This is a genomic window from Buttiauxella gaviniae, assembly GCF_040786275.1.
Classification (GTDB): Bacteria; Pseudomonadota; Gammaproteobacteria; order Enterobacterales; family Enterobacteriaceae; genus Buttiauxella; species Buttiauxella gaviniae_A.
Genome location: NZ_JBFMVT010000002.1, coordinates 1,727,251 through 1,784,042 on the forward strand (window position 1 = coordinate 1,727,251; position 56,792 = coordinate 1,784,042).

A 56,792-nucleotide genomic window follows, 5' to 3' on the forward strand; every position below is an offset into this window, starting at 1 on the left:
CGCTCAGCCCCAATGCGCCCCATTCGTTCACGCGGCGTCAGTACGCTGGCAAGACGCGGCTCCATGACCTGGCCGATATCATGCCCGTGGAAACCGGCAATCGCCATATCCCCCGGAATACTCAGCCCCTGACGCTGGCATTCAAACGCCGCCCCAATCGCTAAGTCATCGTTGGTACAGAAGATACTGTCGAGCTGCGGATATTCACGGCGTGCCTGGCGGAACAGTTCAATACCGGTGGAATAAGAAGAAGAGTTTTCAACCATCACGCTATACGGCACAAGACCCGCATCACGCATCGCCTGCTCATACCCTTTTTTCTTAATCACGGTACGTTCATCGAGACGCGCGCCAAGATAAGCGACGTGACGATGGCCACGCGCAATAATCGCGGCGGTCATCTGGCGTGCGGCTTCAAAGTTATCGAACCCGACAGCAATGTCGAGACACGGTGACACGCTGTCCATTAATTCCACAACGGGAATCCCGGCCACTTCAATCATTTTTAAGGTGCGCGGAGTATGGGTGCGTTCGGTGAGAATAAGACCGTCAATATTCCAGGAAAGCATGGATTCCAGACGCTCTTCTTCCAGCTCCGGTTTATAGCCGTAGTGAGCAAGCATAGTCTGGTAGCCGTAAGCATCTATGACATTTTCAATGCCACGCAAAACTTCCGCGAAAACCTGGTTGGTCAGCGAGGGCAATAACACGCCGATAGCGCGGCTGGTCGAATTTGAAAGGATGTCTGGTGCGCGGTTGGGAATGTAGCCAAGCTCATCAAGGGCTGCGGCAATTTTTACCTGTAACGCGGCAGAAACCTGGTCGGGGTTTCGCAAAAAGCGACTGACCGTCATTTTGGTTATGCCAACGCGGTCCGCAACGTCCTGTAATACCGGTCTTTTCTTTTTCATTGTCCAGCTGTGTGGGTTAACTATCGACAACGAAGTTTAGCACGGACAAAGCACAACCTTCCCCTGTTTCAGGAGAAGGTTGTGACCGGTAACTATTGGAAAATGTTAGACTGGCGGTAAATCAAACAGCAGAACTTCGCTCGCTTCGTTGGCATGAATCGAAATCGCTTGTTCATCCCACACGGCAACCGCATCGCTGGTTTTGGCCGTTGTGCCATTGATAGACACTTCACCTTTCACCACCTGAACCCAGATACGGCGGTCTGCCGGGATCTGATAGACAGATTGCTCGTCTTTTGCCAGCGCCCAGCGCGACAGTTCCATATCCTGATTCACTTTCAATGAACCGTCTCGCGCATCCGGTGAAAGCACCAGTTGGCGGCCCTGCGGCGCATCAAAACGGCGCTGGTCGTAACGCGGTGTGATGCCTGTTTTTTCTGGGATGATCCAGATTTGGTACAAACGCAGGCGCTCGGTTTGGCTTGGGTTGTACTCGGAGTGAGTAATCCCGGTACCGGCACTCATAATCTGAAATTCGCCCGCAGGCACTTTTTCTTCGTTGCCCATGCTGTCCCGGTGCGCAACCGCGCCTTCCAGCACATAGGTCAGGATTTCCATATCTTTGTGCGGATGGGTACCAAAACCTTCACCAGCTTCCACCACGTCTTCGTTAATCACACGTAATGCCGAGAAACCCATGAAATTGGCATCGTAATAATTAGCGAAAGAGAAGGTATGCCAGCTATCCAACCAGCCATGATTCGCGTGACCACGTTCTTCAGCTTTTCTTAAAAAGATCATTTTCATTTCTCCGCATTCGTTTGATGGGGCTAAGTGTGGACCCGAATCGGAAATGATCATAGAGGGTGAAAATTGACGCCTCTGTTCAAAAAATATGAATGAGTCAGCGGCGTCATTTTTCAGGTCAGGCGAGGGTTACCGTTGATGGAGAAGCCTGCTCGAAACCACGTTCGAGGATCTCAAGGTTGGTGAAAGCTTCAATTTCTCTGACGTAATTAGGCTTGCCGTTCAGAATGGTTTCGTACAGCGCGTCATACACGCGGCCATAATCACCCGTTTCCGGTTTCAACTCTTCACGCACCGTTTCGCCAGCGTCGTTCACATACTCAAGCACACCTACGCTGCTGTCTGCCGCAAATCCCGGTTCACCCGGCATGATATACGCTTTCAGGCTGGTTTCTTGCTGATCGATACCGTACTTAATGAATGACCCTTTGGTGCCGTGAACCTGGAATTTCGGGTAGTCAATTTTCACCAGGTGGCTGGTTTTGACAATGGCTTTCATATCGCCATAGAAAAGCTGCGCTTCGAAAGTGTCATCCGGATTGGCTTTATTGCGCACGCTACGAATGTCGTAAGCGACGTGATCCGGGCGGCCAAATAGCGAAATAATTTGGTCCATGGTGTGCACGCCAAGGCCATAAAATGCGCCATCCGCCGGTAAACCAGGTTTAGTTTCTGCAACCGGGCGATACATATCAAAGTGGCTTTCTATCTCAACAATTTCACCCAGCTTCCCGCTTTCGATGGCTTTTTTCATCGTCAAGAAACAGGAGTCGAAACGGCGGTTCTGGTAAGGCGTGACGGTCAGGCCCTTGGATCTTGCCAGTTCAAACAGCTCTTTAGCTTCGGCAAGCGTCGGGGTAAAGGGCTTTTCCACCAGCACATTTTTACCCGCTTCCAGCGCCCGTTTCGCGTATTCGAAATGGCTGTCGGCATGGGTACAAACCACCACCAGTTTCACCTGCGGATCGTTCAGGACTTCGTCTAAATCGCTGGTGAAATGAATGTGGCTATATTCCGGCTGCTGCTCGATTTCGGGCTTTTCATGGCGACGGAAAATATGGGCAACGTGGAATTTATCTTTACGAACCAGTACGTAAGGGAGGTGGTAACGGGTGGTGCTTTTGCCAAAACCTATAAAAGCGCAGTGTAGGGTCATTGCTTCATCCTTTTTGATTTTGAATGGTATTTACCCTACTGCAAATTCCGGCGGATGGCACTTCGTTTATCCGCCCTACCATTACCTTACCCCCTTCGTAGGGTGGATAAGCGAAAGCGCCATCCACCGAAAGGGCAAAAAAAAAGCCAGCGCTAGGCTGGCTAAAGTAATACTGGAAGCAATGTGAGCAATGTCGTGCTTTCAGGATGTCTCCGTAGGGGTCTCCCCTGAACGCATGGCAATAATAATCATTATCATTCGCACTTGTCTACTTTTTTTTAGAAAAAATTGGCAGTTGACGAATACTACAAAGTCAATGATGTTGAAGGGGTTACTTAACCAATTGAGGAAAAAGGAATGAGCGAGATAGTGATACGCCACGCGGAATTAAGAGATCTGGATGCGTTACGTCAGATTAATGCCCAACCGGAGGTTTATCACAACACGCTACAAATTCCTCATCCTTCTCTCGAAATGTGGCAAGAACGTATGCAAAATCCGCCCGCTGGCCTTAAACATCTGGTGGCGTGCATTAATGATGTGGTTGCCGGGCATCTTGTCTTGTCGGTCGAGCCAAACCCACGTCGCAGCCACGTTGCGACTTTCGGCCTGAGCGTTTGCGGGCAGTACCGTAACCGCGGCGTCGCCAGCGCGCTAATGCAAGCGATGGTGGATTTATGCGACAACTGGCTGCGCATCGAGCGTATTGAGCTGACGGTATTTGTCGATAACGAACCTGGCGTTACGGTTTACCGTAAATTCGGTTTCGAAATTGAAGGCACCGGGAAGAATTATGCGCTGCGAAACGGGCAGCTTGTGGATGCGTATTTTATGGCGCGGTTTAGACCGGTGTAATTTGGAGTAAGAAGGCGGATGGCGCTTGCGCTTATCCGCCCTACGACTCTGATTTGTAGGGTGGATAAGCGCAAGCGCCATCCACCGAATTATTTAGAATCCCGCCGTCAAATCATCCACCGAACGCGGATCTGACGCACCGTACAATGCGCCATCCGGCCCGATCATAATGCTCTGCGTGCTGCCCATCGCCTCTTTAACTTCCACCTTTTGCCCTTTATCTTTCAATAATTTGAGCGTATCCGGGCTAAAGCCCTTTTCGACTCTTAACTCGTCCGGCAACCATTGATGATGGAAACGCGGCGCGTTGGTCGCTTCGGCGACGTTCATGCCGTAATCGATAGTGTTCATCACCATTTGCAGCACGGTCGTGATAATTCGGCTCCCGCCTGGGCTGCCAGTCACCAGCCAGGTTTTACCGTCTTTCACCACAATCGTTGGCGACATCGACGAAAGCGGGCGCTTGTGTGGCCCGACGGCGTTTGCATCGCCGCCCACCAATCCGTAAACGTTCGGCACGCCAGGTTTGGCTGAGAAATCATCCATTTGGTTATTCATCAGAATACCGGTGTTACCCGCCACAATACCTGTCCCGAACACAGTATTCAGTGTGTAAGTCACCGCCACGGCGTTACCGTCTTTATCCACCACCGAGAAATGCGTGGTCTGGTTACTTTCATACGGCGCGAGGTTGCCCGGCTTGATTTCGCTCGACGGGCGCGCTTTGTTAATGTCGATCTTATCCGCCAGAGATTTGGCGTACGCTTTGTCCGTCAGCGCCTGCCACGGCACTTTCACAAAGTCTGGGTCGCCAAGATATTCCGAGCGGTCGGCATAGGCATATTTCTCAGCTTCAGCGGTTAGCTGCATGGCATCGGCGCTACCAAAGCCGTATTTGGCGAGATCGAAGTTTTCCAGAATATTCAGGATTTCAACGATATGGATACCGCCTGATGACGGTGGCGGCATGGAGAAAATCTGGTAGCCACGGTAATCACCGCTAATTGGCGCACGTTCAACGGCTTTGTAATTCGCCAGATCGGCCTTGCTAATCAGCCCGCCGTTTTTTGCCATCTCTTCGGCGATTTGGTCGGCAATCGTCCCTTTATAGAAAGCATCCGGGCCAATCTCAGCAATCATCTCCAGGCTTTTGGCGAGGTTGGTTTGCACCAGTTTGTCGCCCTTTTGCAGCGGCTCGCCGTCTGCTTTCCAGAAAATAGCTTTGCTGTTTGGGTGATTTGGAAGCACTTCCGCGCCGTAGACTTTCAGGTCTTCAGCCAGCGCATCGTTGACGGTAAATCCGTCCTGCGCCAGTTTGATTGCCGGTTGGATAACTTTGTTGAGCGGCAGCGTACCGTATTTTTCCAGCGCCATCGAGAAACCAGCGACCGTTCCTGGCGTGCCGGATGCCAGATGAGAAGTGAGGGATTTTTTACTGTCGGCGTTGCCCTGCGCATCCAGGAACATATCGCGCGTGGCTTTTTCTGGAGCCATTTCCCGGAAATCAATGGCGGTGGTTTTACCGTCTTTGGTACGCAGCATCATGAAACCGCCGCCGCCAATATTCCCCGCCTGCGGGTGTGTCACCGCCAGCGCAAAGCCCACGGCAACGGCAGCATCAACGGCATTCCCACCTTGTTTTAGAATATCGACGCCCACTTGTGTGGCGAGTGAATCTTGCGAGGCAACCATGCCGTTTTCAGCACGTACCGGGTGAAACACATCCGCTTCCACGCCGTAGGATACGGGAGCCGGAGCCGCAACCGGCGGTGGCGCGGCACTCACCGAGAGGCACAGTCCTATCATTAGCGCGGGAACGGTCATCCAGCGCAGAATTTCCAGACGAGTTGTTTTCCACTGCTTCATCGTTATTTTCTCCATTTTTCAATGAGGTCAATCGCCCAATAAGCCTGGTCCACAATTCCTAAATAATCTTCATATGGATAGAAAAGGATTAAACTTAATAGATCCCCCACTGGAGGAAATGAAGATGAAAAAAATATTATTACTGGCGGCCCTGCTGCCATTGACCTGTTTGGCGCAGCCGATTAATACCCTGAATAATCCCAACCAACCGGATTACCAGATCCCCAGTCAGCAACGGATGCAGCAGCAGATGCAAACTCAGCAGACACAGCAAAAAGGGATGTTAAATCAGCAGTTACAAACGCAAACACGCGTACAGCAGCAGCACCTGGAATCGCAGATAAATAACAATTCGCAGCAGGATGTTTTCAAAGTGAAAAGGGCGTTACCGAATGAATTAGATGTCGGGTCGCAGCAGGTATTACCGAATAACAATGGTGGCATGCTAAATAATAGCGGCACTGGCACGGGGCAGGATCACATGCTGCAACCGAAAACCAATGGCAGTATGCTTAATCAGAATAGTCATTCGGCACCGTTACAGCCGAATATTCCGCTGAAGACGATTGGGCCTTAAAGATTTTCCCCTTAGCCTACAACGGCTGGGCAAGCACCCGGTTCAGACCCCACCCCAGCCCTCCCCTTTCCAGGGGAGGGAGCAGCCGTTGTAGGTCGGGTAAGCGCTAGCGCCACCCGACATTTACCACCCGATGCAATCACGCGGTAAAACCGGGCCCGATCTCATCAATCCTGTCGGTGCAAATCGTATCAACTCCCCAGCGCAGCAGGGTGGCTGCTCGTTGGGGAATATTCACGGTATAAACCAGAATATATAAGCCCGCCGCTTTCAGCTCCCGCACGCGAGATTCATCCAGCAATTTATGATTCAAGTGAATAGAAACGCAGCCCAGGCGAGTCGTCAGATCGCGCCAGTCGTCACGCCATTCATCGAGCAATAATCCACGCGGTAATTCCGGAACGGCAAGCTGTGCGGCTTCCAGCGCTTCGATAGAAAATGATGAGAGTAATGGCGCGGTTTGCCCGAACCATAATTCCCGAGCCGCCAGGGCGATAACTTTGCCGGTTTCCATATCGGTGCCGGTCGTCGGTTTAATTTCGATATTCGCCATCATGCCGTGCTGTTTACAACGCGCGGCGACCTGCGAAAGCAGCGGCAGCGGTTCGCCTTTAAAGTCACGGCTAAACCAGCTTCCGGCATCAACGCTGAGCAATTTATCCCACGGTAAATCACCGGCAATTCCCCAGCCGTTGCTGGTGCGCTCCAGCGTGTCGTCGTGCAGCAAGAAAATTTGCCCGTCTTTTGAAAGTTTGGCGTCAAACTCAATCATGGTGTGGCCGTAACGCGCACCGACGTCAATCGCTGCCAGGGTGTTTTCCGGTGCCAGTTTGCCACCGCCGCGATGCGCAGCGACTTTCGGGTAAGGCCAGTTACTCATAAACGTTGTCCATTTTCTTTATCAAAGAAATGTAGATGATTTTCAGGCAGATGCAGCCAAAGCGTGCTGCCGGGTTGCGGGCGTTCCTGATGCGCCAGACGCACCACCATTTTTTGCTCGCCCCAACGCCCGTGCACCAGATTATCCGCGCCGAGCATCTCCAGCGTATCCACCATAAATGGCACGCCGCCTGCGGTTTGTGAGCTTAGCGCAATATGTTCCGGGCGGATACCCAGCGTGACCGCGCGGCTCCGATGTAAATTTTGTGCGCTTCCCAGCGGCAGCGCCATTCCGCCTGCAAGCTCGAAACGCGTACCGTCGGCGCTGATTTTGCCTTCCAGCAGGTTCATGGCGGGTGAGCCGATAAAACTGGCGACAAAGCGGCTGGCCGGGCGCTCGTAGACTTCAACCGGCGTCCCTATTTGCTCGGCGACACCTTTGTTCATCACCATCACGCGCTGCGCCAGCGTCATCGCTTCGACCTGATCGTGCGTGACGTACAAGCTCGTGGTTTTCAGGCGGCGATGCAACTGCTGTAACTCCAGGCGCATCTGCACGCGCAGCTTGGCATCAAGGTTTGATAGCGGTTCATCGAACAGGAAAACCGCCGGATCGCGCACGATGGCGCGGCCCATCGCCACGCGCTGACGTTGGCCACCGGAAAGTTCGCGTGGGCGGCGTTTGAGCAAGCCATCAAGTTCCAGAATCCGTGCCGCTTCCGCCACTTTCTGCTGGATATGCCCTTTCCCCATACCGCGAATTTTCAGGCCCCACGCCATGTTCTCCTCCACGCTCATGTGCGGATAAAGTGCGTAGTTCTGGAACACCATCGCAATTCCGCGCTCTTTCGGTTCCATCTCTGTGACTCGCTTGCGGTCAATCCAGATATCACCGCTGGTGACGCGTTCAAGCCCGGCAACCATGCGCAGCAGCGTAGATTTACCGCAGCCCGACGGGCCCACCATCACGATAAATTCACCGTCGGCCACATCCAGCGTCAGCGGTTGAATGACCTGAGTTTTGTTATCCCAACTCTTACTTACTGCCTGTAACTTCAGTCCTGCCATGGGTTATTTCTCACTATCAACCAGGCCACGCACAAACGCGCGTTGCATTACTAAAACGATAATTACCGGAGGAATCAGGGTCAGCAACATGGCCGCCATCACCTGGTTCCACTGAGTGCTGCCTTCGCCAGAAGACATCATGCCTTTGATGCCCGCCACCGCCGTGCCGAGGTTTACGTCGCTGATAATCAGCAGCGGCCACAGATACTGGTTCCAGCCGTAGATAAAGGTGATAACGAACAGCGCTGCCAAATTAGTTTTTGAAAGCGGCAGCACGATGTCGCGGAAGAAACGCATGGGCGATGCGCCGTCGATGCGTGCCGCTTCCATTAACTCATCGGGCAGCGTCATAAAGAACTGGCGGAATAAAAACGTGGCGGTCGCCGAAGCCATTAACGGCAGCGTTAAACCGGTGTAGCTGTCGAGCATTTTGAGATTGGCGATAACCTCGACCGTTGGAAAAATTCGCACTTCGACCGGCAGCATCAGGGTGATAAAAATCATCCAGAAGAAGAGGTTACGCAGCGGAAAGCGGAACCAGACGATGGCGAATGCGGAGAGCATCGAAACCGTGATTTTGCCGGTGGTGATTACCAGTGCCATCACGAAACTGTTGAATAGCATCAGGCCGAACGGCGCGCTGTTCGCCCCCACGCCGTGCGTCCAGATATACGCCATATTTTCCAGCAGGTGCGTGCCGGGAATCAGCGTCATTGGCGTCTGAAAGACGGCTTCGTTATCCAGCGTCGCTGCGACAAACGCGACATACAGCGGGAACAAAATCACGATGATGCCAAGGATGAGCATCGTATGGCTGAAAATCGTCAGCCCGCGGCGGTTCTCAATCATTGGTAGCGCACCTTACGTTCCACGAAACGAAACTGAACCACGGTCAGGATTATCACTAAGAACATCAGCACGACGGACTGCGCCGCCGAGGCGGAAAGGTCAAGCCCGGCAAAACCTTCGCGATAAATTTTGTAGATAAGTGTGGTGGTCGCCTGCACAGGGCCACCGCCCGTTGCCGCGTCGATAACCGGGAAAGTATCGAAAAAGGCGTACACCAGGTTCACCACCAGCAGGAAGAAACTCACCGGCGCAATCAGCGGCAGCGATAAACGGAAGAAGCGGCGGATCGGGCCTGCGCCGTCGATAGAAGCGGCTTCAACCAGCGAGCGCGGAATGGATTGCAAGGCTGCAAAAAAGAATAAGAAGTTGTAGCTGATTTGCTTCCACACGGAGGCGAACACCACCAGGAACATCGCCTGGCCGCTGTTTTGCGCGTGGTTCCAGTGGTAGCCAAATTGCTCAAGTACATGCGTTATCAGCCCGCGTCCGGGGTTAAACAGGAAAATCCACAGTACGGCGGCAATCGCTGGCGCAACGGCATAAGGCAGCAGCATGAGTGTTTGATATAAACGGCTGCCACGAATGACGTAATCCGTCAGCGCGGCGAAAAACAGCGACACCAGCAAACCGCTCCCCGCGACTAATCCACTGAAAATTAACGTGGTGTAGAAAGAGTCGAGGTAGTAGCTGTCGTGGAAAAGTTGTTTGAAGTTATCGAGCCCAACAAAGGTACTGGAAAGCCCAAAAGGATCGACGTTTTGCAGCGAATACCACAGCGCTTCGCCCGCAGGCCAGATGAAAAAGATAATGGTGATAATCAGTTGCGGCAGGACTAGCGCATACGGCAGCCAGCCAGAACGGAACACCGGGCGAGATGATGACATAGTATTGCTCTTATAGGTGACTCTGGACGACCCCACCCCAACCCTCCCCTTTTCAGGGGAGGGAGCTTTAACTCCTCCCCCTGGCAAGGGGGAGGCTGGGAGGGGGTTAAGGCGATGGTAAGGTTTTACGACTTCGTCGATTGCTCAAAACGGCGTAGAAGCTGGTTCCCACGCTCAACCGCGCTATCTAACGCCTGCTGCGGGGTTTTCTTGCCGGTCCAGACCGATTCCAGCTCTTCATCCACAATGGTGCGAATCTGCGGCATATTGCCCAGGCGCAGACCTTTGGTGAACGGCAACGGCGGCTTGTTCAGCATCTGGCGCGTGGCAATATCCGCACCTGGGTTTTTCTCGTAGAAGCCTTGCTCCCGCGTCAGGTCGTAAGCCGCTTTGGTGATAGGCAGATAGCCGGTTTTCTGGTGCCATTCGGCGGCGATTTCTGGCTGTGCGAGGAACTGCATAAATTCAGCCACGCCTTTGTAAGTCGCCGCGTCTTTACCCTGCATCACCCACAGACTTGCCCCGCCTATAATGGCGTTTTGTGGCGCATTCGGAATGGTCGAGTCGTAAGGCATCATGCCCACGCCGTAGTTGAATTTGGCATAGTGGCGAATATCAGCCAGCGAGCCAGAAGACGCGGTAGTGATCGCGCAGTCGCCGTTATAGAACTTCTCGGTGGATTCGTCTTTACGGCCAAAGTAGCTGAAATCGCCTTTCTTATTCAGCGCTTCCAGCAGGGCGATATGTTTTACCTGCTCGGGTTTATTAAATTCCAGAACTGCGTCGGTGCCATCGAAGCCGTTGTTTTTGGTGGCTACCGGCAGGCCGTTCCATGCGCTGAAGTTTTCGATTTGAATCCAGCCCTGCCAGCCGCTGGCATAACCGCATTTCATGCCCGCAGCTTTAAGTTTGGCGGTGTACTCAGCCAGGTCCTGCCAGGTTTTTGGCGGCTGCTCAGGGTCAAGCCCGGCTTTCTTGAAGGCGTCTTTGTTGTAATACAGCACCGGAGTAGAACTGTTGAACGGCTGCGAGAGCAAATGCCCGGTTTTCGCATCGGTGTAATACCCGGAAACCGTCGGCACAAACTGAGATTCATCGAACTTAATGCCCGCATCGCTAAACACTTCATACACCGGTTTGATCGCTTTAGAAGCCATCATGGTTGCGGTGCCCACTTCGTAAACCTGCAAAATAGCCGGTGCGTTGCCCGAGCGGAAAGCCGCGATCCCTGCCGCCAGGTTTTGTTCGTAGTTACCTTTATAAACCGGAACAATTTGGTAGTCAGGATGCGTCTGGTTGAAGCGCTGAGCCAGGGAGTCGACCTCTTTACCCAGTTCGCCTTCCATGGAATGCCAGAATGGAATGGAGGTGGCGGCGATGGCGTTGCTGCTAAGTACGCATCCAAGCGCAAGGCAAAGTGCAGTACGTCGTAACGATGCAGTCATGTCTTATCTCTCTAGTTATGAGGCATTTAAGCTGCGCGAAAATACGCGTTTTTGTTCGCATCAAAACATGACATGCGCGTATGACAGAAAAATAACCGAGAGGTGACAGGATCGTGACGAGGGGGTGACAGTGAGATTGAATGTTGTAGTGTCGGATGGCGCTTACGCTTATCCGACCTACCGTAGGGCGGTTAAGCGCAGCGCCATCCGCCGCAGGTAAAATTAGCCGCCCAGATAGGCGCTACGCACCGCTTCATTAGCTAACAACGCGTCGCCAGTGTCTTCCAGCACCACGTGGCCGTTTTCCAGCACATAGCCGCGGTCAGCGAGTTTCAGCGCCTGGTTGGCGTTTTGCTCGACCAGGAAGATGGTCATGCCTTCGCTGCGCAGTTGTTCGATGGTGTCGAAAATCTGCTGGATGATAATCGGCGCAAGACCGAGCGACGGTTCGTCTAACAGCAGCAGACGCGGCTGGCTCATCAGCGCACGGCCAATCGCCAGCATTTGCTGCTCACCGCCGGACATCGTGCCCGCCCGTTGAATACGGCGTTCATGCAGACGCGGGAACAGATCGTAAACGCGTTTAATGCGCTCATGATACTGGTCGCGCTCGGCAAAGAAGCCGCCCATCGCCAGGTTTTCTTCCACGGTCATACGCGAAAACACGCGGCGGCCTTCCGGCACAATCGCGACCGCTTCACGCATTATGCGCGCGGTGTGCCAGTCGGTAATGTCTTTGCCATCGAAGGTAATCTTGCCGCTGGACGCGCGCGGGTCGCCGCACAAGGTGCCGAGCAGCGTGGTTTTACCTGCACCGTTCGCGCCAATCAGGGTGACGATTTCGCCCTGTTTGATATGCAAGCTGACCTCGTGAAGCGCCTGGATTTTGCCGTAATGAGCGCTCACATGGTCAAAGGACAACATGATATTTTCCATCTTATGCCTCTCCCAGATAGGCGCGGATTACGTCAGGGTTATTGCGGATTTGCTCCGGCGTACCGTTTGCCAACGGGGTTCCCTGGTTCACAACGTAGATCCGGTCAGAAATGCCCATCACCAGTTTCATATCATGCTCGATTAACAGCACGGTGGTGTTGTGATGGTTACGCAGCTCCATGATCAGCTCATCAAGCTCATGCGTTTCTTTCGGGTTAAGGCCTGCGGCGGGTTCGTCCAGCATCAGGATTTCTGGCTGCGTCACCATGCAGCGTGCGATTTCAAGGCGACGCTGATCGCCATACGCCAGGTTGCTCGCCTGGCGGTTAGCCTGCTCAAGCAGACCAATACGATCAAGCCAGGTTGCCGCACGGTCCAGCGCTTCGCTTTGCGCACGACGGAAACCCGGAGTTTTCAGAAGGCCAGAGAACACGCCGGTTTTCAGTTGCATATGCTGAGCAACCAGCAGGTTTTCGATGACGGTCATTTCACGGAACAGACGCACGTGCTGGAAAGTACGCACCACGCCCATGCGTGCAATTTGTTGCCCCGGCAACCCTTCGAGATGCTGGTCGCGCAGTAAAATGGTGCCGCCTGTCGGTTTGTAGAAACCGGTCAGGCAGTTAAACACTGTCGTTTTACCGGCACCGTTTGGCCCGATTAACGAGACGATTTCTTGTGGATGCAGCTCCAGGGAAACGTTGTTCACGGCGAGCAGGCCGCCGAAACGCATCATCAGGCCGTTTACGGATAACAATGGCTGACTCATGCCCGCTCTCCTTTGACTTGTTCCACTTGTTCTTTCTTCAGCTTCAACTGAGGACGCGTCATTGGCAGCAGACCTTGCGGACGCCAGATCATCATCAGCACCATCAAGCCGCCGAGCACCAACATGCTGTATTCATTCAGGTCACGCATTAATTCGCGCGACACCACCAGCAGAATAGCGGCGAGGATAACGGCAAACTGCGAGCCCATTCCGCCCAGCACCACAATCGCCAGTACGAATGCTGATTCGGCGAAGGTGAACGATTCCGGGCTGACAAAGCCCTGGCGTGCGGCAAACAGCGTACCGGCAAAGCCCGCAAACGCGGCGCTGATAGTAAAGGCGGTCAGTTTGATGCGCGTTGGGTTCAGGCCCAGCGAGCGGCAGGCGATTTCATCTTCACGCAGCGCTTCCCACGCACGGCCCAGCGGCATACGCAGCAGGCGGTTAATCACGAACAGCGACAGAACCACCAGCAGCAGCGCAACCAGGTACAGGAAGATAATGCGATCGCCCGGGTTATAAGCGACGTTAAAGAAGTTGCTGAACGTATCCCAGCCCCCTTCACGGGCGCTACGGCTGAACTCCAGACCAAACAGCGTCGGTTTTGGAATCTGGCTGATACCGTTCGGGCCACCGGTAATTTCGGTGTTGTTGAGCAGCAGAATACGCACGATTTCCCCGAAGCCGAGCGTCACAATCGCCAGGTAGTCACCGCGCAAACGCAGCACCGGGAAGCCAAGCAGGAAGCCCGCCGCCGCAGAAACCAGGCCTGCAATCGGCAAGCAAGTCCAGAATCCAAGGCCGTAATAGTGATTAAGCAGCGCGAAGGTATAAGCGCCGATGGCGTAGAAACCGCCGTAGCCCAGAACCAGCAAGCCGGACAAACCCACCACAACGTTTAAGCCAAGACCGAGAATAATGTAGATCATGGTCAGCGTGGCGATATCTACCGTACCGCGCGAAACCATAAACGGCCAGGCAACGGCCAGCACTAACAAAGCCAGCAGGAACAGCTTTTGTTTCGGCGTAGAACCGTCTAACGCAGGCAGAACAAACTTCGGCCCGGAGACTTTTTTCATGCCTTTCTGGAATGCAGGGCGCAATAACTGGAAGACGAAAACAATCGCCGTACCAATCAGAACCCATTCCCAGCGCACGGATTCAGCGCTGTTTACAACAAGTTTCGTCCCGTCGAGGCTGAGCTGCACGCCCATAAAGACGCCCGCCAGCACGAAAAAGATCGCCGCCGAAAGCAGCGCAAAAACAACATGCATCGGTTTCATACTTTTTCTACCTCCGGACGGCCCAGGATACCGGTTGGCATCACCAACAGAACCACGATGAGCAGTGCAAAGGAGACAACATCTTTATATTCAGTGCTCAGATACGCCGAGGTCAGCGCTTCTGCCACGCCCAGAATCAGGCCGCCAATCATCGCACCAGGGATGCTGCCAATGCCGCCGAGAACCGCTGCGGTAAAGGCCTTCATACCTGCCATAAAGCCGATGTATGGGTTGATAACGCCGTAGAACTGGCCGAGCAAGACGCCCGCAACGGCGGCCATTGCCGCACCAATCACAAACGTCAGAGAGATAACGCGGTCGGTATTAATCCCGAGCAGGCTCGCCATTTTCAAATCTTCTGCACAGGCACGGCAAGCGCGCCCCATGCGGGAGTAGCGAATGAACAGCGTCAACGCCAGCATGGCCAGGAACGTCACGACCCAAATGACCAACTGCATAGTCGTAATGGTTGCCGTGAAACTTTCGCTGGCCCCCACGACCCACTGGCCGTTGAACAGGCTCGGCAGTGCGATATCGCGCGAACCTTCAGTAAGGCTGACGTAGTTTTGCAAGAAGATGGACATCCCGATGGCAGAGATCAGGGCAATCAGGCGTTTAGAGTTACGCACCGGCTTGTAGGCCACGCGTTCGATACTCCAGCCGTAGGCACTTGCGATGATTATTGCGCCAATGAAACCGGCTCCCACCAGCATCCAGCCCACATCAATGCCTAACATCATCAGCGCTGCGATGATCATAAACGAGACGTAGCTGCCGATCATATACACCTCGCCATGGGCGAAGTTGATCATGCCGATAATGCCGTAAACCATGGTGTAACCGATGGCAATCAGCGCGTAAGTACTGCCCAGCGTGACGCCGTTAAACATCTGTTGCAGGAAGTAGAGGAACTGCTCGGACATACAATAACCTTATTTATACCCTCTCCGACGCATAGCCGCCGGAGAGGAAGGGTGACCCAGAACTGCCGGTTCTACTTATTTAGCTACAGAAGAGGAGCCGTCGGCATGCCACTGGAAGACACCAAATTCAAATCCCTTCAGATCGCCTTTCTCATCCCAGTTCAGCGGCCCAATCACGGTTTTCGCACCGTTTGCTTTCAAATCTTTTACTAAATCAGCGGGTTCTTCGCTGCCGCTGCGCTCAAGGGCTGTTGCCAGAGATTGCACGGCTGCGTAAGTGATCCACACATATGGGCCACTTGGATCTTTTTTCTGTGCTTTCAGTTCGTCAACGATAGCTTTGTTCGCCGGGTCCTGGTCATAGCGTTTTGGCATTGTCACTAACATGCCTTCGCCCGCCGCACCCGCAATGTTGGACAGAGAGGCGTTACCTACGCCTTCCGGGCCCATGAACTGCGTTTTCAGGCCGACAGCACGCGCCTGGCGCAGGATCTGGCCCATTTCCGGGTAGTAGCCACCGTAGTAGGCGAAATCGATATTTTCTTTTTGCAGACGCGCAACCAGCGTAGAGAAGTCTTTATCGCCTGCGGTGATACCGTCGAAGAAGACGATATTCGCACCCGCTTTTTTCAGGCCGTCTTGCACAGAACGCGCAAGACCTTCGCCGTACTGCTGTTTGTCATGAATGATCGCGATACGCTGCGGCTTAACGTGCTCAAGAATGTATTTAGACGCGGTTGGGCCCTGGGAGGAGTCCAGGCCTGCGGTGCGCATAATCATTTTGTAGCCACGGCTTGTCAGCTCTGGGTTAGTAGCGCCAGGGGTGATCATCAGGATGCCTTCATCTTCGTAGATGTCAGACGCAGGCTGAGTAGAAGAAGAGCACAGGTGGCCGATAACATAGCGCACACCGTCGTTAACGATTTTGTTGGCGACCGCTACAGCTTGTTTTGGATCACAAGCGTCGTCGTATTCAACCGCAACCAATTTGTCGCCTTTGATACCGCCTTTGGCGTTGATGTCTTTGATTGCCTGACGTGCGCCGTTGAATTCCATGTCACCCCACTGCGCAACCGGACCCGACATGGCACCAACAACCGCAACTTTGATATCTGCCGCGGTTGCCGCGTGAGACACCGCCAAAGCAACGATCCCGGCGAGTAATGTCTTCGCGTTCATTTTCATAGATCCCATTCCTGTTCGTGATTTTTGTGGTTTTATTATGGTTAAAAAGCGCACTGAGCATTTTTTAACCTTTAACCATTTTTATGAGTGCCTTTAAGGGCTTAGCGCTAAAATTTACAATTTTTAAGGCTAAACTCTCTATTTTTCAGGCTATTAAGCAAAGATATTATTCTGTATTTGCTAAGAGTTAAACAAAAAAAAGCAGCTTTTTCAGCATAAAATAGCGATACAAAGAGCGGAATAAATCACTAGGTTTTAGGGTTTTATACTGAACAACTTTCAATCTGACGCTGATAGAACTGGGTTATGTTTTCCACAAAAACTAATCACCTGGTTTATGGCAGATAAAAGATAAAGCGTCTGACGCAAATAAATTGGTTACACTCGGGGTTTTCCCGCTTTTTGGTTAGCTCGCTTATGAAACTCACCATCATTCGTCTGTTTGAGTGTAGTGCTCAGGATGAGATCGATCTTGCTAAGATCTGGCCGGAATATTCCAGCGCCTCACTCGCACTTAGTGATACTCACCGAATTTACGCCGCAAAATTTAACGACAGGCTGTTGGGCGCGGTTCGCGTTACGCTTGCCGATACGCAAGGCGCGTTGGATTCGCTACGGGTACGCGAAATTACCCGTCGCCGTGGCGTAGGGCAGTATTTAGTAGAAGAAGTGATTCGTGATAATCCGGAGATTACCGGGTGGTGGATGGCAGATGTCGGCGTGGAAGACCGCGCGGTTATGACAGCGTTTATGCTGGCGGTTGGGTTTGAAGCGCGGGATGGTGGCTGGAGGAAGAATTAAGGCACTGGTAAGTTGTCGCCAGAACCCGGTTCGGACCCCACCCCAACCCTCCCCTTTCCAGGGGAGGGAGCATTTAACTCCTCCCTGACAAGGGGAGAGAGCAGTTAACCCCTCCACCTGATAAGGGGAGGGAGCAGTTAACTCCTCCACCTGACAAGGGGGAGGCTGGGAGGGGGTCATTTGTTCACGACACTTTACTTGGCGTCTGTCGCTGTACCGTTGGCATGCCAGGTAAACACGCCAAACTCGAAGCCTTTCAGATCGCCCTTCTCATCCCAGCTCAACGGCCCCATTACGGTTTCCACCATTGCGCCTTTCAGATATTTAGCAATTTCAGCAGGATCTTCTGACTTGTTCAGACCCGCCGCCAGTGATTGCAGCGCAGCGTAGGTGGTCCAGACAAACGCCCCGCTTGGATCTTGTTTCTTCGCTTTGATGGCATCGACAACAGGTTTGTTAGCAGGAACCTGGTCATAGTTCTTCGGCTTAGTCACTAACAGCCCTTCCGCAGATTCGCCGGCAATGTTAGACAAAGAGACGTTCGCCACACCTTCTGGCCCCATGAACTGAGTTTTCAGACCCGCAGCACGTGACTGGCGCAGGATCTGGCCCATTTCCGGGTGGTAGCCACCGTAGTATACGAAGTCGATGTTTTCTTTCTTCAGACGCGCCACCAGCGTGGAGAAATCTTTCTCGCCTGCGGTGATACCGTCAAAGAACACTACGTTCGCGCCGCCTTTTTTCAGGTTGTCCTGAACGGAGCGCGCCAGGCCTTCGCCGTACTGTTGTTTGTCATGAATCACCGCGATGTTTTTCGGTTTTACATGATCAAGGATGTATTTTGCCGCGGTTGGACCCTGGTCTGAGTCCAGGCCAGTGGTACGCATTGTCAGTTTGTAACCACGCGCGGTCAGCTCTGGAGCAGTTGCCGCAGGGGTGATCATCAGAATACCTTCGTCTTCGTAGATGTCAGACGCAGGCTGAGTGGAAGAAGAACAGAGGTGGCCGATAACGTATTTGACGCCATCGTTAACCACTTTGTTGGCAACCGCTACGGCTTGTTTTGGGTCACACGCATCGTCATATTTCGTGATAACCAGTTTGTCGCCTTTGATGCCGCCTTTGGCATTAATATCGGCAACCGCTTGTTCTGCACCGGTAAATTCCTGGTCGCCATATTGTGCAACCGGGCCAGACATCGCCCCTACGACCGCGACTTTGATATCCTTAGCAAATGCTGCGTTGCTCATCGCAAGTGCAATACAACCAGCCAATAACGCTTTGCCCGTCATTTTCATCCTGAGGATCCCCATTCTTGTTGTGATTGGTATTTGTTGTGTTGTTTTGGCACGATTTTATTTTTGATTTACGAATACCGCGTGTGCCTTCACCGCATCCAGTGCTAAAAACATACCCGAATTTGCGGTTTTTGGAATAACAATTTTTTCACAAGATGAACAGGAAAGTGACAGGCATAAAAAAACCGCCCCGAAAGGCGGTTTTTTTGTATCTTGCTGAGTAACTTACGCTTCGATAGCCATGCGCAGTTTTTTCATCGCATTTTTTTCCAGCTGACGCACACGCTCTGCGGAAACGCCGTAGCGATCGGCCAGTTCTTGCAGCGTGCTTTTGTTCTCTTCGTCGAGCCAGCGGGCGCGGATAATATCCTGGCTGCGCTCGTCCAGACCCAACATGGCGTCGCTGAGTTTATCAGCCGCATGCGATTCCCAGTTGTCGTCTTCAATGCCGTCGGCAAAGTTAGATGACTTATCCTGCAAGAACAGCACTGGAGCCATTGGCGCGCTGTCAGAATCGTCGTCGTTGCCCATGTCAAACGTCATGTCCTGCGCCGCCATGCGAGATTCCATTTCACGGACATCTTTGCTGGAAACACCCAGCTCGTTGGCAACCATTTCCACTTCGTCCTGGTTGAACCAACCCAAGCGCTGCTTCGTTTTGCGCAGGTTAAAGAACAACTTACGTTGTGCTTTGGTGGTAGCCACTTTCACAATACGCCAGTTACGCAGCACGTATTCGTGAATTTCAGCTTTAATCCAGTGCACGGCGAACGACACCAGACGGACACCCACTTCAGGGTTAAAGCGGCGCACAGCCTTCATCAGGCCGATATTACCTTCCTGAATCAGGTCAGCCTGCGGCAAGCCATAGCCCGAGTAATTACGAGCGATATGAACAACAAAGCGCAGGTGAGACAGGATCAGCCTTTTCGCTGCTTCCAGATCGCCCTGGTAATGCAGCTTTTCAGCCAGCTCCTTCTCTTCCTCAGCCGTCAACATCGGCCAGGAGTTAGCGGCCCGGATATAAGATTCCAGGTTACCAACAGGGGCTAAAGCTAAATTTTGCATTTCTTTGGTCATTCAAACCCTCTCTTAGAGACTAACGTACAGGTTGCTACACCATGCTGCACCTGACTCCACGTCAAGCGCCAAACCGTACCACTCACAGTAAACTCAGACAGTGATGTTATCCACAAGTTCACTGTAAAGCTGTGCATAGATTGCACACAAAATGTGACAGAGCTATGAAACTGGGCAGGAGAAACGCTTACCGAGGTGGGAACGTGTCCCCTGCTGACGGGTACTTCGTAGCAGGGAACAAGTATATCAAAAAAATTTTACTCTGGGGTAAATCGACGTAAATGTTGCACAGTTGCGATCCATGCCGCCAGCCAGCCGCTCATCGACGCCACCAGCAGCAGAAGCAGGCATTCATCGAAACCTAAGCCAGTTAGATCGAACTTAGTGCCAAACACCTGCGCCACTTCAGTCACCGCGGACGATAAGCGCAGCACCAGAATTTCCGAGAGGATCAGCGATAAAAATGCACCGCTAAAACCTAACAGCGCGCCGCCGTACAAGAACGGACGCAGAATAAATCCATCCGTTGCGCCAATCAGTTTTTGCACGTTGATGGTATCGCGACGGGCGAAAATACTCAGACGCACGCTGTTACCGATGACCAGGAACACCGCGGCAACCATCAAAACGCCAATCATCGCAGCAACGCGGCCCACAAGACCGGTCAGCGAAGCGAGACGCGCAAACCAACTATCGTCCATACGCACTTCGTCTACGCCGTTAATCCGCGCCACACGGTCGCGCAGAGTGTTCAAGTGATCGGTACTCTGGAAATCAAGTTTCGGGTTAACTACGGCAACCGCAGGTAACGGGTTCTCTTCCAGCATATCCAACGCGCCGCCAAAGCCGGACCAGTTGCGGAATTCACCCAGCGCTTCGTCACGGGAAAGGTAGTTAACTTTATCGACGCCCTCTTCGGCCTGAATCGCCCCCACCACTTGTTGAGCGGCGTTGTCATCCAGCGCTTTGTCGAGGTAAACGGTGATTTGCGGCGAAGGATAATATTGTGTGGCAGCCTGGTTCACGTTCTTGTAAACCATGTAGCACACGCTCGGCAGCGTCAGAGAAATGGCGATAACCATTACCGTCAGGAACGTGGCTAATGGCTTGCTACGCAAATCTTGTACAGCGCCCTGCCAGGCGTAACGGAACTGTTCGTTCACGCCGCCTTTGAGAGATTTGCTTTTCGACTGAGGCCCTTTGCCGCGTTTTTTCACCGAGCGGCCTAAATCCCCTAACTTATTCAGCGAGTTGATTTTATCCAGCTTATTGCTGAAGCGCTTAATGTGGTTGAGCGCGCTGCGTTTATTCACCTGCCAGGCCTCCATGCAAATGGCCATCACTTAACGTCAACATGCGATAATTACGGCGGGAGATAAGCCCCATGTCGTGCGTTGCCATCAGAACCGTTACGCCAACACGGTTAAATTCCTCGAACAGACGCAAAATCCCTTCCGAGAGCGCATCATCGAGGTTACCGGTTGGTTCATCTGCCAGCAGTACAGCAGGCTTGTTCACCACTGCACGGGCGATACCCACGCGCTGCTGCTCACCGCCGGAGAGTTGGATCGGGAAATTTTTCGCTTTATCGAGCAGGCCGACTTTATCCAGCGCCGCGGAAACACGACGGCGAATGTCTTCCCCACTTGCCCCCGCGATAATCAGCGGAATCGCCACGTTGTCATAGACGGTTCTGTCCATCAACAGATGGTGATCCTGGAAGATCATGCCAATCTGGCGGCGCAGGAACGGCACTTCACGGCTCTTGAGGCGGCTAATATCATGGCCGCTAAAAGAGATTTTTCCGGCACTTGGCCGCTCAATACCGCAGATTAGCTTGAGCAGGGTACTTTTCCCGGCTCCTGAGTGACCGGTCAGAAAAGCCATCTCGCCTGGTTGCATATGGAAGGTGACTCCCTGCAACGCTTGTCTCCCGCCGAGATAGGCCTTACTAACGTGTTCAAAGCGAATCATGGTTAATCCTCTCGGGCAAAAAGTGCCTCAATAAAATCGCCCGCATTAAACGGACGCAAGTCCTCAATACGCTCGCCGACGCCAATGTAGCGAATCGGAATACCAAACTGATCGGCCACGGAGAAAATCACGCCGCCTTTGGCTGTACCATCCAGTTTAGTCAGCGTAATGCCTGTTAGTCCCACGGCTTCATGGAACAATTTAGCCTGGCTAATCGCGTTCTGACCCGTGCTGGCATCAATAGTGAGCATAACTTCATGCGGCGCATCGACATCCAGTTTTTTCATCACACGGACGATTTTCTTCAGCTCTTCCATCAGGTGCGCTTTGTTTTGCAAACGCCCGGCGGTATCTGCCAGAAGAACGTCGACATTACGTGCTTTTGCCGCCTGAATCGCATCGAAAATCACTGACGCAGAATCCGCGCCGGTGTGCTGAGCGACAACAGGAATATTGTTGCGCTGGCCCCACACCTGCAATTGTTCTACCGCCGCCGCACGGAACGTATCGCCCGCCGCCAGCATTACCGATTTACCTTCCTGCTGGAACTGACGCGCCAGTTTGCCAATGGTGGTGGTTTTACCTACGCCGTTAACACCTACCATCAGGATAACGAATGGCGTTTTGCCTTCCACTTTCAGCGGCTCATCGACTTTCGCCAGGATTTCGCCCATCTCTTCTTTCAGCAGACCGTATAACGCTTCTGCATCACGCAGCTCTTTGCGGCTTGCGCCTTCTGTCAGATTGGTGATGATTTTGCGCGTGGTTTCGACACCAACATCGGCAATGAGCAGTTGCTCTTCAAGCTCTTCAAACAGATCATCGTCGATTTTTTTGCCGCGGAATAGACTGATAAATCCGGAACCGAGGTTCTGTTTGGTCTTAATTAAGCTGCGTTTAAGGCGGGCGAAGAAACCTTCTTTGGTTGGGCGCTCTTGTTCTTGCTGCGCCTCTTCAACCGCCTCAGGTTCCACCGGCGTTTCTTCAACGACAGCAGCAACAGGCTCGACTTCTAACGGTTCTTCTACAACCGATTCTTCAATAACCGGTTCTTCGACAGGCGTTTCTTCAACGACAATCTCTTCTACAACAACGTCTTCTACCGGAGCGACTGCCACTTCTTCAGGTTCAACAACCGTTTCAGTTTCAGCGATAACCGCTTCTTGTTCCGGCTGCCACTCTTCTGGCTCCACGGATTCTGGCGTCACTTCTTCCGGAACCGGCAACTCTTCGTGTTCAACGGCAACGGGGGCGGTAATTTCAGGTTCTGATTCAGGAAGAACGTCAGGCTCGACCGTCGCCGCTTCGCTTTCCGCAAGTTTTTCACTCACTTCTACGATGTCAGCGGCAAATGCTTCAGGCTCTTCGCGCTTATCAAGCACAACAGGCTCAGCGTCTTCAGTCAGAACTTCTGGCTTCGCTTCTTCAGGCTGTGAGGATTCTACAGCCGCCTGCGGTTGTTCAGCTTCAATAACCTGTTCAACAACTTCTTCCGCAACCGATTGTTCTTCTGCTACTTTTTGTTCTGGTTCTTGTTCAGAAGCCTGCTCTTTCTGGCCAAAGCCTAGCCATGAAAAAAAGCCACGTTTTTTCTCTTTCGCCATTTGCGAACACACTCCTCGCTGTTAATTCATGGCACAGGCCCGATTGAGCTTGCCACGGGCACTGAAAATAATTATCGAATGAATACGTTAGTCTATCACTTTCCCCGCTTTACACACACCGTTACACTAGACGGCAAGAAATTGCATCGCAGTGAGTCTCATGAAAAAACCGCAATCTACTGGCACCGGCCAGATCCGTATTATTGGTGGTCAGTGGCGCGGCCGTAAACTGCCCGTCCCGGATAGCCCAGGCCTGCGCCCTACTACCGATAGGGTTCGCGAAACCCTGTTTAACTGGCTGGCCCCGTCGATGGTCGATGCCACGGTGCTGGACTGCTTTGCCGGAAGCGGTGCGCTGGGGCTCGAGGCCTTATCGCGTTACGCCACCCGCGCCACATTGCTGGAGATGGATCGCAACGTTTCTCAACAATTGCAAAAAAATCTCGCCACGCTAAAAGCCAATAACGGAAAAGTCGTGAACACCAATACGCTGAATTTCCTCGCGCAACCTGGCGAGCCGCATTCCATCGTGTTTGTAGACCCGCCCTTCCGTAAAGGTTTGCTGGATGAGACGCTGGCGCTGCTGGAAAACAACGGGTGGCTGGCAAACGACGCGCTGATTTACGTCGAAAGCGAAGTTGAAAACGGCATGCCTGCGGTGCCCACAAGCTGGTCGCTACATCGTGAAAAAGTCGCGGGCCAGGTTGCTTACCGTTTATTTAATCGTGAAGTTTAAGGAGCGACGTCATGCTGATTAATCTAGGCCGTTTACTGATGCTCGGCGTCTGGGCATTTTTGTTACTGAATATTTTCCACCCGTTTCCGCGCCCGCTGAATATCTTCATTAACGTCGCGCTGATCTTTATGGTGTTGATGCACGGCATGCAATTAGCGTTGCTGAAATCGACTCAGCCAAAAGAGAGCCCGCCGCTAAGCCGCGCTCAACAGATTAAGATCTTTGTCTTTGGGGTATTTGAACTGCTGGTCTGGCAGAAAAAACTCCGCCAGGGCAAATAAAATCATTCGGGGATGAAGCCGACAAAGCGCGTCCCCTTATACTGCAATGTGCCTTTGTCACCGACACTCATCGAGTGATAAACCTCAGGCGTCACACGCATTTTCAGTTCCAGCCCGCCGCTTTGTGGGCGAAACCAAATCTCATAGCGCATCGTATCTTCAACCGGGGTGACTTGCCTTTGTCGTGACCGGCGATCGTTACCCGGCGTTTCGCGTTTCGTCGCCACCTGCACGCTTCGTTGCATCATCGGTGCTGCGTCATTTTCCGCATTCTGGCGGCGCTGCTGCGCAAAGCGAAACGATGCGGCCACGACGATTATCGCAACAACGGCGATGAAGAAAAATGGCATTTTACTCATAGATTTATCTCGATTTGTCAGGCACTTTTAAGAATACCCTGCACGTCGTGGCGTTGTCATCTATCGACGTTAACCACTAGACTGACAATAGTGTCGTGCTTTAAGTACGATAAATTTAATTCAATATTCTTTAGCATTCGAGTTGCAGGACAAAAGGTTTCTACCTTTTGAACAGCGCTTGCGCTGGCCCCAATATCCCTGCGGCTCGAAGGATGAAGAGTAGGAAAAGGGAACCGCCATGCTCTGGTCTTTCATCGCCGTATTCTTCTCCGGATGGCTGTATGTTGATGCCTCCTACCGTGGGCCTACGTGGCAGCGCTGGGTTTTCAAGCCGGTCACTCTTCTGCTTTTGCTACTGCTGGCCTGGCAAGCACCGATGTTCAACGCAACGGGCTATTTGATTGTCGCGGGTCTGCTGGCAACGCTGCTCGGAGATGCGCTAACCCTGCTGCCAACCCAGCGCCTGCTGTACGCCATTGGGGCGTTCTTCCTCTCACATCTCCTGTATACGCTCTATTTTGCAAGCCAGATGACCTTCAGTTTCTTCTGGCCTTTACCGCTGATTTTGCTGATTGTTGGCGCAGCCCTCGTCGCGGTAATCTGGACGCGTCTTGAAACCTTCCGCTGGCCGATTCTAACGTTTATCGGCATGACGCTGGTGATGGTGTGGCTGGCGGGCGAGCTCTATTTCTATCTGCCTACGCGGCCAAACTTCTCGGCATTTATCGGCGCCACGCTTCTGCTTTTAGGCAACATTGTCTGGCTGGGTAGCCATTACCGCCGCCGCTTCACAGGCGACAGCGCTATCGCCGCAGCCTGCTATTTTGCCGGACACTTTATGATTGTTCGCGCGCTGTATATCTGATGAAAAATCATGTCGGATGTCGCAACGCTAATCCGACCTACGAAACTGTTCTTTTCTGCATGTGTAGGGTGGATTAGCGACAGCGACATCCACCAGAAATTTCCCTCTTGACTCTGGAGTCAACTCCAGAGAGTAACATGGGTAATGAGAACATTATCATTACCCAGGAGGGCACATGCTCAACTCCCCAAAACCACCGCAATTTGCTAAGGCAAAGCTCAGTCCGTTGCCGATAAAAACCGACGCATGCCACGGTAAAGATTGCTGTGGCGAAGCCGTGCCACCCGTGGAAACAGAAACCATTACGGATACCGGCGAGCGTTATAGCTGGCTGGTTGATGGCATGGATTGCGCAGCCTGCGCCCGCAAAGTTGAAAATGCGGTAAAACAAATTGCCGATGTGCAGCGCGTTCAGGTGCTGTTCACCACTGAAAAGCTGCTGGTGACGGCGGAACGCGATATTCGTGATGACGTCGAAAAAGCCGTTAAAGCGGCGGGATACACTCTGAGAAATAGCGCGACTCCCGCGCCAAAAACATCATCTCTGAGCGAAAATTTACCGCTCATTGGGCTTATCGTGATGATGGCGCTGAGCTGGGGACTCGAGCAATTTAACCACCCGTTTGGCAATATGGCGTTTATCGCCACCACTCTGGTTGGCCTGTGGCCGATAGCCCGCCAGGCCGTGCGCCTGATGCGCAGCGGTAACTGGTTTGCCATTGAAACGCTGATGAGCGTGGCCGCCATTGGCGCACTATTTATTGGTGCAACCGCCGAAGCGGCGATGGTGCTGCTGCTGTTCTTAATTGGTGAACGCTTAGAATCCTACGCCGCCAGCCGCGCGCGCCGTAGCGTAAGCGCATTAATGGCGCTAAAACCTGAGGTCGCTACCCGCATACGCAACGGTGAACGTGAAACTATCGCCCTCGCAGATTTACGCCCAGGCGATGTTATCGAAGTGGCGGCGGGCGGGCGTTTGCCTGCTGATGGTAAGCTGTTAACGCCTTTCGCCAGCTTTGATGAGAGCGCACTAACCGGTGAATCCATTCCGGTTGAGCGCCAATTAGACGAAAAAGTCCCGGCGGGAAGCACCAGCGTCGACAGACTGGTGCAGCTCGAAGTCATTTCCGAGCCGGGCGACAGCGCCATCGATCGCATCCTGCGTTTGATTGAAGAAGCGGACGAACGTCGCGCCCCAATTGAACGTTTTATCGACCGATTCAGCCGGATTTACACGCCGATTATTATGGCGATTGCCCTGCTGGCAGCCGTTATCCCACCTCTATTCTTTGGGCAAAGCTGGGGCGAGTGGATCTACAAAGGTCTGGCGCTGTTACTGATTGGCTGCCCATGCGCGTTGGTGATTTCCACTCCAGCAGCAATTACCTCAGGACTTGCAGCAGCGGCCCGCCGTGGCGCATTAATTAAGGGCGGAGCAGCACTTGAGCGCCTCGGTAAAATTCAGCACATCGCTTTCGATAAAACCGGCACGTTAACGGCGGGCAAACCGCAGGTCACAACCATTGAGGTGGAGGGTGAACTTGCAGAAAACGAACTGCTGGCAAGAGCCGCAGCCGCGGAATTGGGTTCGTCGCATCCACTGGCGCAAGCCATTGTGCGTGAAGCACAAAACCGCAGCCTGACGCTGCCCGCCACCAGCGCACATCGGGCGCTCGCGGGTATTGGGGTAGAGGCAATTATCAACGGTGAAACATTGCTATTAAGTGCGCCGGGCAAACTCGCGGATAATATTCTCAACACAACATGGCAGCAGCGAATCAATCAGCTTGAAGCCGAAGGCCAGACGGTGATTGCCGTGGTGCAGCAAAACCAGTTGCTCGGCGTTCTCGCCCTGCGTGATACGCTGCGCAATGATGCCAGACAGGCAGTTTCGGCCCTGCATAATATTGGTGTGCAAAGCGTGATGCTTACCGGCGATAACCCACGTGCAGCCGCGGCAATCGCCCAAGAATTAGGGATGGATTATCGCGCCAGCCTGCTGCCTGCAGATAAAGTCAGCGCGGTAAATGAGCTTAACGCCCGCTCGCCGCTGGCGATGGTTGGCGACGGCATCAACGATGCACCAGCCATGAAAGCCGCAACGATTGGTATCGCAATGGGCAGCGGCACCGATGTGGCGCTCGAAACCGCAGACGCAGCGCTGACCCACAACCGCCTGACAGAATTGGCGGGCATGATAAGTCTGGCGCGAGCAACGCATAATAATATTCGCCAGAACATCACTATCGCGCTGGGTCTGAAAGGGATTTTCCTGGTCACCACGCTTTTGGGGATAACCGGCCTGTGGCTTGCGGTACTCGCCGATTCTGGTGCGACGGCATTGGTTACGGCGAATGCTTTGCGGTTATTGCGGAAGAAATAAAAAAGTCGGGTGGCGCTAGCGCTTACCCGACCTACAAAATCCCGGTTCGTAGGGTGGATAAGCGTCAGCGCCATCCACCGATTAGAGCGAGTTAATTCATCCCTAACGCATGCGGCAGCCAGAGCGAAACCGCCGGGATATACGTTACCAACCCCAGCACCACCAACAACATGGCGTAGAACGGCAACATCGCTTTCACCACCACTTCGATCTTCTGCTTGCTCACCGCACTGGCGACAAACAGCACCGAACCGACCGGCGGGGTGATCAAACCAATCCCTAAATTCACCATCATGATCATCCCGAAATGCACCGGATCAATACCCAGTGAATTGGTCACCGGCAGCAACACCGGGGTCAGGATCAAGATGATCGGCGCCATGTCCATCAGCGTGCCGATCAGCAGCAACATGATGTTGAGGTACATCAGAATCACGTATTTGTTATCAGACAGCGAGGTGAAGAACTCGGTGATGCGCGACGGCAGTTGCATGTACGTCATTACCGCGCCAAACGCCGCTGCGAAACCAATCAAAATCATGACGATAGAAACAGTTTTTACGGTACGGAACATTAGCTTCGGCAGTTCGTTCCACTTGTAGTCACGATAGATAAACATGGTGACGAAGAACGCCCAAACGCAGGCCACGGCCGCTGATTCCGTCGCGGTAAACACTCCCGTCAGAATCCCGCCGAGGATGATAACCACCGTCATCAGGCCCCACAGGGCATCGAAGAAAATCTTTATCGCTTGTTTAAAGGGAATGCGCTCACCCTTTGGGTAACCGCGTTTATGGGCAAAGCCCAGGCAAAGGATCATCAGGCAGAAACCGAGCAGTAACCCCGGCAAAACCCCGGCGATAAACAGCGTGGCAATGGAAACCGTGCCCCCTGCCGCCAGCGAATAAATCACCGAGTTATGACTTGGGGGAATTAAAATGGCCTGCACCGAGCCGCTCGCCGTTACGGCCGCTGCATATTCGCGCGGATACCCCTTTTTTTCCATTTCAGGGATCATCACGCTGCCGATGGATGCCGTGTCCGCCACTGACGATCCAGAAATCGCACCGAAGAAAGTGGACGCCACGATATTCACCAGCGACAGGCCGCCGCGAATAAAGCCAACAAAGATATAGGCAAAGTTGACCAGGCGACGGGCAATGCCCCCTTCGGCCATAATCGCACCCGCGAGAATAAAGAACGGTATCGCTAACAGAGTAAATTTATTCACCCCGCTGGTGATTTGAATCATGATCGCTTCCAGCGGCAAATCTATCCATAGCGCACCAGCAATGGCACTTAGCCCAACGGCAAAGGCCACCGGCATTCCCACCGCGAGCAGCACGCCAAGCGTTGCGAGTAATATAAATGCGTCCATGTTTCCCCCAGCCTTAACCGTGATTACCAAGCAGCACTACCGGACGGTTCTCTTGAGAACCAAACAGCAACCGCTCGACAACGAACAAAATCAGCAACACCGCGCCAACGGGCAGCGGCAAGTAGGTTTGGCCGGAAGTGAGCACCGGAAATTCAGCAACAGGTTGTTCCCACAAATCTGCGCACAGGTAGTAGCTGTAATAAAACATCACCACCGAAATCAGCAGCATCAGTAAATCAACGACACGCGCGCAAAACGTCTGCAATGCCAGCGGCAGACGGTCTGTCAGCATATTCACCGCGATATGCGAACCGGCGCGGTAACTGACCGCCGCGCCAATAAACGTAAAGGTCACCATGCAGATTATTGCCACTGGTTCCGGCCAGGACTCTCCACGGTTAAGGACATAGCGTGAGAAAATCCCAATCGGAATAATGACCGTCATCACCAGCAGAGATAGCCCCGCCACAAACATCGCCAGCAAATAAACTTTATCCATCACATCTGAGTAGCGTTGGGACATAAGATGCCCTCCACGAAAGCGTTAGCGATAAAAATTACTGAACATCAGAGATGGCTTTCATCAGATCCTGATGCTTATCGCCGTACTCTTTGCGCACCGGCTCAGTCGCTTTCACAAACCAGGCTTTGTCGATTTCGTGGAACTGAACGCCACCGGCTTTCATTTTTTCCAGCGCTTGCGTGTTATAGGCATTCCACAACTCGCGCTGTTCCATTTGCGTGTCACGCGCCAGTTTGAGGATTTTTTGCTGTTGGTCAGGCGTTAATTTGTCCCACTTCACTTTTGAATAAAGCAGCATTTCTGGCGTGATGAAGTGGCCGCTCAGCGTGTAGTTTTTCGCGACCGGCATGTAGTTGTGGGCAATAAACGTCGGTGGATTGTTTTCGGCACCGTCAATAACGCCGGTTTGCATCCCGCTATACACTTCGCTCACGCCCATCGCGACCGAGTTGGCCCCCATGTCTTTCAGCGTGGCTAACGCAACCGGGCTGCCCTGAACGCGGATTTTCATCCCTTTCAGATCTTCCGGTTTCACCACCGGGTTTTTGGTAATCAGGTTACGCGTGCCGGAATCCATCCAGCCGAGGAACACCAGGCGCGATTTCGGGTTATTGGTTAGCTTATCGCCAATTTGCTTGCCCAGATCGCCGTCGATCACTTTGTGCATATGATCTTCATCGCGGAACACGTACGGTAGGGTAAAGACTTCGACATCCGGCAGAATTGCGGCAACCGGCGCCATCGAAACGCGGATCATGTCGATTGCGCCCATTTGCGCCTGTTCAATCATCTGTTTTTCATCGCCCAGCACGCCGCTGGGGAACACTTTAATCTCTAAATCACCGTTAGTTTCTTGCTTGAGTTTTTCACCCATATGCTGAACCGCCACCACGTTTGGATAGCCTTCCGGATGAACATCAGCGGCTTTAATCACTTGTGCAAGTGCGCTTTGCGCAAACAAAACGGATGCGGTAGACAGACATAAACCAGCGAAAGCAGGCAGAAAAGTCTTCTTCATTGTGTCGCTCCAGCAGAGGTAGGGATGTGAGGTAAGAAGTAAAACAATGTTTTATTTTGTCGTTTAAAAATTAGACTACGGGGAAAAAAGCGAGGGTGAAGCACTTCACAAAAAGCGACAAAAAATGAAATCGAAGTTCAAGGCAGATGCAAAGAGGGTTCAGAAGCCCAAAGCGGGGAGCAAAGGGCTATGGCGAAATTATTGGCCTTTACGCAGCAGGTATTGGTAAGGCAATGATTCCACTTGTTTCGCAAGCAGTTCGTGTTCCATAAAAACACAAAAACCGGGGATGTCACGCGTAGTCGCGGGATCATCAGCGATCACCAGTAAGGTTTCGCCAGACTGCATACCGCGGACGGTTTTACGGACCATCATTACCGGTTCAGGGCAGCGCAGGCCCAGAGCATCAAGCGTATGGTCAGGATTGGAAAAAAGATCGGTCATGAGCAGTCTCGGATTTAACAAACCGCGCTAGTTTACGCCGGGCAGATTATCGCGCAAGTCACGTGAACGATTGCGCTAAAATTAACCATTGCAAAGCGGGGTTAAAGCAGTATCATCGCCCCCGCTTTAAAAAGACCAGGGTTCCCTCACCCCTTTCACTAAAAAGGCTACAAAATGACGCAGTTCAATTCTACTCAGCGCACTAAAGCGCTGTTCTGGCTATCGCTATTCCATTTGCTGGTGATCACTTCCAGCAACTATCTGGTGCAATTACCGGTTTCGGTTTTTGGGTTCCATACCACCTGGGGCGCGTTCAGCTTTCCGTTTATCTTCCTCGCAACCGACCTGACGGTACGCATTTTTGGCGCGCCTCTCGCTCGACGGATTATTTTTGCCGTAATGTTGCCTGCGCTGATCATCTCCTATGGTATTTCCGCGCTGTTTTATATGGGCACCTGGCAAGGATTTGAGGCGCTTACGCATTTCAATCTGTTTGTCGCCCGTATCGCTACCGCAAGTTTCATGGCTTATGCGCTGGGGCAGATTCTGGACGTTCACGTCTTTAATCGGCTGCGCCAGAGCCGCTACTGGTGGCTTGCGCCAACGGCATCTACACTTTTCGGTAATATCAGCGACACGCTCTCCTTCTTCTTTATTGCTTTCTGGCGCAGCCCGGATGCCTTTATGGCGCAGCATTGGGTCGAGATCGCTATCGTCGATTACTGCTTTAAAGTATTAATCAGCATCGTGTTCTTCCTGCCAATGTATGGCGTCCTGCTGAATATGTTATTGAAACGACTGGCAGATAAGTCTGAAAGTTCGGCGTTACAGCCGGGTTGACGGTGGTTGAATTATCTTGTGATAAGATGCTGAGATTGGCCGAAAAGGCTTGCTAACGTAAAGGAAGAAGTCATGGGTAACCTGGTAAAATATGTCGGTATTGGCCTGCTGGTATTGGGCCTGGCCGCTTGCGATAACAACGACAGCAAAACCGCAACCACACCTGCGGCGGAAAGTAGCGCAGCCGGTCAACCGATTAGCCTGCTGGACGGGAAAATCAGCTTTGCGCTGCCTGCGGATATGACCGACCAGAGCGGTAAAGTGGGAACTCAGGCAAACAACATGCACGTCTATTCTGATGCAACTGGTCAGAAAGCGGTGATTGTGATTGTCGGTGAAAACACACCTGACGATTTGGCGGCTTTAGCAAAACGTCTTGAAGATCAGCAACGCGCTCGTGACCCACAGTTGCAAGTGGTGACCAATAAATCCGTTGAGATCAAAGGCCACACGCTGCAACAGCTCGACAGTATCATTTCAGCCAAAGGCCAGACCGCTTACTCATCCGTAATTCTGGGTAAAGTGGATAACCAACTGTTAACCATGCAGATAACGCTGCCTGCGGATAACCAGCAGCAGGCGCAAACTGCCGCTGAAAACATCATTAATACCATCACCATCAAGTAATTATTGTGATGATGAAACGGTCTCCGGTTGCTCAATCGGAGGCCGTTTTTTTAGCTGCCACGCCATGACCAATGCGATACAAACCAGCATCGCTGCCGCAAGATAAATCAACGACACACCCGCGTAAGCCATCACAAATCCGGCTAATGGCCCGGTAATCCCCAGCGATAAATCCATAAATACGGTATACATCGCCAGTGCGCTGCCCTGGTTTTGTTGCGGCACCCTTTTCACCGCCACTACACCTAACGCCGGGAACACCAGCGAGAAACCCGCACCGGTCAGGAACGTGCCAGCTTTCGCCATCCAGGGCTCAACCGCAAAGCCCACAAATAACAAACCGATAATCTCGACCAGGAAACAGATCATCGCCACATTCAGGCCGCCAAGCCGGTTAATGCCATTCGGGAAAAGTAAGCGAGTGCCCACAAACGCGCAGCTAAATAGTGTTAATGCGAAAGCCGCGCCGTCCCAACCTTTGGCGTCATAAAACAGCGTAATGAAGGTTGCGATAACGCCAAACCCCGCCGATGCCAGCGCAAGTGCCATACCGTAAGGCCAGACGCGCCCAAGCACCGCACGAAACGGCAGCGGTTTGCCTTTGCTGGCTTTTACCGCCGGGCGTGGGAGCGCCAGCAGCACCGCAATCAGGGCCACCGCCATAATAATTCCGGCTAATAATTTGAGCCCGCCGAGGTGATAGAACAGCACGCCCAGTGGCGCACCCATCGCCATCGCGCCATAGGTGACAATACCATTCCAGGAAATCACTCGCCCGATATGTAGCGACCCCACGACGCCGACACCCCACAGGGTTGACCCGGTGCCCGCAAAACTTTGCCCAATTCCTAAAATAACGCGCCCCAGGCAGAGCAACACCAGGCTTACCAACGGCCAGGCACTGCCCAGCGCCGCGAGCATGTAGCTCATGCCGCTGAGGAAGCAGCCGCACAAACCGAAAATGACGATTTTTTTCGGGCCCAGAATATCCGCGTAGCGCCCGGCATGAGGGCGACTCAACAGCGTGGCGAAATATTGCAGACTAATCACCAACCCTGCCCAAAACGCACTGTAACCCATGACGTCATGAACATAGCCGGGCAGCACCGCCAGCGGCAGGCCAATGGTCATATAGCTGGCGAAGTTGAACATCACTACGGAGACAATCTGTAGATTGAGGCGGAAACTGCTTGTGGCAGGGGCGGGTGTGAGATCAGGCATAATCATTCACTTATAAAACAGCGTTCCCCAGTATAACCACGTCGCGTTTCACATTTCAGCTACAGACTTTCAGACTCAACCTGCAAGTGAGAAACAAACGAAGCGCTACACTAAGAAGATCCCTCGTAGACAGGACCTTTTCATGCTTTCTCCAGAACCCGATAAAACCGGGCTACATATCCTTTTAAAGCTCTCCGCGCTGGTGATTATTCTCGCCGGTATTCATGCTGCGGCAGACATTATCGTCCAGCTTTTGTTGGCGCTCTTTTTTGCCATTGTACTTAACCCGCTAGTCACCTGGCTTATCCGCCGGGGTGTGAATCGCCCGCTGGCGATTTCGATGGTTGTGTTTGCGATGCTGGTTGTGCTGACGATGTTGGTCGGCGTGCTGGCAGCGTCGATGAGTGAATTCATCGATCTGATGCCGAAATACAACAAGATGCTGACGCAAAAGGTCTACGAAATCGAAAAAATGCTGCCGTTTATGCATCTGCGATTATCGCCTGAACGCATGTTGCAGCGTATGGACTCAGAAAAAGTGATGTCTTATGCCACAACCCTGATGACGGGTCTTTCCGGGGCGATGGCCAGCGTTTTGCTGCTGGTGATGACGGTCGTATTCATGCTGTTCGAAGTGCGCCACGTTCCTTACAAACTGCGCTTTGCTCTCTCGAATCCCAAAATCCATATCGCCAGCCTGCACCGCGCCCTTAAAGGCGTGACACATTATCTGGCGCTAAAAACGCTTATTAGCTTGTGGACCGGGCTGATTATTTGGCTCGGGTTGGAATTGTTAAATGTACAGTTTGCGCTGATGTGGGGCGTGCTGGGCTTCTTATTGAATTACATCCCGAATATCGGCTCGGTGATTTCTGCTATTCCGCCGATGATTCAGGCATTTCTCTTCAACGGCACCTATGAAATGGTGCTGGTCGGCGTGCTATTCCTGGTTGTCCATATGGTGCTCGGCAACATTATCGAGCCGCGAATGATGGGCCGCGGGCTGGGAATGTCGACCTTCGTGGTCTTCCTCTCATTGCTGTTCTGGGGATGGCTACTCGGCCCGGTGGGCATGTTGCTTTCAGTCCCGCTGACCAGCGTCTGTAAAATCCTGATGGAAACCACCAAGGGTGGAACCAAACTGGCTGTGTTACTGGGTCAAGGGAGGCCGAAAAGCAGATTGCCGGGGTAGGAAAATGTATTCACTTATCATTTCTCTTAACGAAAAAACGGCTTCGTTTGCTGCAAGATAAATTAAGGTTCATGGTGTGGAAAAGGAAAAAGGAGTGCTAAACCCATGCCACAAACCGATTCATCTTTTACCCTGGTCGCCATCAAGCAGCCGGAGATTTACCCTGGCATCCCGAGCGTTACATTAAACGACCAGACGATTCAGGAACGCTGCCGCAAAATACTGCAGGGTATGGCGCTACAGAACCTTGATTCGCTGGTCATCTACGCCGATAAAGAGCATGGCGGAAATTTTGAGTATTTGACCGGCTTTATTCCGCGCTTTGAAGAAGCCTTGCTGGTGCTGCACAAAAATGGCGAAGCGGTGTTGGTGCTGGGAAATGAAAACCTCAAATTGGCGCAGCACTGCAGAATTTCAGCAAGGCCGGTGCATGCCCCGTGGTTTTCTCTCCCCAACCAGCCTATGGAAACGGCGCTTTCGCTGAGCGAAGTTTTACAGTCTGCCGGGCTAACCGGAAAGCAGCGCGTCGGCGTTGCGGGCTGGAAACTCTTCACCAGCACACACGAAGACACGACCTCGCTGTTTGATATTCCAACCTTTATTTTTCAGGCGCTCCAGACCGCTCTCACGCCTGCATGTGAATTACTGAACGCCACCCATTTGTTTATTTCGCCACGCGATGGGGCTCGCATAATCAACAACGCCAATGAACTCGCCCATTATGAATACGGGGCAAACCTGGCATCGAGTGCGGCCCTAACCGCGTTAAATGCGATTGAATTGGGGAAAACGGAAAAGTCGATTGCCGCATTGCTGGCTGCCGAAGGGCAAGCGAATAACGTGGTGACCATTGCCGCAACAGGCGAGCGTTTTGACAACGCGAATTTATACCCTTCGGATAAAAAAATTCAGGCTGGGGATAAATTCTCATTAACCGTGAGCTACAAAGGCGGTTTAACCAGCCGCGCGGCGTATGTGGTAAACGAAGCCGAGGAACTTCATGCAGACGTAAGAGATTATCTCGACGTGGTTGCCATTCCCTATTATCGCGCGGTCGTAAGCTGGCTTGAAAATATGCGCATCGGCGTGAAAGGCCATGAAGTGTATGAGCTGATTGAGCGCGTTCTGCCGAAAGCTGAATACCACTGGCACCTCAATCCGGGCCATTTAGTTGCTGACGAAGAGTGGCTTTGCTCGCCGATTTACCCGGCATCAGATATTCCTTTAGCCAGCGGAATGCTATTGCAGATCGACATTATTCCCTCACGCAAAGGCTATGCCGGCGCCAGCATCGAAGACACCATCGCCCTTGCGGATGAATCATTGCGTCTGCAAATTGCGGCTCTTTACCCTGAGCTGTGGCAGCGAATTTCCGCCCGCCGGGCGTACATCCGCGATGTGCTAAATATTCAACTGCACGATGATGTTCTGCCGCTTTCTAATACCGTGGGGTATTTGCGGCCTTATCTGCTCAATAAGTCGTTCGCATTATGTAGAAACGTGCGTCGAACGAGCTGAATTATCAAGCCGCCGGATTGAGGGAGTAAAGCTGGCGGCGAGAGTCGCCAGCACCACAGCGATGGCCGAAGCGAGCAACACACGCGTGGTGCCGTAGTGCATCGCCAGCGGGCCTGCGGCAAGCTCACCGATGGGAATGGCGACAAAAGATCCCAGAGCGTCATAGGCATACACGCGCGCCAGTTTCTCCGGCGGAATATGGGTTTGCAGAGAATGCGCCCAGACGACGCCGAATAAGCCAAAACCTACCCCAGCAATAAAAAAGGCGGTCATAAGCATTGGCGTTGATGGCATCAGGCCAAGAATTGCAATTGGCCCGGCACAAAACACCACCAAAATAGTGCCGATCAATAAGTCCCGCTTTGGTCGCCATCTCAGCGCAATAAAAGAGCCCACAATCAGGCCAGCGCTTTGCGCAGCGATTGCCATACCCCAACCTGCGCGGCCAAACGTGGCATCTGCAACCACTGGGCCAAGCACCATCATTACGCCGCTGAATGCGGCATTAACGATGGTAAATTGCACCACGATGGCCCACACCCAGGAGCGGGAAATGAATTCAGCCCAGCCGTCTTTTAAATCCTGAAAGAGGTTGGATTGCGTACCGATTGGTTTTGCTGAAAGAGTGCGGGTCATTAAATAGAGCGGTGCCGAGGCCGCAAAACCTAACGCGTCAATCGCAAGCCCCCAACCCGGCCCCATAACGCTAATCAGCACGCCGCCTAACGACGCGCCAATTACCGTCCCGCCATAAATCCCCAGTTGAATAAAAGCGTTAGCTTCCCGCAGGCTATGCGGTGGAACAGTCAGTGGAACCATGGATTGTGAGGCTGGCAGCGAAGTGCCCGCTGCCGCACCGTTTATCGCCCCCAGAAGCGCGAGCAAAGTAATGGTTGCCGATCCATCCAGAACCAAACAGGCGACAACTCCCTGAGAAACTGCGGCGATAGTGGAGGAAAAAAGCAGAACTTTGCTTCGGGAATAGCGATCGGCGAGCACACCGCCAATCAGCAAAAAGGCGACGTTAAAAATAGAACGAGCGGCAATAACAATGCCCAAATCAGCCGCGGTGCCGCCCATATCGAGCACAGCAAAAGCCAGTGCGATAGGCGCAATTCCATTGCCCAAAACCGTCAGCAGGCGAGCAAAAAATAAATTGCGGAAAGACGCATAGTGAAATGCCCGTTTTGAAGACAACGCTGCTGTTTTTTCGCTCACTACTTACCCTGCTTGCGGCCTGATGACCCAGATGAATTGACACAGAAGTGTGTCGTCTAACCCCATTTTTGACAATAAATTTTGCTGGCAAATTGGGGACATACGGATAACGGATTCCTACAACAACGTCTCTAACCACTCGGCAAATACCCGCACTTTGCGAGAAAGATGGCGATGCGGGTAAAGCAGTGACAATTTGCGCTGAGGTGCGGGGTAATCCGGGAGCACTTCCACCAGGCGACCGCTATCGAGATAAGGCTGTAAGAAAACATTCATGCCCTGTAGCAGCCCAATACCAGCCAGCCCGGCGGCAATATAGGCTTCGGAGTTATCCAGCACCAGCTTACCGGGTAGGTGGATTTCTTCGATGCCCGACGCAGTCTGGAATGTCCACGGCAGAATCTGGCGACTGTTGCTGTTAATCCAGTTCACGGCCTGATGATGCTGCAAATCTTCCAGCGTTTCTGGCCTGCCGTGAACCGCAAGATACGCAGGGCTGGCGCAGGTCGTCATTTTAATATTGCCCATAGGACGGGCGATATAGTCCCCATCTTCCAGCGCCCCCATGCGCAATACACAATCGAGCCCGTCACGCAGCATATCGCGACGACGATCGGAGCTACTCAGGATGATTTCTATGTCGGGGTGCTGCCGGTAAAAATCAGGAAGATTCGGCACGACCCGTAATGCGGCAAAAGCGATTGGCATATCCACACGCAGTTGCCCGTGCAGGGCATTGTTGGGAGCGAACGACTCCAGTAAATCATCCGCCTGTGCCAGCAAGGGTTTGCTGCGGCGATAAAACTCTTCCCCTTCGGGCGTCAGATTAATCCGCCGCGTTGTCCGCTGTAATAAACGCACGCCGCTGTGCTGCTCTAGTTGTTGCAGGGCTTTGGTCACTGCGGGACGGTGGATTTGCAGGTTTTCCGCCGCCTGGGTAAAACTCCCCGACTCAACAATTTCGATAAAAATCTTAATGGATTCAAAAAGATTGATTTGCATCGCGCGCTTCTTTTAAAGGGAGGGAAATAAACTGGAGGCCCATATTGTTACTTATTTTGTAATAGTGATGAATTGTTTTCGCTATTTTTCTGAATAGTTTCACTCCTTACACTCTCCCCATTCCGAAAGCTGAGATGCCCGCAGCACCCTTTCGAAACCTAAAACTATTTTAAGGTGGCCTGTTGCAGGCCGCCTGAACAAGGAAATTCCGTCATGCAAAATAACCGTATCTGCCAGATTCTTGGCATAGAAAAAGCTGTGATTCAGGGGCCTTTATCCTGGCTTACCGATGCCCGTTTAGTCGCTGCCGTCAGTAATGCCGGAGGGCTTGGCGTGTTGGGTCCAAACGCAGGTTTAACGGCCGAAACCGCGGTTTCCACGCCGGAAGAGACGGCCGAAAAAATGCGCGAAGAAATTCGTAAAACTAAAAAGCTGACCGAAAAACCTTTTGGCGTAAACCTGATCCCGACACCGGAGAACGATGTCTGGACGCCGCCAATTCTGCGGGTGATAAAGGAAGAAGGCGTCAAAGTCGTGGTTTACACCGGCTATGGCGATGGCGCAATAATCCCCGCTCTGTTTAACGAACTAAAAGAAGCGGGCGTCAGTATCATCTACCGCGATATCAATCCAACCCCAGAAAATACCCGCCTGGCCGAAGCCGCTGGCGCAGATATTATTGTAGCAACCGGTTTTGACGAGGGCGGTACATTGCCGGGCAAGGCTTTAGGGACATTTTCTATCGTGCCGCTGATTGCCGACGCGGTGCGGAACGTACCGGTGCTGGCGGCGGGTGGCATTACCGATAGCCGTACCGCAAGAGCAGCCCACGCCCTTGGAGCCAGTGGCGTATTCGCAGGCTCCGTATTCATCAGCACGGAAGAAAGCCGCGTACCCCAATCGGTGAAAGACAAAATCATCGAGGCCGACGGCCTGGATATGATGCTTTTCCGCACGATACCCGATTACTACCGTTCACTTCCCGGCAAACTGGCCGAAAAATTAGTACAGATGGATAAAGCGGGAGCCAGTAACGAAGAGTTAGGTAAAACGATGGGCGGTTTGCGCGGATTACGTATCGGCATGCTCGAAGGCAACACCGACGAAGGCTATATCTCACTGGGTACCGGCATCGGCAGTATCCAGGGTGTTAAAAGCGTCGCAGAAGTCGTTGATGAATTAGCCTTGTGAAAGTTTCCCGCCGTTTACGGCGGGATGCATTCCAACGCATTTTGACGGGCGTTCTGGCGCGGAGCAGTGATGATCTGAATAAAAAAGATGCATCTCATATTTAAAAGTGCATCATATATACCATTTATGAAATGGTAATCAGCATGTCCGGAAAACACATCGGCCGAGAGAAACTAACGATCGGTAAAATGATCGCTCTGTATGAACAAAAATGCCCTCAGGCTCTTCAGGAAGAAGGGCATTACCGGGCACTGAATTCCTACGCAGAAAAACGCCTTGATAGATGTGTTTTTGGCGAGGAAAAGCCTGCCTGCAAACAATGCCCCGTGCACTGCTATCAACCTGAAAAAAGAGAAGAGATGAAGCAGATAATGCGTTGGGCAGGGCCACGTATGCTTTGGCATCATCCGATATTAACGGTTCTTCACCTTATCGATGACAGGCGTCCGGTGCCGGAGCTGCCAGAAAAATATCGGCCAAAGAAATAGATCTGCCTGTCACAGGCCTGGCCGATATTATCTTGTATCCTGACGCCCTTTATTATTTGGACACATCAACCAAATCCTGAGCACAAGCCCAGGCTGAGCTCCACGCCCATTGGAAATTATACCCACCTAACCAACCACTTACGTCCATAACCTCACCGATGAAATAAAGGCCTGGCGCTTTTTTGGCTTCCATCGTACGCGAACTCAGTTCGTTGGTATCGACCCCTCCCAACGTCACTTCTGCGGTGCGGTAACCTTCTGTGCCGTTCGGCTGCACGCGCCAGTTTTGCAGGGTTTCGATTAATTCGCTTTGCTGACGCCCATTGAGTTGTTTAAGGGTGACGTCAGGAATTTGCTCAAGAAGCTGCAAACACTCGACCAAGCGTTTCGGCAATACCATTGCCAGGGTATTTTTCAGGCTTTGATTCGGATGGGCGTTACGCTGATCGTTGAGAAGCTCGTCCAGATCGGTATCCGGAAGTAAGTTAACGCTCACAAACTCACCAGGCTGCCAGTAACTGGAAAGCTGCAAGACCGCAGGGCCAGATAATCCACGGTGGGTAAACAGCAAACTTTCACGGAAGCTGACGCCATTTTCCGCAGTAATCACTGACGGAACAGAAACGCCCGACAGCACCTGTAACTGCTCGAGTAACGGCTTGTGCAGGGTGAATGGCACCAGACCGGCGCGAGTTGGCAATACTTTCAGCCCGAACTGCTCCGCAATTTTGTAGCCAAACGGCGTGGCACCTAAGCCAGGCATGGAGAGGCCGCCTGTTGCGATGACCAATTTTGCCGCTTGTACGGTGTCACCGTTTAATTGGAGGGTGTAGCCGTTTTCATCACGTTCTATTTCTAATACTTCACTGCGCAGGCGCGTGGTGACTTGCCCTTTTTCACATTCAGCAACCAGCATATCGACGATTTGTTGCGCCGAGTCGTCGCAGAAAAGCTGGCCTAGCGTCTTCTCATGCCAGGCAATGCCGTGTTTACCGACCATGTCGATAAAATCCCACTGGGTATAGCGCGCCAGCGCAGATTTGCAAAAATGAGGGTTTTGGCTGAGATATGCCGCAGGTTCGACATAAAGATTAGTAAAGTTGCAGCGGCCTCCGCCGGACATCAGGATTTTACGGCCTGGTTTTTTCCCGTTATCGATAAGCAACACGCGGCTGCCTGCCTGCCCAGCCATCGCTGCACAGAACATTCCTGCGGCACCCGCACCAATAATAACGGCATCAAACTTTCCCACGACCTACTCCCGACTATGCTTAATGCAAGGAATTGTAAAGATAGCGGGCTGGTCGCACCAGCTAAATGCGTCTTAACAATTGCAGGTGATTGAAAATAAATATGTAAATCTTTTCGTTGTTTGACTCTGAACGAACAAACATCAAGAAAAGTCCATATTTCTGTTGGCGCATTACGGAGTTGTCTTACATAATGCGCCGCGTTCATGTCCTCAAAATGGCGTAACGTCTATGGAATTTCTGTTTACCGGCCTGGATCTGCATACCGGGCTATTGTTATTACTTGCTCTGGCATTTGTTCTCTTCTACGAAGCGATCAATGGTTTTCATGACACTGCAAACGCAGTGGCAACGGTTATTTATACCCGTGCAATGCGATCGCAACTCGCGGTGGCAATGGCGGCGTTATTTAACTTCCTCGGCGTTCTGCTCGGCGGATTGAGTGTTGCGTATGCGATTGTGCATATGTTGCCAACCGATCTGCTGTTGAACGTAGGGTCCGCTCATGGCCTCGCCATGGTGTTCTCTATGTTGCTGGCCGCTATCATTTGGAACCTCGGCACCTGGTATTTTGGTCTGCCGGCTTCCAGCTCCCATACGCTTATCGGTGCCATCATTGGTATTGGTTTGACGAATGCATTGATGACCGGCACGTCGGTTGTAGATGCATTGAACATCCCGAAAGTGATTGGGATTTTCATGTCGTTAATCCTTTCTCCACTTGTGGGTCTGGTGATTGCGGGCGGGCTAATCTTTTTGTTACGTCGCTACTGGAGCGGCACCAAAAAGCGCCGCCGTATCCACCTCACACCTGCTGAGCGCGAAAAACAAGACGGCAAGAAAAAGCCTCCATTCTGGACACGTATCGCCCTGATTATTTCTGCCATTGGCGTGAGTTTCTCTCATGGCGCGAATGACGGTCAGAAAGGTATCGGCCTGATCATGCTGGTACTGATTGGTGTGGCTCCTGCGGGCTTTGTGGTGAATATGAATGCTTCCGGCTACGACATTGCTCGTACCCGCGATGCCATCACTCACCTCGAGCAGTACTATGCGCAGCACGGCGATGTGATTAAGCACGTTGTCGATCTCAATCCGGCCATCCCTACGCCTGAAGAAGTTCAGGGCCAGGATAAGCCTGCTGAGTTCCATTGCGATGCCAGCCGCGCCATGATTGCCGTGCAGCGTGCGAAAGAGCTTCTGGGCACTATCGATAGCTACGACAAGCTGAGCATCGAGCAGCGCAGCCATATGCGCCGTCTGTTGCTTTGCATCTCTGATACCTCAGAGAAAGTCGCGAATCTGCCGGAAACCAAACCGGACGATAAGCGCTTCCTGAAAGAGCTGAAAACTGACCTGCTGTATACCATCGAGTACGCACCAATCTGGATCATTATGGCGGTCGCTCTGGCGCTCGGCATCGGGACCATGATTGGCTGGCGTCGTGTGGCGACCACTATTGGTGAGAAGATTGGTAAGAAAGGTATGACGTATGCGCAAGGTATGTCCGCGCAGATGACAGCCGCCGTCTCCATTGGTATTGCAAGCTACACCGGTATGCCGGTTTCCACGACTCACGTGCTTTCTTCTTCCGTAGCGGGGACGATGGTGGTTGATGGTGGCGGTTTGCAGCGTAAAACAGTGACGAACATCCTGATGGCCTGGGTGTTTACATTGCCGGTGTCGATTCTGCTTTCTGGTTGCTTATACTGGATTTCACTGCACTTTATCTAGATCGTGATGGTTAAACGTCGGGTGGCGCTAGCGCTTACCCGACCTACGATTTGTAGGGTGAATAAGCGAAAGCGCCACCCGACCTACGATTTGTAGGGTGAATAAGCGAAAGCGCCATCCACCGCAAAACCACTCAGAATAGATAAAACAAAAGCGGGTCAGTTAACTGGCCCGCTTTTTTTTATGCGCCCTGCTGGCCTAATGCCAGATCATGAGCCCGATGAGGCTTATCACCACCAATCCACACAACGCGCTCGTCAAAATGAACTGGCGGCGTAGACGTTCACAGCGGCGGATAAACTCATCGTCGTGATGGTCCAGATAACGCTGGGCGTAGATATAACTCACCAGGCGAATCTGTTTACTGGGCTGGCCGTGAGCGGTAAAAAAACCGCCGCCATCGACATACTGATACAGCAGCGGATCGCACCCGCGCAGTACCACCAGCAACGCGCGCAAAGATGAGTAATAACGCGCCATATTCACAACACAAACTACACAAAGCGCCCAAAAAAGCGCGACGGTGCTGATCATCATATATCCCCCCCGGTGAAGCCCCAGAACATCACGCCAGAGCAACCGCACACCCCGAAAACCAGAAAGACCGTTCAGCGAGCCCAAAAAGCAGATCCGGTTCACATTACTATACCCAATGGATTTCGAATTACAGGCAGGCGGCAAGAGAATAAGTCCCGATGAGCTTACACTGGTAAGTGATTCGGGCAATTGAACGCAGCCAACGCACATGCAACTTGAAAGACGACGGGTATATTCCGGAACGGCTTATTTAATAGTGTAGGAGATCCGTTAATTTTTTTGCCACATCGTTAATCTTTATCAAGGCGATAACAGCCATTTTTGGCTTCAATGGAAAAAAGGGTGACGCATTGACGGTTTCTATCGTTCGTTATAGGGTAGAAATATCATCTATAATTTAGGTCTTTACACGCGGGTGGCGCTGGCGAACACGCATCGTGCTATCCGACCAGGCTGGTCATCGACATCTTATGGAAGGAGTAAAATTATGGCTTACAAACACATTCTGATCGCGGTAGATCTCTCCCCGGAGAGCAAAGTACTGGTGGAAAAAGCAGTTTCTATGGCTCGTCCATACAACGCGAAGGTTTCCCTGATTCATGTCGATGTAAATTACTCCGATCTCTACACCGGATTGATTGATGTAAATCTGGGTGATATGCAAAAGCGCATTTCTGAAGAAACTCACCATGCACTGAGTGAACTGTCTACCGGTGCGGGTTACCCAATTACTGAAACCCTGAGCGGCAGCGGCGATCTTGGCCAGGTTCTGGTGGATGCCATTAAGAAATACGATATGGATTTAGTGGTTTGCGGCCATCACCAGGATTTCTGGAGCAAACTGATGTCTTCCGCGCGCCAGCTTATCAACACCGTCCACGTTGATATGCTGATTGTTCCGCTGCGCGATGAAGACGAAGATTAAGGTTTAATAACCATGAAGCCCTGCAAGAATCGCGGGGCTTTTTCGTTTCTATCAGTAGCCATTTATTAAGAAATCAACGGCATCCCGAAGCTTATGCCTTTCAGGGCTTAAATCCTGAATGGGATACCCCAATTCTTTGGAAGGGATACCTGCCATCATATGGGTCAAAGCCACACAGTTTTGCCCTGCAATCGTGACCACCGGGCAAACTTTTTTGGGTGGTGGTACACCATTTTCTCTCAAGCCCGTAACAGGGATCACGAGAGCATGGTTCAGCACATTCGCAACAGGATGCTGCATATTGATCAGATAAGGGTAAGTTAGCCTATCCCCACCTTTGTTCTCATAAGCAACAAATTGTTCCATCAGAACGACCTGTGAAAGTCGCTAAACGATCCATTTTCTTCTACAAATTCGTTGAGAGCATCAATTGCCTCCCGGTTTTCTTCATACCAGCCAGCAGCTTTGTTTTCATGATGCTTTTCGAGCAAAACATCAGTTGGTCGAACGGATAGTTTGACTTCTACTTCCCTTTTACCAGGCATAGTGATCTCCATAACATGTACAGTCATAACTCGATTTTAGAACATTATAATATTGAGCGGTTTTACTTAAATGCTGCAGTGAGATGAGATTGGGCTTTCTATGCGGGAATGAAAAGAGTGAACTCCATGTTCTTCGAGGGCTCTCGTAAAAAAGTTATGCACAAAACAACCGTGATAAATTTTTTTGCGAGAACCCCCGCAATGCAGGGGCTTAGTTACTCTGGCGTCCCCGGATAAATATCAAAGCGATGGCCTTTGGTCACCACCGCGTTATGCGTTTCCACACCACTGAGCGGCGGCGCGTAGTCGGGGCGTTTTACCACAACCCGTTTCATCGCCAGTTTCTGTGCGGGCAGCAACAAACCGTCGGCATCTTCATCCGGCCCCACCAGCGACTGAAACACACGCATCTCTTTTTTCACCAACGCACTTTTCTGCTTATGCGGGAACATCGGGTCGAGATAAACCACGTCCGGTCGCGGCGTAATATCGCTTAATGCCGTCAGGCTCGAGGCGTGGATCAGTTGCAAGCGCTCCTGCAACCAGCCGCCGATTTCAGCATCCTGATAGCCACGGCGCAGGCCGTCGTCGAGCAATGCCGCTACTACCGGGTTACGCTCAAGCATTCGCACCCGACAGCCCACAGACGCCAGTACAAACGCATCGCGTCCAAGCCCCGCCGTTGCGTCGACCACATCGGGCAGATAGCCGCTTTTGATGCCGACCGCTTTCGCCACCGCTTCACCACGCCCCCCGCCAAATTTGCGACGATGCGCCATCGCACCTGAGACAAAATCGACAAAAATGCCGCCGAGTTTTGGCTCGTCGCGTTTACGTAATTCGAGATGATCGGGTGTAAGAACCAGCGCCATCAGCGCGTCTTCATTGTGCGTCAGACCCCAACGCTCGCTTAAAAGAGATAAGGCGCCGGAGTCGGCGCCTGATTCAGTCAATAAACAGATTTTCACAGAATAACTTAGCCCTTGATGCCGTAATGAGCCAGCATCGCATCGAGCTGTGGTTCGCGTCCACGGAAGCGTTTGAACAGCTCCATTGGCTCTTCAGAGCCGCCACGGGTCAAGATGTTATCCAGGAAAGATTGCCCGGTTTCGCGGTTGAAAATGCCCTCTTCTTCAAAGCGCGAGAACGCATCCGCCGCCAGCACATCGGCCCACAGGTAGCTGTAATAACCCGCCGCGTAACCGCCCGCAAAGATGTGGCTGAACGCGTGTGGGAAACGACCCCATTTCGGTGATGGCACAACAGCCACCAGCTTCTTGATTTCAGCCAGCGTTTCCAGCACCTTCGCGCCTTGTTCCGGATTAAATTCAGCATGCAGGCGGAAGTCGAACAGGCCGAACTCCAGTTGACGCAGGATAAACAGCGCCGCCTGGTAGTTCTTCGCCGCCAGCATTTTATCCAGCAACTCTTTTGGCAGCGGTTCGCCTGTTTCAAAATGGCCGGAGATAAACGCCAACGCGTCCGGCTCCCAGCACCAGTTTTCCATGAACTGGCTCGGCAGCTCCACCGCATCCCACGGCACGCCGTTGATGCCGGAAACGCCCGCCGTTTCGACTTTGGTTAGCATGTGATGCAAACCGTGGCCGAACTCATGGAACAGGGTGATCACTTCGTCATGGGTAAACAGCGCCGGTTTGCCGTTCACCGGGCGGTTGAAGTTACAGGTCAGGTAAGCGACCGGTTTTTGCAGCGACCCGTCAGCTTTACGCATCTGGCCTACGCAGTCGTCCATCCACGCCCCGCCGCGTTTGTTTTCGCGAGCGTAAAGATCGAGATAGAAGCTGCCGCGCAGCTCATTTTTTTCATCATACAGCTCGAAGAAACGCACGTCAGAATGCCAGACATCAATGTCTTTACGCTCTTTCGCGGTGATACCGTAAATGCGTTTCACCACCTCAAACAGGCCATTAACCGCGCGGTCTTCCGGGAAGTACGGGCGCAGTTGCTCGTCGCTGATGCTGTACAGATGCTGTTTCTGTTTTTCGCTGTAATACGTGATGTCCCACGGTTCCAGCTCGGTGACGTTAAATTCTTTTTTCGTAAACTCGCGCAGTTGCGCCAGCTCAGCTTCACCCTGCGGGCGCGCACGTTTTGCCAGATCGGTTAAGAACTCGAGCACCTGCTGCGGGTTTTCTGCCATTTTGGTGGCGAGAGATTTTTCCGCATAGTTGCCAAAGCCCAACAGCTCCGCCAGTTCGTGGCGCAACGCGAGGATTTCTTCCATTACCGGCGTGTTATCCCACTTGCCTGCATTCGGCCCTTGATCGGAAGCACGAGTGGCATAGGCGCGATACATCTCTTCACGCAGTTCGCGGTTGTCGCAGTAAGTGAGTACTGGCAAATAGCTTGGAATATCCAGCGTCAGCAGCCAGCCGTCTTGTTCTTTCACTTCGGCCTGAGCTCGCGCCGCCGCCATTGCGCTTTCCGGCATACCGGAAAGTTGCGCTTCGTCGGTAATCAGTTTCGTCCAGCCTTGCGTCGCATCCAGCACGTTGTTGCTGTAGGTGGAGCCCAGCTCAGACAAACGCGCGGCAATTTCGCCATAACGCTTTTGCTTCTCTTCCGGCAAACCGATACCAGAAAGTTCGAAATCACGCAGCGCGTTATCAACAGCTTTTTTCTCAGCCACGCTGAGATCGGCGTAATTCGCACCGTCACGCAGGTTGCGATAAGCCTGATAAAGCCCTTCGTGTTGACCGACCCAGGTGCTGTATTCAGACAGCAGCGGCAGCGTCTGCTCATAGGCTTCGCGCAGTTCCGCGCTGTTTTGCACGGAATTTAAATGGCTAACTGGGGAGAAAATACGTCCCAGGCGATCGTCCACTTCAGCCAGCGGCTGGCAAAGGTTTTCCCAGGTATAAGGCGCACCCTGAGCCACGACACTTTCGACTTTCGCACGGCAATCATCCAGCGCTTGCTGCACGGCGGGGACGATATGTTCAGGTTTAAGAGCGGAAAACGGCGGCAGGTCGAAAGGCGTTAACAATGGATTAGTCATAAGCGCGGTTCCTGATATCTGAGAAATGGAGCGCGCCACGCGCGCTACAAAAGCAATCTTATTAAGATGAGGCTTAGTGTAGCTAATTTCAATGCCAGGGGAGGATCAAGCGGGGCAAACGCGTTGCCCCTGGTCATCAATCAGTGAATTTTTTGCGCCATTGCGTACGCGGCAGGCAGATTTAAACGCTGCCAGAACTGTTGATCGGCGGTTGTGCCAGAGAGCGGAAAACCCGCTGGCATTGCAGTTTTCACCATCAATGCACGGATTTGCGCGGACGAAAGATGCGGCAATGCGGTTTTCAGTAGCACTTCAGCCCCTTCAGGCACCTGTATCTGCTGTTGCTCACCTTTCTGCTGAGGTAAATCGTAAGTCAGGGTGAAGCGATAGAAGGTATTCATCGCCGGGTCGCGATATAGATCGTCTTTGCCACCCCTGCCGGCACATTCAGCAAGCGACTTTCCGCACTCTTTTTCCAGCGCGGTGCGTAGCTGGTCGCGCGCTTCATTGAACAATGCGCGGTATTTATCGTCGTTAAGATAATGGGCAACGTTGCGCTCAGCCACCATCCGCGACCCCATTACATCCAGCGGATAATGTACGCCCAGCACGATGCGCGAGTAACCGTAGCGAGCCCCCCGTATAACCAGCGCATCAAAACGCTCCGGGATCATCTCCGCCATCAGCAGCGCGTCGGTGTAACCGGTGTTTGTATGGCCGCTAGGGAATGAGCCGCCGTCAGCCGTGTAGGGCTTGTTGTCCTGAACAATCACGTCATCCGGCACCAGATGAATGGTATTCCCCTCGACCAGGAAAGGACGCGGGTAGTTGAAGTGTTTTTTCGCCGCCCCCGTACTGACTTCACTGGCTTTAATCAGCGCCGCCGCTTTACCCAGCTCACCTTTTTCATAGGCGGTGAGAAACGCTTTGCCAAGCCGTGGCCCCATGGCGTCACTGAGGAAGTAGAGAAAACTAATGCCTTCCGCATCGGCAAGAGCCTGGTGGCGCACCGCTTGCGTGGCGTCCAGGTTAATAGCTGCCACTGTGTCGCGATTGGCCTGCAATACCGAATCCAGAAGCGTGCTAAAAGCGGAGAGCAATTCAATGCCCGCCTGCTGATTCGCTTTAGTCTGGAAATCATAACCACTGGCTTTCAGCCAGGCGGTATCAGCCTGCGTTGTGCTCTGCGCCGCTTTTGCCAGGTGCTCGCGTTTTAAGGTAGCGGCACCGCCTTTAAGAGCATGGCGTAATGCCGCAAGCGACTGACTTTCCTGCGCATCAAACACCAGGCTACTCGAAGCTGGCGTAACACTTCCTGCAATAGCCCTCGCCTGGGTTAACGAAACATCCTGCGCCAGCGCTGGCAGTGTCGCCGTCAGCAAAACGGCTAACATCGAAAGACGAATTTTCATTATTTTTCCTTTTACTCAAACAATTACCTTGCCTGAATACGACGCTAGCGCAGCAAATTGATACTTTTATGACAGGCCGTTCGAAACAGCCGGCCAGCCTCTGCGGTAATCTGCCGCAATCTGCGGTAAACTGTGTGAAATTTGTTTTCTCATTTCCGGAATTCCTGCATCCATGCTCAGTTATCGTCACAGCTTTCACGCCGGCAACCATGCCGACGTACTAAAACATACCGTTCAATCCTTAATCATCGAATCGTTAAAAGAGAAAGAGAAACCTTTCCTTTATCTCGATACACATGCGGGAGCTGGCCGATACAAGCTGAGTAGTGAGCATGCCGAGCGTACCGGTGAATATCTGGAAGGGATCGGCCGCATCTGGCAAAAAGATGATTTGCCTGCGGAACTCGAGCCGTACATCAGCGCGGTTAAAGCCTACAACCACAGCGGCCAACTGCGTTATTACCCAGGTTCCCCGCTGATTGCACGCCAGCTTCTGCGCGAGCAAGACAGCCTGCAACTGACCGAACTGCACCCTTCAGATTTCCCGTTGCTGCGTTCTGAATTCCAGAAAGATAGCCGCGCCCGCGTTGAACGCGCTGACGGTTACACTCAACTGAAATCCAAACTGCCGCCGGTTTCGCGTCGTGGCCTGATTCTTATCGACCCACCATATGAGATTAAAACCGACTACCAGGCGGTCGTCACCGGCATCAACGAAGGCTACAAACGTTTTGCCACCGGGACTTACGCACTGTGGTATCCGGTTGTTATGCGCCAGCAAATCAAACGTATGCTGCGCGAACTGGAAGAGACAGGCATCCGCCGCATTCTGCAAATTGAACTGGCCGTTCTGCCAGACAGCGACCGCCGCGGCATGACCGCTTCCGGCATGATTGTTATTAATCCGCCGTGGAAACTGGAACAGCAAATGGATAATGTACTGCCGTGGCTGCATAAAACTCTGGTTCCGGCAGGCACCGGGTCGACCACATTAAGCTGGGTCGTACCTGAGTAACGGCTATCGCAGCCATCGGTTGAACCTTGGTGCTAAACACACGCGACGCGCTACAATCGCGCATATTTTTCGACTCAATAGGGAAACATCATGACCAAACATTATGACTACCTCGCCATTGGCGGCGGCAGCGGCGGGATTGCCTCCATTAACCGTGCGGCGATGTATGGGAAGAAGTGCGCACTGATTGAGGCGAAAGAGCTGGGCGGTACCTGCGTAAACGTAGGCTGCGTGCCGAAAAAAGTGATGTGGCACGCGGCGCAAATCGCCGAAGCCATTCACAACTACGGCCCGGATTACGGCTTTGACACCACGGTGAATAAATTCGACTGGGACAAACTGATCGCCAGCCGCACCGCGTATATCGACCGCATCCACACCTCTTACGACAACGTGCTGGGCAAAAACAACGTTGATGTGATTCGTGGCTTTGCCAAATTTGTCGACGCGCACACCGTTGTAGTCAACGGTGAAACCATCACCGCAGACCACATTCTGATTGCCACCGGTGGCCGCCCAAGCCGCCCGTCTATTCCAGGTGCTGAATACGGTATTGATTCCGACGGTTTCTTCGCCCTCCCGGCTTTGCCAAAACGCATTGCGGTAGTCGGCGCAGGTTATATCGCCGTTGAAATCGCGGGCGTGGTAAACGCCCTGGGGTCTGAAACGCATCTGTTCGTGCGTCAACACGCCCCGCTGCGTACGTTTGATCCGCTAATTGTTGAAACGCTGCTGGAAGTAATTAACACCGAAGGCCCTACGCTGCACACCCAGGCGGTTCCAAAAGCGGTAGTGAAAAATGCTGACGGCAGCCTGACGCTGCAACTCGAAGATGGCCGCTCTCAAACCGTTGATTGCCTGATTTGGGCGATTGGCCGTGCGCCAGAAACGGACAACTTCAACCTGGCCGCAACCGGTGTGAAAACCAATGCCAAAGGCTACATTGAAGTCGATAAATTCCAGAACACCAACGTGCCAGGTATTTATGCCGTGGGCGATAACACAGGTGCCGTGGAACTGACGCCAGTAGCCGTTGCTGCCGGCCGTCGCCTGTCAGAACGCCTGTTTAACAACAAGCCGGATGAGCATCTGGATTACAGCAACATTCCAACCGTCGTGTTCAGCCACCCGCCAATCGGCACGGTCGGCTTAACTGAACCGCAGGCGCGTGAACAGTACGGCGACGGCAACGTGAAGGTGTATAAATCGTCCTTCACCGCGATGTACACCGCAGTGACTTCGCACCGCCAGCCGTGCCGCATGAAACTGGTATGCGCAGGCCCGGACGAGAAAATTGTCGGTATCCACGGCATTGGTTACGGCATGGATGAAATGCTGCAAGGCTTTGCAGTAGCACTGAAAATGGGCGCAACCAAGAAAGACTTTGATAACACCGTAGCGATTCACCCGACCGGGGCTGAAGAGTTCGTGACTATGCGCTAGTCGGTTTCTACACGATTAAAATGCGGTGAGGGCACCCTCACCGCATCGCGTCATAAATTGCTTTCTGAATTTCTACCGCCCGCTTTTCATCCTTCTCAGCAGATTGCTCTTTGCGTTGCTGCTGCGCGTTAAGCCGTAGTTTTGCGCGATCTAACTCTTCTTTCTGCCGTTTGATGGCTTCAGGCGTGCTGCAAAACGTTTTCAAAAATTGTTTACGCAGCGATGTCAGGCTTTGCCCGTCGGTCATCGCCTGGCTGAACGTTCTGATCATCCGTCGACACGGGCGCGCTTCATCCATCTGCGAACGGTATTGCAGCAAAGTATTGAGTGCGTCGCGGTAATCTCCTGCCAGCGCCGATTCCGCGTAAGAGACTTCCCAGTTCATACCGCCCTGCATAAACAGGCGCACCACCGTGGCATCTCCGCGTTCGATGGCCGAGCGTAAATTGCCTTCTTCCCACGCAATGCCAATATTCGCCAGCTTTTCACGGGCGCTTTCGGTTTCCGGAAGTGAATCAATCCCTGCCGTTTTCGCCGACGGGCTTTTTGCCACCGCCGGTTTATTGGTAACATCGCTCAGGAGATACATTCCGACAATCACCGCGCCGATTACCGCCACCCCGGCGACGCCCCACAGCAGCATCATTAGCGTTTCGCTACCGTTTTGTTTTCGTTTGTTATTGCGTAAATCCGGCTTGTCGATGGTGTCGCGCACGGCTTCTGTATCGCGCCCCTCTGCCTGGTATTTTTTGCGAGCCTGCTCGAGCCATGCCTGCAACTGCGCATCATCTGCCACCAAAAAAGCGGCCGGATTGATTTTCGTTCGCCCTTCATCAAAAGCGCGCTGAACAGCCGCGCTGCTTTCCTGATAATAACTATCGAGCAGTGCAAGCTGTACAGAGGTTAAAAGCGGCGATTGAACGAGATCGTTGCGAATACCGCGCACATCATCGAGAAAAGTTTGCAGCGTTTTGCGCTGATCGATAAGCAGACTTAATTGCGAGGCATGCTGGAATAGTGAAGCGTAATGGTTGGCGTACTCTTTTTTATCCACCACCATTAATGCCAGTTCGCTAAAACGCATGCCGCTGAGAATGTCGCCCCGCTCGCCGTTTTTCAGCCAGCGGCGTACGCAATCTGCGCCAAACTGCGTTTTCAGCTTTTGTACCCGTTGTGGCTGGCTGGGGTAACTTTGATTCACCAGACCTTTAAGCATCAGTTCCAGGGCTCGCATCTGGCTGGCGGCTTTTTTCTGCTGGCTTTCATCATTGCTTTCAACTTCGGTGGAATACCCCAGCAGCGGCTGCTTCGCACGCACTAACTCAAGGGAACTCACGAATCGCAGGGCGGCGATAAGCTGATTATGGCTGACTTCCTGACCGCTTTCATACTGCGGCACCAGTTGCTGCAAATGGCGCAAAAGCAGCGTGAAATGAGAGATTTCAGCGTCATTAAGATTTAAGCGTTTTGCCACCGCCATCCAGCTTCCCAGGGCAAGTCTTGCCTGTTCAAGCTGTTGAAAAAACCACTGCGGATCTTTGCCTTCAACGGCTTTGATAGTGAGCAGTGGCAGGATCTGCAATGACGCCTGGCGAATCACACTCAGGCACGTTTCAAACTTTTCCCGCATCAGCAACTGTGCAGCGCTGGCCATGATTTTCCTTTGTAAGAGTCGAGCGCCAGAATCAAGAAGCGCCATTGCACAGAATTTTAGCGCAGCGGGCAAAAGTCTATGGCTGTAAAAGAGCGGGAAAATTAACCGTTTTCAAAAACATGGCTAATCACTTCGCCCATTTTCCGCAGCGCGTTTTCGGTTGCGGCATTGAACGGCAGGGCATAATTCAGACGCATACAATTACGGTATTTCCCGGAGGCCGACAGCAACGATCCCACCGCAATGCGGATATTATGCTGACGCAGCGTTTCGCTGATCGGCACAATATCGATGTGTTCTGGCAACTCGATCCACATCAGAAAACCGCCCTGCGGGCGAGAAACGCAGATCCCACACGGGAAATAGTGGCGTACCCAACAGGTGAACACATCAAGATTGCGCTGGTAGTGCTGGCGCATACGCCGCAAGTGGCGATGATAATGGCCGTTGCGCACAAACTCGGCCACAGCCATCTGGGTAAAGGTGGTGGAACTGCCGGTGACGATATATTTCATGTGCATGGCGCGGTCGAAATAACGGCCCGGCACAATCCAGCCCACGCGCAAACCCGGTGCCAGCGTTTTGGAAAATGAACTGCACAACAGCACACGCCCATCTACATCCAGTGATTTAATGGTCATTGGGCGCGGATATTCATAGGCCAGCTCGCCGTAAACATCATCTTCAATAATTGCAATATCAAAGCGTTGCGCCAGATTCAGCACCGCTTTTTTACGCGCTTCTGGCATGATAAAACCGAGCGGGTTATTGCAGTTAGCGACCAGAATAACCGCTTTAATCGGCCACTGTTCCAGCGCCAACTCCAGCGCTTCCACGCTGATACCCGTCTCAGAATCCGTTGGTATTTCAACAACTTTAATGCCAAACGCGCGCAGCATTTGCATAGTGCCATGGAAGCACGGCGACTCTACCGCCACAATGTCTCCGGCTTCACATACCGCACGAATCGCAATGGATAGCGCTTCGTGGCAGCCCGTGGTCACCACAATGTCATCCGGCGTGACGACACAACCGCTATCAAGCATCAGGCGTGCGATTTGTTCGCGCAGCGCACTCTTACCGTTAATACAGTCATAGCCCAGAATTTCGGGCTGCTGGTACTGCACAATGCGGCTCATTTCGCGCCACAGCGGCTTAATAGTCGGTTGGGTGACATCCGGAAAACCGCTGCCAAAAGCGATGCTATCGCCATCTTCCCTTCCGGTTAATTGTTCGAGCACCGCATCCCACTGGGTAATTTCTACAGGACGTTGCGCGGGCCGAGTCAGCGGCGGCACCGGCGGCTGTGATTTGCGCGGCGTAACAAAATAACCAGAACGCGGCTGCGGCGAGATAAGCTGGCGATCTTCAAGAAGGTGGTAAGCCTGCTGTACGGTGCTGATACTCACGCCGTGTTCGCTACTTAGATTACGCACCGAAGGCAGGCGCTCGCCGCTGCGATACAACCCTTGTTCAATTCGCTCCGCCAGCAAAGTGGCAAGATGTTGGTAACGGGTCATGCTGTATCCTCTTAAAGCACCATACAGACAGAAAAAGCAGTACAAAGTGGGGAAAAAGTCGCCATTCAGATCTCGTTTTAGCGCGTCTGTATGTTAAATAAAAGTTATTTTTGAGTCTGCCTGCAATCTGTATGGCGGCGCATGATGATTCTCGTCAACACGATGAGGAGCGACATCATGGGTTATGAAGAAAACAGACCGCATAAGCCTTTTTATGGCTTTGTGATGATTTACCACTATTTCCGCCAGAGATGGCTACAGCGCCAGACTGAGCGCGCGTTACAAGGGCTGAGTAAGGAACAATTACGGGATATTGGGCTGACGACGGATGATATATCGCGCTGGAAGTAATGCTTTTTATTCTTGGGTTGCACGCATGGGGCTCAAATCAAATCTAATTAAATTGAATATCAATAGTATCTATTTAAATAAAAAAATAAGAGGTAACTACTGCTCAGGTGATAAATGTAATGCAAAAGAAATTAGATGGGTTAATTAATATTACTTCATACCCCGTAAACCAATTACAAGCAATGACACTAAGGATCATATATTCAGGTGAAGAGTAATCCTCTGAGAGATGTTGATGACTGGCAGTGACAGGAGAATGCATCAAGCAAGGCGCCACGCTAAAAAATAGTGCATTTTTCTGGCGCCGTTATTTTTTTGCTGATATCACTAATGGAGCAAACATCACCTGCAAAAATAATAAGGAATAATAATGCGTATTACCGATCTCCCGTTTAATACTACCGACTGGGCAGCACTCGTGGCAACTGAACATCCCGGCATTACCGGAAAAGCGTTATGGCGCACACAGCAATTTGGGGAAATACGCGTTCGGATGGTGGAATACACAGCCGGTTACCTCGCAGACCATTGGTGCCAAAAAGGCCACGTCTTATTTTGCCTTGCGGGGGAATTGCAAACCGAGCTGGAAGATGGCCGCCTGTTTACCTTAAAGCCCGGAATGAGCTATCAGGTGGCGGATAACGCCGAACCACACCGCTCTTCAACGGCTACTGGCGCAACGCTGTTTATTGTGGATTAGTCACTATGTTTCCTCTCAACACCTCACGCCTTAACTTAACGCAAATTACCGAGCAAGAGTGGCCGTTTTTCTTGCGCTTGCAACAAGATCCCATTGTGATGCGCTATGTTTCCGATGAACGACGTGAAGCAGAAGTCCGTCAGATTTTTAATGCGCGCCTGGTACGCTGGGAAACGCACAGTCCTCACTGGCTTTGTCTGGTGATGCGCGATAAACAGACCGGCACGCCGATTGGTTTCACCGGTTTTATACG

Annotated in this window: 56 protein-coding genes (2 of these 56 only partly in view); 20 read left to right on the plus strand and 36 right to left on the minus strand. The window is 52.4% G+C overall.

What is annotated here, in order from left to right; all coding sequences use genetic code 11:
• The 3 genes from gntR to AB1E22_RS08690 form a co-directional block, all read right to left on the minus strand.
• Nucleotides 1-911, minus strand: the 5' portion of a protein-coding gene (gene gntR, locus AB1E22_RS08680) for a gluconate operon transcriptional repressor GntR (protein WP_367594967.1). The gene continues 85 nt to the left of window position 1, outside the view; only the first 911 of its 996 coding nucleotides appear in the window; its start codon is at nt 909-911; its stop codon lies beyond the left edge, outside the window.
• A gap of 105 nt (nt 912-1,016) precedes the next feature.
• Entirely contained in the window at nt 1,017-1,712 is a 696-nt protein-coding gene (locus AB1E22_RS08685) for a pirin family protein (RefSeq protein ID WP_367594968.1), read from the minus strand.
• A 124-nt stretch (nt 1,713-1,836) separates the two neighbouring features.
• Entirely contained in the window at nt 1,837-2,874 is a 1,038-nt protein-coding gene (locus tag AB1E22_RS08690) for an oxidoreductase (RefSeq protein ID WP_367594969.1), read from the minus strand.
• Nucleotides 2,875-3,231: 357 nt separating this feature from the next.
• Between AB1E22_RS08690 and yhhY the strand changes: the two genes are divergently transcribed.
• On the plus strand, nt 3,232-3,729 hold the full coding sequence (yhhY, locus tag AB1E22_RS08695; protein WP_367594970.1) for an N-acetyltransferase: 498 nt from the start codon (nt 3,232-3,234) through the stop codon (nt 3,727-3,729).
• A 93-nt stretch (nt 3,730-3,822) separates the two neighbouring features.
• Here yhhY and ggt read toward each other — a convergent pair whose 3' ends face one another.
• Nucleotides 3,823-5,595, minus strand: a complete 1,773-nt coding sequence (gene ggt, locus AB1E22_RS08700; protein ID WP_367594971.1) for a gamma-glutamyltransferase — start codon at nt 5,593-5,595, stop codon at nt 3,823-3,825.
• 124 nt (nt 5,596-5,719) lie between these two features.
• Between ggt and AB1E22_RS08705 the strand changes: the two genes are divergently transcribed.
• On the plus strand, nt 5,720-6,172 hold the full coding sequence (locus AB1E22_RS08705) for a DUF2756 family protein (RefSeq protein WP_367594972.1): 453 nt from the start codon (nt 5,720-5,722) through the stop codon (nt 6,170-6,172).
• Between the two features lie 139 nt (nt 6,173-6,311).
• Here AB1E22_RS08705 and ugpQ read toward each other — a convergent pair whose 3' ends face one another.
• The 10 genes from ugpQ to livK form a co-directional block, all read right to left on the minus strand.
• On the minus strand, nt 6,312-7,052 hold the full coding sequence (gene ugpQ, locus AB1E22_RS08710) for a glycerophosphodiester phosphodiesterase (protein ID WP_367594973.1): 741 nt from the start codon (nt 7,050-7,052) through the stop codon (nt 6,312-6,314).
• On the minus strand, nt 7,049-8,119 hold the full coding sequence (locus tag AB1E22_RS08715; protein ID WP_367594974.1) for a sn-glycerol-3-phosphate import ATP-binding protein UgpC: 1,071 nt from the start codon (nt 8,117-8,119) through the stop codon (nt 7,049-7,051). The genes ugpQ and AB1E22_RS08715 overlap by 4 nt, the downstream gene beginning before the upstream one ends.
• A 3-nt stretch (nt 8,120-8,122) precedes the next feature.
• Nucleotides 8,123-8,968 (minus strand): sn-glycerol-3-phosphate ABC transporter permease UgpE, encoded by an 846-nt coding sequence (gene ugpE / locus AB1E22_RS08720; RefSeq protein ID WP_367594975.1) that lies wholly within the window; start codon nt 8,966-8,968, stop codon nt 8,123-8,125.
• Nucleotides 8,965-9,852: a sn-glycerol-3-phosphate ABC transporter permease UgpA gene (gene ugpA / locus AB1E22_RS08725; protein ID WP_367594976.1), complete on the minus strand. Its 888-nt coding sequence runs from the start codon at nt 9,850-9,852 to the stop codon at nt 8,965-8,967. The genes ugpE and ugpA overlap by 4 nt, the downstream gene beginning before the upstream one ends.
• A gap of 125 nt (nt 9,853-9,977) precedes the next feature.
• The gene (gene ugpB, locus AB1E22_RS08730; RefSeq protein WP_367594977.1) at nt 9,978-11,297 is read right to left on the minus strand and encodes a sn-glycerol-3-phosphate ABC transporter substrate-binding protein UgpB; all 1,320 of its coding nucleotides are present in this window, start codon (nt 11,295-11,297) and stop codon (nt 9,978-9,980) included.
• A gap of 222 nt (nt 11,298-11,519) precedes the next feature.
• Nucleotides 11,520-12,233 carry a high-affinity branched-chain amino acid ABC transporter ATP-binding protein LivF gene (livF, locus tag AB1E22_RS08735; RefSeq protein ID WP_367594978.1) on the minus strand — a complete coding sequence of 238 codons (714 nt, stop codon included), beginning with the start codon at nt 12,231-12,233 and terminating at the stop codon, nt 11,520-11,522.
• A gap of 1 nt (nt 12,234) precedes the next feature.
• Entirely contained in the window at nt 12,235-13,002 is a 768-nt protein-coding gene (gene livG / locus AB1E22_RS08740; protein WP_367594979.1) for a high-affinity branched-chain amino acid ABC transporter ATP-binding protein LivG, read from the minus strand.
• The gene (locus AB1E22_RS08745; protein ID WP_367594980.1) at nt 12,999-14,285 is read right to left on the minus strand and encodes a high-affinity branched-chain amino acid ABC transporter permease LivM; all 1,287 of its coding nucleotides are present in this window, start codon (nt 14,283-14,285) and stop codon (nt 12,999-13,001) included. Before AB1E22_RS08745 ends, livG begins: the two co-directional genes overlap by 4 nt.
• Nucleotides 14,282-15,208 carry a high-affinity branched-chain amino acid ABC transporter permease LivH gene (livH, locus tag AB1E22_RS08750; protein WP_270142058.1) on the minus strand — a complete coding sequence of 309 codons (927 nt, stop codon included), beginning with the start codon at nt 15,206-15,208 and terminating at the stop codon, nt 14,282-14,284. Before livH ends, AB1E22_RS08745 begins: the two co-directional genes overlap by 4 nt.
• A gap of 75 nt (nt 15,209-15,283) precedes the next feature.
• Nucleotides 15,284-16,393, minus strand: a complete 1,110-nt coding sequence (gene livK / locus AB1E22_RS08755) for a high-affinity branched-chain amino acid ABC transporter substrate-binding protein LivK (protein WP_367594981.1) — start codon at nt 16,391-16,393, stop codon at nt 15,284-15,286.
• 417 nt (nt 16,394-16,810) lie between these two features.
• Between livK and panM the strand changes: the two genes are divergently transcribed.
• Nucleotides 16,811-17,194 carry an aspartate 1-decarboxylase autocleavage activator PanM gene (panM, locus tag AB1E22_RS08760; RefSeq protein WP_367594982.1) on the plus strand — a complete coding sequence of 128 codons (384 nt, stop codon included), beginning with the start codon at nt 16,811-16,813 and terminating at the stop codon, nt 17,192-17,194.
• Nucleotides 17,195-17,388: 194 nt separating this feature from the next.
• On the opposite strand, the gene AB1E22_RS08765 is transcribed toward panM, so the two are convergent.
• The 5 genes from AB1E22_RS08765 to ftsY all read right to left on the minus strand — a co-directional run bounded on the left by AB1E22_RS08765 (nt 17,389) and on the right by ftsY (nt 23,150).
• Nucleotides 17,389-18,492 carry a branched-chain amino acid ABC transporter substrate-binding protein gene (locus AB1E22_RS08765; protein WP_367594983.1) on the minus strand — a complete coding sequence of 368 codons (1,104 nt, stop codon included), beginning with the start codon at nt 18,490-18,492 and terminating at the stop codon, nt 17,389-17,391.
• 225 nt (nt 18,493-18,717) lie between these two features.
• Nucleotides 18,718-19,572, minus strand: coding sequence for an RNA polymerase sigma factor RpoH (gene rpoH, locus AB1E22_RS08770; protein WP_034460519.1), 855 nt, complete (start codon nt 19,570-19,572; stop codon nt 18,718-18,720).
• Between the two features lie 257 nt (nt 19,573-19,829).
• Nucleotides 19,830-20,885 carry a permease-like cell division protein FtsX gene (ftsX, locus tag AB1E22_RS08775; RefSeq protein WP_367594984.1) on the minus strand — a complete coding sequence of 352 codons (1,056 nt, stop codon included), beginning with the start codon at nt 20,883-20,885 and terminating at the stop codon, nt 19,830-19,832.
• A complete protein-coding gene (ftsE, locus tag AB1E22_RS08780; protein WP_216375999.1) occupies nt 20,878-21,546 on the minus strand; it encodes a cell division ATP-binding protein FtsE in 669 nt (222 codons plus the stop codon). The genes ftsX and ftsE overlap by 8 nt, the downstream gene beginning before the upstream one ends.
• A gap of 2 nt (nt 21,547-21,548) precedes the next feature.
• Nucleotides 21,549-23,150 carry a signal recognition particle-docking protein FtsY gene (gene ftsY, locus AB1E22_RS08785; protein WP_367594985.1) on the minus strand — a complete coding sequence of 534 codons (1,602 nt, stop codon included), beginning with the start codon at nt 23,148-23,150 and terminating at the stop codon, nt 21,549-21,551.
• Nucleotides 23,151-23,310: 160 nt separating this feature from the next.
• Here ftsY and rsmD point away from each other — a divergent pair, with 160 nt between their 5' ends.
• Both rsmD and AB1E22_RS08795 read left to right on the plus strand, forming a co-directional pair.
• Nucleotides 23,311-23,886, plus strand: coding sequence for a 16S rRNA (guanine(966)-N(2))-methyltransferase (rsmD, locus tag AB1E22_RS08790; RefSeq protein WP_367594986.1), 576 nt, complete (start codon nt 23,311-23,313; stop codon nt 23,884-23,886).
• An 11-nt stretch (nt 23,887-23,897) separates the two neighbouring features.
• Nucleotides 23,898-24,167 carry a DUF1145 family protein gene (locus AB1E22_RS08795; protein WP_367594987.1) on the plus strand — a complete coding sequence of 90 codons (270 nt, stop codon included), beginning with the start codon at nt 23,898-23,900 and terminating at the stop codon, nt 24,165-24,167.
• Nucleotides 24,168-24,169: 2 nt separating this feature from the next.
• Here AB1E22_RS08795 and AB1E22_RS08800 read toward each other — a convergent pair whose 3' ends face one another.
• Entirely contained in the window at nt 24,170-24,526 is a 357-nt protein-coding gene (locus tag AB1E22_RS08800; protein ID WP_367594988.1) for a DUF2500 domain-containing protein, read from the minus strand.
• 238 nt (nt 24,527-24,764) lie between these two features.
• Between AB1E22_RS08800 and AB1E22_RS08805 the strand changes: the two genes are divergently transcribed.
• The gene (locus AB1E22_RS08805) at nt 24,765-25,391 is read left to right on the plus strand and encodes a lysoplasmalogenase (protein WP_367594989.1); all 627 of its coding nucleotides are present in this window, start codon (nt 24,765-24,767) and stop codon (nt 25,389-25,391) included.
• Nucleotides 25,392-25,566: 175 nt separating this feature from the next.
• On the plus strand, nt 25,567-27,774 hold the full coding sequence (gene zntA, locus AB1E22_RS08810; RefSeq protein ID WP_367594990.1) for a Zn(II)/Cd(II)/Pb(II) translocating P-type ATPase ZntA: 2,208 nt from the start codon (nt 25,567-25,569) through the stop codon (nt 27,772-27,774).
• A gap of 91 nt (nt 27,775-27,865) precedes the next feature.
• Here zntA and AB1E22_RS08815 read toward each other — a convergent pair whose 3' ends face one another.
• From AB1E22_RS08815 to tusA, 4 genes are all read right to left on the minus strand, one after another.
• A complete protein-coding gene (locus AB1E22_RS08815; protein WP_367594991.1) occupies nt 27,866-29,152 on the minus strand; it encodes a TRAP transporter large permease in 1,287 nt (428 codons plus the stop codon).
• Nucleotides 29,153-29,165: 13 nt separating this feature from the next.
• Complete coding sequence (locus AB1E22_RS08820) at nt 29,166-29,675, minus strand: TRAP transporter small permease (RefSeq protein WP_367594992.1); 510 nt, start codon at nt 29,673-29,675, stop codon at nt 29,166-29,168.
• 34 nt (nt 29,676-29,709) lie between these two features.
• The gene (locus tag AB1E22_RS08825; protein WP_367594993.1) at nt 29,710-30,693 is read right to left on the minus strand and encodes a TRAP transporter substrate-binding protein; all 984 of its coding nucleotides are present in this window, start codon (nt 30,691-30,693) and stop codon (nt 29,710-29,712) included.
• A gap of 198 nt (nt 30,694-30,891) precedes the next feature.
• Entirely contained in the window at nt 30,892-31,137 is a 246-nt protein-coding gene (gene tusA, locus AB1E22_RS08830; RefSeq protein ID WP_367594994.1) for a sulfurtransferase TusA, read from the minus strand.
• A 174-nt stretch (nt 31,138-31,311) separates the two neighbouring features.
• On the opposite strand from tusA, the gene AB1E22_RS08835 reads away from it, so the two are divergent.
• Both AB1E22_RS08835 and AB1E22_RS08840 read left to right on the plus strand, forming a co-directional pair.
• Nucleotides 31,312-31,977 (plus strand): 7-cyano-7-deazaguanine/7-aminomethyl-7-deazaguanine transporter, encoded by a 666-nt coding sequence (locus AB1E22_RS08835; protein ID WP_367594995.1) that lies wholly within the window; start codon nt 31,312-31,314, stop codon nt 31,975-31,977.
• A 72-nt stretch (nt 31,978-32,049) separates the two neighbouring features.
• Nucleotides 32,050-32,604, plus strand: a complete 555-nt coding sequence (locus tag AB1E22_RS08840; RefSeq protein ID WP_367594996.1) for a DcrB family lipoprotein — start codon at nt 32,050-32,052, stop codon at nt 32,602-32,604.
• Here AB1E22_RS08840 and AB1E22_RS08845 read toward each other — a convergent pair whose 3' ends face one another.
• Nucleotides 32,605-33,831 carry an MFS transporter gene (locus tag AB1E22_RS08845; protein WP_437178377.1) on the minus strand — a complete coding sequence of 409 codons (1,227 nt, stop codon included), beginning with the start codon at nt 33,829-33,831 and terminating at the stop codon, nt 32,605-32,607.
• Between the two features lie 136 nt (nt 33,832-33,967).
• Between AB1E22_RS08845 and AB1E22_RS08850 the strand changes: the two genes are divergently transcribed.
• Both AB1E22_RS08850 and AB1E22_RS08855 read left to right on the plus strand, forming a co-directional pair.
• The gene (locus tag AB1E22_RS08850; RefSeq protein ID WP_367594998.1) at nt 33,968-35,017 is read left to right on the plus strand and encodes an AI-2E family transporter; all 1,050 of its coding nucleotides are present in this window, start codon (nt 33,968-33,970) and stop codon (nt 35,015-35,017) included.
• Between the two features lie 105 nt (nt 35,018-35,122).
• Entirely contained in the window at nt 35,123-36,535 is a 1,413-nt protein-coding gene (locus AB1E22_RS08855) for a M24 family metallopeptidase (protein WP_367594999.1), read from the plus strand.
• Here the strand turns inward: AB1E22_RS08855 and AB1E22_RS08860 are convergent.
• Entirely contained in the window at nt 36,506-37,753 is a 1,248-nt protein-coding gene (locus AB1E22_RS08860; protein ID WP_367595000.1) for an MFS transporter, read from the minus strand. The genes AB1E22_RS08855 and AB1E22_RS08860 overlap by 30 nt on opposite strands.
• 117 nt (nt 37,754-37,870) lie before the next feature.
• On the minus strand, nt 37,871-38,755 hold the full coding sequence (locus AB1E22_RS08865; protein WP_367595001.1) for a LysR family transcriptional regulator: 885 nt from the start codon (nt 38,753-38,755) through the stop codon (nt 37,871-37,873).
• A gap of 213 nt (nt 38,756-38,968) precedes the next feature.
• On the opposite strand from AB1E22_RS08865, the gene AB1E22_RS08870 reads away from it, so the two are divergent.
• Nucleotides 38,969-39,946 (plus strand): NAD(P)H-dependent flavin oxidoreductase, encoded by a 978-nt coding sequence (locus AB1E22_RS08870; RefSeq protein WP_367595002.1) that lies wholly within the window; start codon nt 38,969-38,971, stop codon nt 39,944-39,946.
• Nucleotides 39,947-40,089: 143 nt separating this feature from the next.
• Nucleotides 40,090-40,434 carry a nitrous oxide-stimulated promoter family protein gene (locus AB1E22_RS08875; protein ID WP_367595003.1) on the plus strand — a complete coding sequence of 115 codons (345 nt, stop codon included), beginning with the start codon at nt 40,090-40,092 and terminating at the stop codon, nt 40,432-40,434.
• A 52-nt stretch (nt 40,435-40,486) separates the two neighbouring features.
• On the opposite strand, the gene AB1E22_RS08880 is transcribed toward AB1E22_RS08875, so the two are convergent.
• A complete protein-coding gene (locus AB1E22_RS08880; RefSeq protein ID WP_367595004.1) occupies nt 40,487-41,686 on the minus strand; it encodes an NAD(P)/FAD-dependent oxidoreductase in 1,200 nt (399 codons plus the stop codon).
• Between the two features lie 229 nt (nt 41,687-41,915).
• On the opposite strand from AB1E22_RS08880, the gene pitA reads away from it, so the two are divergent.
• Nucleotides 41,916-43,418, plus strand: coding sequence for an inorganic phosphate transporter PitA (pitA, locus tag AB1E22_RS08885; protein ID WP_367595005.1), 1,503 nt, complete (start codon nt 41,916-41,918; stop codon nt 43,416-43,418).
• 198 nt (nt 43,419-43,616) lie between these two features.
• On the opposite strand, the gene uspB is transcribed toward pitA, so the two are convergent.
• Nucleotides 43,617-43,952 carry a universal stress protein UspB gene (uspB, locus tag AB1E22_RS08890; RefSeq protein ID WP_034460561.1) on the minus strand — a complete coding sequence of 112 codons (336 nt, stop codon included), beginning with the start codon at nt 43,950-43,952 and terminating at the stop codon, nt 43,617-43,619.
• 490 nt (nt 43,953-44,442) lie between these two features.
• Here uspB and uspA point away from each other — a divergent pair, with 490 nt between their 5' ends.
• Nucleotides 44,443-44,880 (plus strand): universal stress protein UspA, encoded by a 438-nt coding sequence (gene uspA / locus AB1E22_RS08895; RefSeq protein ID WP_034460563.1) that lies wholly within the window; start codon nt 44,443-44,445, stop codon nt 44,878-44,880.
• Between the two features lie 51 nt (nt 44,881-44,931).
• Here uspA and AB1E22_RS08900 read toward each other — a convergent pair whose 3' ends face one another.
• From AB1E22_RS08900 to AB1E22_RS08920, 5 genes are all read right to left on the minus strand, one after another.
• A complete protein-coding gene (locus AB1E22_RS08900) occupies nt 44,932-45,246 on the minus strand; it encodes a CcdB family protein (protein WP_367595006.1) in 315 nt (104 codons plus the stop codon).
• Nucleotides 45,246-45,425 (minus strand): type II toxin-antitoxin system CcdA family antitoxin, encoded by a 180-nt coding sequence (locus tag AB1E22_RS08905; protein ID WP_367595007.1) that lies wholly within the window; start codon nt 45,423-45,425, stop codon nt 45,246-45,248. Before AB1E22_RS08905 ends, AB1E22_RS08900 begins: the two co-directional genes overlap by 1 nt.
• Before the next feature lie 215 nt (nt 45,426-45,640).
• The gene (rsmJ, locus tag AB1E22_RS08910; RefSeq protein WP_367595008.1) at nt 45,641-46,393 is read right to left on the minus strand and encodes a 16S rRNA (guanine(1516)-N(2))-methyltransferase RsmJ; all 753 of its coding nucleotides are present in this window, start codon (nt 46,391-46,393) and stop codon (nt 45,641-45,643) included.
• Between the two features lie 8 nt (nt 46,394-46,401).
• Nucleotides 46,402-48,444 (minus strand): oligopeptidase A, encoded by a 2,043-nt coding sequence (prlC, locus tag AB1E22_RS08915; protein WP_367595009.1) that lies wholly within the window; start codon nt 48,442-48,444, stop codon nt 46,402-46,404.
• 140 nt (nt 48,445-48,584) lie between these two features.
• Nucleotides 48,585-49,856, minus strand: coding sequence for an acid phosphatase (locus tag AB1E22_RS08920; protein ID WP_367595010.1), 1,272 nt, complete (start codon nt 49,854-49,856; stop codon nt 48,585-48,587).
• A 172-nt stretch (nt 49,857-50,028) separates the two neighbouring features.
• Between AB1E22_RS08920 and AB1E22_RS08925 the strand changes: the two genes are divergently transcribed.
• The gene (locus AB1E22_RS08925) at nt 50,029-50,871 is read left to right on the plus strand and encodes a 23S rRNA (adenine(2030)-N(6))-methyltransferase RlmJ (protein WP_367595011.1); all 843 of its coding nucleotides are present in this window, start codon (nt 50,029-50,031) and stop codon (nt 50,869-50,871) included.
• Nucleotides 50,872-50,961: 90 nt separating this feature from the next.
• Complete coding sequence (gorA, locus tag AB1E22_RS08930) at nt 50,962-52,314, plus strand: glutathione-disulfide reductase (protein WP_367595012.1); 1,353 nt, start codon at nt 50,962-50,964, stop codon at nt 52,312-52,314.
• A 37-nt stretch (nt 52,315-52,351) separates the two neighbouring features.
• Here the strand turns inward: gorA and AB1E22_RS08935 are convergent, their stop codons facing one another.
• Nucleotides 52,352-53,968 carry an STY4199 family HEPN domain-containing protein gene (locus tag AB1E22_RS08935; protein ID WP_367595013.1) on the minus strand — a complete coding sequence of 539 codons (1,617 nt, stop codon included), beginning with the start codon at nt 53,966-53,968 and terminating at the stop codon, nt 52,352-52,354.
• Between the two features lie 101 nt (nt 53,969-54,069).
• The gene (locus AB1E22_RS08940; RefSeq protein ID WP_367595014.1) at nt 54,070-55,488 is read right to left on the minus strand and encodes a PLP-dependent aminotransferase family protein; all 1,419 of its coding nucleotides are present in this window, start codon (nt 55,486-55,488) and stop codon (nt 54,070-54,072) included.
• 177 nt (nt 55,489-55,665) lie between these two features.
• On the opposite strand from AB1E22_RS08940, the gene AB1E22_RS08945 reads away from it, so the two are divergent.
• From AB1E22_RS08945 to AB1E22_RS08955, 3 genes are all read left to right on the plus strand, one after another.
• Nucleotides 55,666-55,839: a DUF1127 domain-containing protein gene (locus tag AB1E22_RS08945; protein WP_367595015.1), complete on the plus strand. Its 174-nt coding sequence runs from the start codon at nt 55,666-55,668 to the stop codon at nt 55,837-55,839.
• A gap of 370 nt (nt 55,840-56,209) precedes the next feature.
• On the plus strand, nt 56,210-56,539 hold the full coding sequence (locus AB1E22_RS08950; protein ID WP_367595016.1) for a DHCW motif cupin fold protein: 330 nt from the start codon (nt 56,210-56,212) through the stop codon (nt 56,537-56,539).
• A gap of 5 nt (nt 56,540-56,544) precedes the next feature.
• Nucleotides 56,545-56,792, plus strand: the beginning of a protein-coding gene (locus tag AB1E22_RS08955) for a GNAT family N-acetyltransferase (protein WP_367595017.1). The gene runs 280 nt beyond the window's last position; 248 of the gene's 528 nt are visible here — the first part of the coding sequence; the start codon lies at nt 56,545-56,547; the stop codon falls past the right edge of the window.

Bases quoted from the DNA above. Each gene is read 5' to 3' on its own strand.
- AB1E22_RS08685 (WP_367594968.1), bottom strand. From the start codon at position 1,712: ATGATCTTTTTAAGAAAAGCTGAAGAACGTGGTCACGCGAATCATGGC.
- AB1E22_RS08690 (WP_367594969.1), bottom strand. From the start codon at position 2,874: ATGACCCTACACTGCGCTTTTATAGGTTTTGGCAAAAGCACCACCCGT.
- yhhY (WP_367594970.1), top strand. From the start codon at position 3,232: ATGAGCGAGATAGTGATACGCCACGCGGAATTAAGAGATCTGGATGCG.
- ggt (WP_367594971.1), bottom strand. From the start codon at position 5,595: ATGAAGCAGTGGAAAACAACTCGTCTGGAAATTCTGCGCTGGATGACC.
- AB1E22_RS08705 (WP_367594972.1), top strand. From the start codon at position 5,720: ATGAAAAAAATATTATTACTGGCGGCCCTGCTGCCATTGACCTGTTTG.
- ugpQ (WP_367594973.1), bottom strand. From the start codon at position 7,052: ATGAGTAACTGGCCTTACCCGAAAGTCGCTGCGCATCGCGGCGGTGGC.
- AB1E22_RS08715 (WP_367594974.1), bottom strand. From the start codon at position 8,119: ATGGCAGGACTGAAGTTACAGGCAGTAAGTAAGAGTTGGGATAACAAA.
- ugpE (WP_367594975.1), bottom strand. From the start codon at position 8,968: ATGATTGAGAACCGCCGCGGGCTGACGATTTTCAGCCATACGATGCTC.
- ugpA (WP_367594976.1), bottom strand. From the start codon at position 9,852: ATGTCATCATCTCGCCCGGTGTTCCGTTCTGGCTGGCTGCCGTATGCG.
- ugpB (WP_367594977.1), bottom strand. From the start codon at position 11,297: ATGACTGCATCGTTACGACGTACTGCACTTTGCCTTGCGCTTGGATGC.
- livF (WP_367594978.1), bottom strand. From the start codon at position 12,233: ATGGAAAATATCATGTTGTCCTTTGACCATGTGAGCGCTCATTACGGC.
- livG (WP_367594979.1), bottom strand. From the start codon at position 13,002: ATGAGTCAGCCATTGTTATCCGTAAACGGCCTGATGATGCGTTTCGGC.
- AB1E22_RS08745 (WP_367594980.1), bottom strand. From the start codon at position 14,285: ATGAAACCGATGCATGTTGTTTTTGCGCTGCTTTCGGCGGCGATCTTT.
- livH (WP_270142058.1), bottom strand. From the start codon at position 15,208: ATGTCCGAGCAGTTCCTCTACTTCCTGCAACAGATGTTTAACGGCGTC.
- livK (WP_367594981.1), bottom strand. From the start codon at position 16,393: ATGAAAATGAACGCGAAGACATTACTCGCCGGGATCGTTGCTTTGGCG.
- panM (WP_367594982.1), top strand. From the start codon at position 16,811: ATGAAACTCACCATCATTCGTCTGTTTGAGTGTAGTGCTCAGGATGAG.
- AB1E22_RS08765 (WP_367594983.1), bottom strand. From the start codon at position 18,492: ATGAAAATGACGGGCAAAGCGTTATTGGCTGGTTGTATTGCACTTGCG.
- rpoH (WP_034460519.1), bottom strand. From the start codon at position 19,572: ATGACCAAAGAAATGCAAAATTTAGCTTTAGCCCCTGTTGGTAACCTG.
- ftsE (WP_216375999.1), bottom strand. From the start codon at position 21,546: ATGATTCGCTTTGAACACGTTAGTAAGGCCTATCTCGGCGGGAGACAA.
- ftsY (WP_367594985.1), bottom strand. From the start codon at position 23,150: ATGGCGAAAGAGAAAAAACGTGGCTTTTTTTCATGGCTAGGCTTTGGC.
- rsmD (WP_367594986.1), top strand. From the start codon at position 23,311: ATGAAAAAACCGCAATCTACTGGCACCGGCCAGATCCGTATTATTGGT.
- AB1E22_RS08795 (WP_367594987.1), top strand. From the start codon at position 23,898: ATGCTGATTAATCTAGGCCGTTTACTGATGCTCGGCGTCTGGGCATTT.
- AB1E22_RS08800 (WP_367594988.1), bottom strand. From the start codon at position 24,526: ATGAGTAAAATGCCATTTTTCTTCATCGCCGTTGTTGCGATAATCGTC.
- AB1E22_RS08805 (WP_367594989.1), top strand. From the start codon at position 24,765: ATGCTCTGGTCTTTCATCGCCGTATTCTTCTCCGGATGGCTGTATGTT.
- zntA (WP_367594990.1), top strand. From the start codon at position 25,567: ATGCTCAACTCCCCAAAACCACCGCAATTTGCTAAGGCAAAGCTCAGT.
- AB1E22_RS08815 (WP_367594991.1), bottom strand. From the start codon at position 29,152: ATGGACGCATTTATATTACTCGCAACGCTTGGCGTGCTGCTCGCGGTG.
- AB1E22_RS08820 (WP_367594992.1), bottom strand. From the start codon at position 29,675: ATGTCCCAACGCTACTCAGATGTGATGGATAAAGTTTATTTGCTGGCG.
- AB1E22_RS08825 (WP_367594993.1), bottom strand. From the start codon at position 30,693: ATGAAGAAGACTTTTCTGCCTGCTTTCGCTGGTTTATGTCTGTCTACC.
- tusA (WP_367594994.1), bottom strand. From the start codon at position 31,137: ATGACCGATCTTTTTTCCAATCCTGACCATACGCTTGATGCTCTGGGC.
- AB1E22_RS08835 (WP_367594995.1), top strand. From the start codon at position 31,312: ATGACGCAGTTCAATTCTACTCAGCGCACTAAAGCGCTGTTCTGGCTA.
- AB1E22_RS08840 (WP_367594996.1), top strand. From the start codon at position 32,050: ATGGGTAACCTGGTAAAATATGTCGGTATTGGCCTGCTGGTATTGGGC.
- AB1E22_RS08845 (WP_437178377.1), bottom strand. From the start codon at position 33,831: ATGATTATGCCTGATCTCACACCCGCCCCTGCCACAAGCAGTTTCCGC.
- AB1E22_RS08850 (WP_367594998.1), top strand. From the start codon at position 33,968: ATGCTTTCTCCAGAACCCGATAAAACCGGGCTACATATCCTTTTAAAG.
- AB1E22_RS08855 (WP_367594999.1), top strand. From the start codon at position 35,123: ATGCCACAAACCGATTCATCTTTTACCCTGGTCGCCATCAAGCAGCCG.
- AB1E22_RS08865 (WP_367595001.1), bottom strand. From the start codon at position 38,755: ATGCAAATCAATCTTTTTGAATCCATTAAGATTTTTATCGAAATTGTT.
- AB1E22_RS08870 (WP_367595002.1), top strand. From the start codon at position 38,969: ATGCAAAATAACCGTATCTGCCAGATTCTTGGCATAGAAAAAGCTGTG.
- AB1E22_RS08875 (WP_367595003.1), top strand. From the start codon at position 40,090: ATGTCCGGAAAACACATCGGCCGAGAGAAACTAACGATCGGTAAAATG.
- pitA (WP_367595005.1), top strand. From the start codon at position 41,916: ATGGAATTTCTGTTTACCGGCCTGGATCTGCATACCGGGCTATTGTTA.
- uspB (WP_034460561.1), bottom strand. From the start codon at position 43,952: ATGATCAGCACCGTCGCGCTTTTTTGGGCGCTTTGTGTAGTTTGTGTT.
- uspA (WP_034460563.1), top strand. From the start codon at position 44,443: ATGGCTTACAAACACATTCTGATCGCGGTAGATCTCTCCCCGGAGAGC.
- AB1E22_RS08900 (WP_367595006.1), bottom strand. From the start codon at position 45,246: ATGGAACAATTTGTTGCTTATGAGAACAAAGGTGGGGATAGGCTAACT.
- AB1E22_RS08905 (WP_367595007.1), bottom strand. From the start codon at position 45,425: ATGCCTGGTAAAAGGGAAGTAGAAGTCAAACTATCCGTTCGACCAACT.
- prlC (WP_367595009.1), bottom strand. From the start codon at position 48,444: ATGACTAATCCATTGTTAACGCCTTTCGACCTGCCGCCGTTTTCCGCT.
- AB1E22_RS08920 (WP_367595010.1), bottom strand. From the start codon at position 49,856: ATGAAAATTCGTCTTTCGATGTTAGCCGTTTTGCTGACGGCGACACTG.
- AB1E22_RS08925 (WP_367595011.1), top strand. From the start codon at position 50,029: ATGCTCAGTTATCGTCACAGCTTTCACGCCGGCAACCATGCCGACGTA.
- gorA (WP_367595012.1), top strand. From the start codon at position 50,962: ATGACCAAACATTATGACTACCTCGCCATTGGCGGCGGCAGCGGCGGG.
- AB1E22_RS08935 (WP_367595013.1), bottom strand. From the start codon at position 53,968: ATGGCCAGCGCTGCACAGTTGCTGATGCGGGAAAAGTTTGAAACGTGC.
- AB1E22_RS08940 (WP_367595014.1), bottom strand. From the start codon at position 55,488: ATGACCCGTTACCAACATCTTGCCACTTTGCTGGCGGAGCGAATTGAA.
- AB1E22_RS08945 (WP_367595015.1), top strand. From the start codon at position 55,666: ATGGGTTATGAAGAAAACAGACCGCATAAGCCTTTTTATGGCTTTGTG.
- AB1E22_RS08950 (WP_367595016.1), top strand. From the start codon at position 56,210: ATGCGTATTACCGATCTCCCGTTTAATACTACCGACTGGGCAGCACTC.